At 36.9% G+C, this 56212-nt stretch carries 71 protein-coding genes and 1 pseudogene (1 of these 72 cut by a window edge); 62 read left to right on the forward strand and 10 right to left on the reverse strand.

Translation table 11 applies throughout. The annotated features are described in order from the left end of the window. Nucleotides 1–4 precede the first annotated feature (4 nt). The 8 genes from OZX59_RS00005 (at nucleotide 5) to OZX59_RS00040 (ending at nucleotide 3733) form a co-directional block, all read left to right on the forward strand. Nucleotides 5–808, forward strand: coding sequence for a DnaA/Hda family protein (locus OZX59_RS00005; RefSeq protein WP_277126100.1), 804 nt, complete (start codon nucleotides 5–7; stop codon nucleotides 806–808). After that, entirely contained in the window at nucleotides 809–1264 is a 456-nt protein-coding gene (ssb, locus tag OZX59_RS00010; RefSeq protein WP_277126101.1) for a single-stranded DNA-binding protein, read from the forward strand. Between the two features lie 13 nt (nucleotides 1265–1277). Continuing rightward, nucleotides 1278–1565 (forward strand): DUF6275 family protein, encoded by a 288-nt coding sequence (locus tag OZX59_RS00015; RefSeq protein ID WP_277126102.1) that lies wholly within the window; start codon nucleotides 1278–1280, stop codon nucleotides 1563–1565. Nucleotides 1566–1761: 196 nt separating this feature from the next. Continuing rightward, entirely contained in the window at nucleotides 1762–2232 is a 471-nt protein-coding gene (locus tag OZX59_RS00020) for a hypothetical protein (RefSeq protein ID WP_277126103.1), read from the forward strand. Next, nucleotides 2225–2605: a VRR-NUC domain-containing protein gene (locus tag OZX59_RS00025; protein ID WP_277127019.1), complete on the forward strand. Its 381-nt coding sequence runs from the start codon at nucleotides 2225–2227 to the stop codon at nucleotides 2603–2605. The genes OZX59_RS00020 and OZX59_RS00025 overlap by 8 nt, the downstream gene beginning before the upstream one ends. Continuing rightward, the gene (locus OZX59_RS00030; protein ID WP_277126104.1) at nucleotides 2595–2792 is read left to right on the forward strand and encodes a hypothetical protein; all 198 of its coding nucleotides are present in this window, start codon (nucleotides 2595–2597) and stop codon (nucleotides 2790–2792) included. Before OZX59_RS00025 ends, OZX59_RS00030 begins: the two co-directional genes overlap by 11 nt. Next, complete coding sequence (locus OZX59_RS00035; protein ID WP_277126105.1) at nucleotides 2773–3261, forward strand: hypothetical protein; 489 nt, start codon at nucleotides 2773–2775, stop codon at nucleotides 3259–3261. The genes OZX59_RS00030 and OZX59_RS00035 overlap by 20 nt, the downstream gene beginning before the upstream one ends. A 16-nt stretch (nucleotides 3262–3277) precedes the next feature. After that, complete coding sequence (locus tag OZX59_RS00040) at nucleotides 3278–3733, forward strand: ArpU family phage packaging/lysis transcriptional regulator (RefSeq protein ID WP_277126106.1); 456 nt, start codon at nucleotides 3278–3280, stop codon at nucleotides 3731–3733. Nucleotides 3734–3776: 43 nt separating this feature from the next. Here the strand turns inward: OZX59_RS00040 and OZX59_RS00045 are convergent, their stop codons facing one another. Further along, entirely contained in the window at nucleotides 3777–4052 is a 276-nt protein-coding gene (locus OZX59_RS00045; RefSeq protein WP_277126107.1) for a type II toxin-antitoxin system YafQ family toxin, read from the reverse strand. Continuing rightward, entirely contained in the window at nucleotides 4039–4317 is a 279-nt protein-coding gene (locus OZX59_RS00050; protein WP_277126108.1) for a type II toxin-antitoxin system RelB/DinJ family antitoxin, read from the reverse strand. The genes OZX59_RS00045 and OZX59_RS00050 overlap by 14 nt, the downstream gene beginning before the upstream one ends. Nucleotides 4318–4717: 400 nt before the next feature. Between OZX59_RS00050 and OZX59_RS00055 the strand changes: the two genes are divergently transcribed. From OZX59_RS00055 to wecB, 42 genes are all read left to right on the forward strand, one after another. Beyond that, nucleotides 4718–5626: a hypothetical protein gene (locus OZX59_RS00055; protein ID WP_277126109.1), complete on the forward strand. Its 909-nt coding sequence runs from the start codon at nucleotides 4718–4720 to the stop codon at nucleotides 5624–5626. Between the two features lie 45 nt (nucleotides 5627–5671). Beyond that, nucleotides 5672–5980 carry a hypothetical protein gene (locus tag OZX59_RS00060; RefSeq protein ID WP_277126110.1) on the forward strand — a complete coding sequence of 103 codons (309 nt, stop codon included), beginning with the start codon at nucleotides 5672–5674 and terminating at the stop codon, nucleotides 5978–5980. A gap of 53 nt (nucleotides 5981–6033) precedes the next feature. Then, a complete protein-coding gene (locus OZX59_RS00065) occupies nucleotides 6034–6468 on the forward strand; it encodes a terminase small subunit (RefSeq protein ID WP_277126111.1) in 435 nt (144 codons plus the stop codon). After that, nucleotides 6461–7708 (forward strand): PBSX family phage terminase large subunit, encoded by a 1248-nt coding sequence (locus OZX59_RS00070; RefSeq protein ID WP_277126112.1) that lies wholly within the window; start codon nucleotides 6461–6463, stop codon nucleotides 7706–7708. The genes OZX59_RS00065 and OZX59_RS00070 overlap by 8 nt, the downstream gene beginning before the upstream one ends. Then, the gene (locus OZX59_RS00075; RefSeq protein WP_277126113.1) at nucleotides 7699–9123 is read left to right on the forward strand and encodes a phage portal protein; all 1425 of its coding nucleotides are present in this window, start codon (nucleotides 7699–7701) and stop codon (nucleotides 9121–9123) included. The genes OZX59_RS00070 and OZX59_RS00075 overlap by 10 nt, the downstream gene beginning before the upstream one ends. Continuing rightward, nucleotides 9101–10510 (forward strand): minor capsid protein, encoded by a 1410-nt coding sequence (locus OZX59_RS00080; protein ID WP_277126114.1) that lies wholly within the window; start codon nucleotides 9101–9103, stop codon nucleotides 10508–10510. The genes OZX59_RS00075 and OZX59_RS00080 overlap by 23 nt, the downstream gene beginning before the upstream one ends. An 11-nt stretch (nucleotides 10511–10521) precedes the next feature. After that, on the forward strand, nucleotides 10522–10731 hold the full coding sequence (locus OZX59_RS00085) for a hypothetical protein (RefSeq protein ID WP_277126115.1): 210 nt from the start codon (nucleotides 10522–10524) through the stop codon (nucleotides 10729–10731). Beyond that, nucleotides 10731–11060: a YjcQ family protein gene (locus OZX59_RS00090; protein ID WP_277126116.1), complete on the forward strand. Its 330-nt coding sequence runs from the start codon at nucleotides 10731–10733 to the stop codon at nucleotides 11058–11060. The genes OZX59_RS00085 and OZX59_RS00090 overlap by 1 nt, the downstream gene beginning before the upstream one ends. Nucleotides 11061–11170: 110 nt before the next feature. Beyond that, entirely contained in the window at nucleotides 11171–11734 is a 564-nt protein-coding gene (locus OZX59_RS00095; RefSeq protein ID WP_277126117.1) for a phage scaffolding protein, read from the forward strand. Next, on the forward strand, nucleotides 11721–12716 hold the full coding sequence (locus tag OZX59_RS00100; RefSeq protein ID WP_277126118.1) for a capsid protein: 996 nt from the start codon (nucleotides 11721–11723) through the stop codon (nucleotides 12714–12716). Before OZX59_RS00095 ends, OZX59_RS00100 begins: the two co-directional genes overlap by 14 nt. Before the next feature lie 8 nt (nucleotides 12717–12724). Continuing rightward, nucleotides 12725–13111 (forward strand): hypothetical protein, encoded by a 387-nt coding sequence (locus OZX59_RS00105; protein WP_277126119.1) that lies wholly within the window; start codon nucleotides 12725–12727, stop codon nucleotides 13109–13111. Next, on the forward strand, nucleotides 13108–13470 hold the full coding sequence (locus OZX59_RS00110) for a hypothetical protein (protein ID WP_277126120.1): 363 nt from the start codon (nucleotides 13108–13110) through the stop codon (nucleotides 13468–13470). Before OZX59_RS00105 ends, OZX59_RS00110 begins: the two co-directional genes overlap by 4 nt. Beyond that, on the forward strand, nucleotides 13467–13871 hold the full coding sequence (locus OZX59_RS00115) for an HK97 gp10 family phage protein (RefSeq protein ID WP_277126121.1): 405 nt from the start codon (nucleotides 13467–13469) through the stop codon (nucleotides 13869–13871). The genes OZX59_RS00110 and OZX59_RS00115 overlap by 4 nt, the downstream gene beginning before the upstream one ends. After that, nucleotides 13868–14278 (forward strand): DUF6838 family protein, encoded by a 411-nt coding sequence (locus tag OZX59_RS00120; RefSeq protein ID WP_277126122.1) that lies wholly within the window; start codon nucleotides 13868–13870, stop codon nucleotides 14276–14278. Before OZX59_RS00115 ends, OZX59_RS00120 begins: the two co-directional genes overlap by 4 nt. Beyond that, nucleotides 14259–14444 carry a hypothetical protein gene (locus OZX59_RS00125; RefSeq protein WP_277126123.1) on the forward strand — a complete coding sequence of 62 codons (186 nt, stop codon included), beginning with the start codon at nucleotides 14259–14261 and terminating at the stop codon, nucleotides 14442–14444. The genes OZX59_RS00120 and OZX59_RS00125 overlap by 20 nt, the downstream gene beginning before the upstream one ends. After that, nucleotides 14445–15809, forward strand: a complete 1365-nt coding sequence (locus OZX59_RS00130; RefSeq protein ID WP_277126124.1) for a phage tail sheath family protein — start codon at nucleotides 14445–14447, stop codon at nucleotides 15807–15809. A 13-nt stretch (nucleotides 15810–15822) separates the two neighbouring features. After that, nucleotides 15823–16299 carry a phage tail tube protein gene (locus OZX59_RS00135; protein ID WP_277126125.1) on the forward strand — a complete coding sequence of 159 codons (477 nt, stop codon included), beginning with the start codon at nucleotides 15823–15825 and terminating at the stop codon, nucleotides 16297–16299. 11 nt (nucleotides 16300–16310) lie between these two features. Beyond that, entirely contained in the window at nucleotides 16311–16730 is a 420-nt protein-coding gene (locus OZX59_RS00140) for a hypothetical protein (RefSeq protein ID WP_277126126.1), read from the forward strand. A gap of 219 nt (nucleotides 16731–16949) precedes the next feature. Further along, nucleotides 16950–20168 carry a tape measure protein gene (locus OZX59_RS00145; RefSeq protein WP_277126127.1) on the forward strand — a complete coding sequence of 1073 codons (3219 nt, stop codon included), beginning with the start codon at nucleotides 16950–16952 and terminating at the stop codon, nucleotides 20166–20168. Nucleotides 20169–20181: 13 nt separating this feature from the next. Beyond that, a complete protein-coding gene (locus tag OZX59_RS00150) occupies nucleotides 20182–20925 on the forward strand; it encodes a hypothetical protein (RefSeq protein WP_277126128.1) in 744 nt (247 codons plus the stop codon). Beyond that, nucleotides 20922–21947 carry a late control protein D gene (locus OZX59_RS00155; protein WP_277126129.1) on the forward strand — a complete coding sequence of 342 codons (1026 nt, stop codon included), beginning with the start codon at nucleotides 20922–20924 and terminating at the stop codon, nucleotides 21945–21947. The genes OZX59_RS00150 and OZX59_RS00155 overlap by 4 nt, the downstream gene beginning before the upstream one ends. Further along, entirely contained in the window at nucleotides 21920–22300 is a 381-nt protein-coding gene (locus tag OZX59_RS00160; protein ID WP_277126130.1) for a DUF2577 domain-containing protein, read from the forward strand. Before OZX59_RS00155 ends, OZX59_RS00160 begins: the two co-directional genes overlap by 28 nt. Nucleotides 22301–22656: 356 nt before the next feature. Beyond that, nucleotides 22657–23139: a DUF2634 domain-containing protein gene (locus OZX59_RS00165; RefSeq protein ID WP_348636459.1), complete on the forward strand. Its 483-nt coding sequence runs from the start codon at nucleotides 22657–22659 to the stop codon at nucleotides 23137–23139. Then, a complete protein-coding gene (locus tag OZX59_RS00170; protein WP_277126131.1) occupies nucleotides 23126–24274 on the forward strand; it encodes a baseplate J/gp47 family protein in 1149 nt (382 codons plus the stop codon). The genes OZX59_RS00165 and OZX59_RS00170 overlap by 14 nt, the downstream gene beginning before the upstream one ends. After that, nucleotides 24267–24821 (forward strand): putative phage tail protein, encoded by a 555-nt coding sequence (locus OZX59_RS00175; RefSeq protein ID WP_277126132.1) that lies wholly within the window; start codon nucleotides 24267–24269, stop codon nucleotides 24819–24821. The genes OZX59_RS00170 and OZX59_RS00175 overlap by 8 nt, the downstream gene beginning before the upstream one ends. Nucleotides 24822–24833: 12 nt before the next feature. Then, nucleotides 24834–26825: a hypothetical protein gene (locus OZX59_RS00180; RefSeq protein WP_277126133.1), complete on the forward strand. Its 1992-nt coding sequence runs from the start codon at nucleotides 24834–24836 to the stop codon at nucleotides 26823–26825. A 60-nt stretch (nucleotides 26826–26885) separates the two neighbouring features. Then, nucleotides 26886–27008, forward strand: a complete 123-nt coding sequence (locus OZX59_RS00185) for a hypothetical protein (RefSeq protein WP_277126134.1) — start codon at nucleotides 26886–26888, stop codon at nucleotides 27006–27008. Nucleotides 27009–27126: 118 nt separating this feature from the next. Beyond that, nucleotides 27127–27390 (forward strand): type II toxin-antitoxin system prevent-host-death family antitoxin, encoded by a 264-nt coding sequence (locus OZX59_RS00190; RefSeq protein ID WP_277126135.1) that lies wholly within the window; start codon nucleotides 27127–27129, stop codon nucleotides 27388–27390. Beyond that, the gene (locus OZX59_RS00195) at nucleotides 27383–27649 is read left to right on the forward strand and encodes a Txe/YoeB family addiction module toxin (RefSeq protein ID WP_277126136.1); all 267 of its coding nucleotides are present in this window, start codon (nucleotides 27383–27385) and stop codon (nucleotides 27647–27649) included. Before OZX59_RS00190 ends, OZX59_RS00195 begins: the two co-directional genes overlap by 8 nt. A gap of 61 nt (nucleotides 27650–27710) precedes the next feature. After that, nucleotides 27711–28043: a hypothetical protein gene (locus tag OZX59_RS00200; RefSeq protein WP_277126137.1), complete on the forward strand. Its 333-nt coding sequence runs from the start codon at nucleotides 27711–27713 to the stop codon at nucleotides 28041–28043. A gap of 12 nt (nucleotides 28044–28055) precedes the next feature. Continuing rightward, nucleotides 28056–28466, forward strand: coding sequence for a hypothetical protein (locus tag OZX59_RS00205; protein WP_277126138.1), 411 nt, complete (start codon nucleotides 28056–28058; stop codon nucleotides 28464–28466). Next, the gene (locus OZX59_RS00210) at nucleotides 28459–29529 is read left to right on the forward strand and encodes a GH25 family lysozyme (protein ID WP_277126139.1); all 1071 of its coding nucleotides are present in this window, start codon (nucleotides 28459–28461) and stop codon (nucleotides 29527–29529) included. The genes OZX59_RS00205 and OZX59_RS00210 overlap by 8 nt, the downstream gene beginning before the upstream one ends. A gap of 125 nt (nucleotides 29530–29654) precedes the next feature. Continuing rightward, the gene (locus OZX59_RS00215; protein WP_277126140.1) at nucleotides 29655–30461 is read left to right on the forward strand and encodes a HipA family kinase; all 807 of its coding nucleotides are present in this window, start codon (nucleotides 29655–29657) and stop codon (nucleotides 30459–30461) included. Nucleotides 30462–30463: 2 nt separating this feature from the next. After that, nucleotides 30464–31279: a DUF3037 domain-containing protein gene (locus tag OZX59_RS00220; RefSeq protein ID WP_277126141.1), complete on the forward strand. Its 816-nt coding sequence runs from the start codon at nucleotides 30464–30466 to the stop codon at nucleotides 31277–31279. 409 nt (nucleotides 31280–31688) lie between these two features. After that, the gene (locus tag OZX59_RS00225; RefSeq protein ID WP_277126142.1) at nucleotides 31689–32159 is read left to right on the forward strand and encodes a hypothetical protein; all 471 of its coding nucleotides are present in this window, start codon (nucleotides 31689–31691) and stop codon (nucleotides 32157–32159) included. 2 nt (nucleotides 32160–32161) lie between these two features. Next, on the forward strand, nucleotides 32162–32872 hold the full coding sequence (locus OZX59_RS00230; protein ID WP_277126143.1) for a GntR family transcriptional regulator: 711 nt from the start codon (nucleotides 32162–32164) through the stop codon (nucleotides 32870–32872). A 133-nt stretch (nucleotides 32873–33005) separates the two neighbouring features. Further along, a complete protein-coding gene (locus tag OZX59_RS00235) occupies nucleotides 33006–33437 on the forward strand; it encodes a PTS sugar transporter subunit IIA (protein ID WP_277126144.1) in 432 nt (143 codons plus the stop codon). 9 nt (nucleotides 33438–33446) lie between these two features. Beyond that, nucleotides 33447–33929: a PTS sugar transporter subunit IIB gene (locus OZX59_RS00240; RefSeq protein WP_277126145.1), complete on the forward strand. Its 483-nt coding sequence runs from the start codon at nucleotides 33447–33449 to the stop codon at nucleotides 33927–33929. Between the two features lie 2 nt (nucleotides 33930–33931). Continuing rightward, a complete protein-coding gene (locus OZX59_RS00245) occupies nucleotides 33932–34723 on the forward strand; it encodes a PTS sugar transporter subunit IIC (RefSeq protein ID WP_277126146.1) in 792 nt (263 codons plus the stop codon). Beyond that, nucleotides 34713–35543 (forward strand): PTS system mannose/fructose/sorbose family transporter subunit IID, encoded by an 831-nt coding sequence (locus OZX59_RS00250; protein WP_277126147.1) that lies wholly within the window; start codon nucleotides 34713–34715, stop codon nucleotides 35541–35543. Before OZX59_RS00245 ends, OZX59_RS00250 begins: the two co-directional genes overlap by 11 nt. A gap of 13 nt (nucleotides 35544–35556) precedes the next feature. Beyond that, nucleotides 35557–36561, forward strand: coding sequence for an SIS domain-containing protein (locus tag OZX59_RS00255; RefSeq protein ID WP_277126148.1), 1005 nt, complete (start codon nucleotides 35557–35559; stop codon nucleotides 36559–36561). Between the two features lie 335 nt (nucleotides 36562–36896). Then, complete coding sequence (wecB, locus tag OZX59_RS00260; RefSeq protein WP_277126149.1) at nucleotides 36897–38039, forward strand: UDP-N-acetylglucosamine 2-epimerase (non-hydrolyzing); 1143 nt, start codon at nucleotides 36897–36899, stop codon at nucleotides 38037–38039. Nucleotides 38040–38096: 57 nt separating this feature from the next. Here the strand turns inward: wecB and OZX59_RS00265 are convergent, their stop codons facing one another. Beyond that, nucleotides 38097–38612 (reverse strand): GtrA family protein, encoded by a 516-nt coding sequence (locus OZX59_RS00265; protein WP_277126150.1) that lies wholly within the window; start codon nucleotides 38610–38612, stop codon nucleotides 38097–38099. Further along, nucleotides 38605–39051 (reverse strand): flavodoxin domain-containing protein, encoded by a 447-nt coding sequence (locus OZX59_RS00270; protein ID WP_277127021.1) that lies wholly within the window; start codon nucleotides 39049–39051, stop codon nucleotides 38605–38607. Before OZX59_RS00270 ends, OZX59_RS00265 begins: the two co-directional genes overlap by 8 nt. Before the next feature lie 142 nt (nucleotides 39052–39193). On the opposite strand from OZX59_RS00270, the gene map reads away from it, so the two are divergent. From map to galU, 3 genes are read left to right on the forward strand one after another with little or no spacing between them, the layout of a single operon-like run. Next, the gene (gene map, locus OZX59_RS00275; RefSeq protein ID WP_277126151.1) at nucleotides 39194–40021 is read left to right on the forward strand and encodes a type I methionyl aminopeptidase; all 828 of its coding nucleotides are present in this window, start codon (nucleotides 39194–39196) and stop codon (nucleotides 40019–40021) included. Nucleotides 40022–40027: 6 nt separating this feature from the next. After that, nucleotides 40028–40960: a YihY/virulence factor BrkB family protein gene (locus OZX59_RS00280; protein ID WP_277126152.1), complete on the forward strand. Its 933-nt coding sequence runs from the start codon at nucleotides 40028–40030 to the stop codon at nucleotides 40958–40960. A gap of 48 nt (nucleotides 40961–41008) precedes the next feature. Further along, complete coding sequence (galU, locus tag OZX59_RS00285; protein WP_277126153.1) at nucleotides 41009–41911, forward strand: UTP--glucose-1-phosphate uridylyltransferase GalU; 903 nt, start codon at nucleotides 41009–41011, stop codon at nucleotides 41909–41911. Nucleotides 41912–42203: 292 nt separating this feature from the next. On the opposite strand, the gene OZX59_RS00290 is transcribed toward galU, so the two are convergent. Beyond that, on the reverse strand, nucleotides 42204–43553 hold the full coding sequence (locus OZX59_RS00290) for a transposase (protein ID WP_277126154.1): 1350 nt from the start codon (nucleotides 43551–43553) through the stop codon (nucleotides 42204–42206). 150 nt (nucleotides 43554–43703) lie between these two features. Here OZX59_RS00290 and OZX59_RS00295 point away from each other — a divergent pair. The 4 genes and pseudogenes from OZX59_RS00295 to OZX59_RS00310 form a co-directional block, all read left to right on the forward strand. Next, nucleotides 43704–44030 (forward strand): annotated as a pseudogene (locus OZX59_RS00295) (GNAT family N-acetyltransferase); the annotation flags it as partial. Nucleotides 44031–44188: 158 nt separating this feature from the next. Then, nucleotides 44189–45337: a thiolase family protein gene (locus OZX59_RS00300; RefSeq protein ID WP_277126155.1), complete on the forward strand. Its 1149-nt coding sequence runs from the start codon at nucleotides 44189–44191 to the stop codon at nucleotides 45335–45337. Further along, nucleotides 45338–46549, forward strand: coding sequence for a hydroxymethylglutaryl-CoA reductase (locus tag OZX59_RS00305; RefSeq protein ID WP_277126156.1), 1212 nt, complete (start codon nucleotides 45338–45340; stop codon nucleotides 46547–46549). Then, nucleotides 46549–47712: a hydroxymethylglutaryl-CoA synthase gene (locus OZX59_RS00310; RefSeq protein WP_277126157.1), complete on the forward strand. Its 1164-nt coding sequence runs from the start codon at nucleotides 46549–46551 to the stop codon at nucleotides 47710–47712. Before OZX59_RS00305 ends, OZX59_RS00310 begins: the two co-directional genes overlap by 1 nt. Before the next feature lie 47 nt (nucleotides 47713–47759). On the opposite strand, the gene OZX59_RS00315 is transcribed toward OZX59_RS00310, so the two are convergent. Beyond that, nucleotides 47760–48044 (reverse strand): hypothetical protein, encoded by a 285-nt coding sequence (locus OZX59_RS00315; protein ID WP_277126158.1) that lies wholly within the window; start codon nucleotides 48042–48044, stop codon nucleotides 47760–47762. Nucleotides 48045–48118: 74 nt separating this feature from the next. Here OZX59_RS00315 and OZX59_RS00320 point away from each other — a divergent pair, with 74 nt between their 5' ends. After that, nucleotides 48119–49075: an alpha/beta hydrolase gene (locus OZX59_RS00320; protein ID WP_277126159.1), complete on the forward strand. Its 957-nt coding sequence runs from the start codon at nucleotides 48119–48121 to the stop codon at nucleotides 49073–49075. 431 nt (nucleotides 49076–49506) lie between these two features. Here the strand turns inward: OZX59_RS00320 and rlmD are convergent, their stop codons facing one another. Next, nucleotides 49507–50886 carry a 23S rRNA (uracil(1939)-C(5))-methyltransferase RlmD gene (gene rlmD / locus OZX59_RS00325; protein ID WP_277126160.1) on the reverse strand — a complete coding sequence of 460 codons (1380 nt, stop codon included), beginning with the start codon at nucleotides 50884–50886 and terminating at the stop codon, nucleotides 49507–49509. 123 nt (nucleotides 50887–51009) lie between these two features. Between rlmD and recX the strand changes: the two genes are divergently transcribed. Then, entirely contained in the window at nucleotides 51010–51825 is an 816-nt protein-coding gene (gene recX, locus OZX59_RS00330; protein WP_277126161.1) for a recombination regulator RecX, read from the forward strand. A 10-nt stretch (nucleotides 51826–51835) separates the two neighbouring features. Further along, nucleotides 51836–52309 (forward strand): hypothetical protein, encoded by a 474-nt coding sequence (locus OZX59_RS00335; RefSeq protein WP_277126162.1) that lies wholly within the window; start codon nucleotides 51836–51838, stop codon nucleotides 52307–52309. On the opposite strand, the gene OZX59_RS00340 is transcribed toward OZX59_RS00335, so the two are convergent. Beyond that, entirely contained in the window at nucleotides 52310–52771 is a 462-nt protein-coding gene (locus OZX59_RS00340) for a hypothetical protein (RefSeq protein WP_277126163.1), read from the reverse strand. 102 nt (nucleotides 52772–52873) lie between these two features. Between OZX59_RS00340 and OZX59_RS00345 the strand changes: the two genes are divergently transcribed. After that, on the forward strand, nucleotides 52874–53749 hold the full coding sequence (locus tag OZX59_RS00345; RefSeq protein WP_277126164.1) for a hemolysin family protein: 876 nt from the start codon (nucleotides 52874–52876) through the stop codon (nucleotides 53747–53749). Next, complete coding sequence (locus OZX59_RS00350) at nucleotides 53749–55317, forward strand: peptide chain release factor 3 (protein ID WP_277126165.1); 1569 nt, start codon at nucleotides 53749–53751, stop codon at nucleotides 55315–55317. The genes OZX59_RS00345 and OZX59_RS00350 overlap by 1 nt, the downstream gene beginning before the upstream one ends. Before the next feature lie 29 nt (nucleotides 55318–55346). Here OZX59_RS00350 and OZX59_RS00355 read toward each other — a convergent pair whose 3' ends face one another. Further along, complete coding sequence (locus OZX59_RS00355; protein ID WP_277126166.1) at nucleotides 55347–55628, reverse strand: DUF1827 family protein; 282 nt, start codon at nucleotides 55626–55628, stop codon at nucleotides 55347–55349. Nucleotides 55629–55751: 123 nt separating this feature from the next. Then, nucleotides 55752–56212, reverse strand: the end of a protein-coding gene (locus OZX59_RS00360) for an ATP-dependent Clp protease ATP-binding subunit (protein ID WP_277126167.1). 1741 nt of this gene lie beyond the right edge of the window; the window shows 461 of its 2202 coding nt (coding positions 1742–2202); its start codon lies off the right edge, out of view; its stop codon occupies nucleotides 55752–55754.

Genomic DNA, 56212 nt, shown 5'->3' on the forward strand with positions numbered 1-56212 from the left:
TATTATGTCAAGTTCAATTGGAAGTATGGTTGGGGCATTGACGCGTGCGGTTAGGCAAACAAGTGAACAATGTCCAATTCATGGAACCAACTTAGTTTATGTTGCTGGTGTTAAAAAGGTAAAACCTTTCTGTCTTGAATGTACTAAGGCTAAACGTGATGAGCAAGATAGACAAATGCACGAGGACCATAAAATCAGGCGAATGCGGGGCTATCTCCGTGGACAATCGCTAGTTGATCGTGATGCGACTTTTGGCTACACCTTTGCGACTTTTAAAAGTAATACCAATTCTAGCGAACACTTTGCTAAAGAAGCAGCTAGACAGATTGCAGGAGCTTATCTCAAACAGCCTGATAAGAAATTCAATACTTTGTTTTATGGCAATGCCGGAGCAGGGAAAACGCACTTAGCAATGGCAATTTTAAATGCGGTGAATGATAATGCTGAACCAATGCAGAAATGCTTGTTTCTTAGTGTTAATAAGCTTATTCGCGAGATGAAGAACTGGTTTAGTGATAAGACACAGCCATGGTCACCTAAACGGGTGGCAGAAGTGGTCCAAAGAGCAGATTTGGTAGTTTTAGATGATTTAGGCTCAGAGAGTGCTAATAGTGAAGCAACTAGTTTTGTGCAAGATACTATTTTTGATATTTACGAGAGCAATCAACGCATCATCACAACAACGAATTTGGATATGCAGCAACTCCATACTACTTACCATTCAAGATTAGTAAGTCGCATGCAAGAAGGCGGAGCAGGACACGTAATTGATTTTACTAAGATTAGAGATAAAAGAAGAGGTTTATAGATGATTAATAGAACGGTATTAGTAGGACGGCTCACACGTGACCCAGAGCTAAGGACAACGCAAAGCGGTTTGTCGGTGCTGTCGTTTACTTTAGCAGTTGAGCGAACATTTAAAAATAAAGATGGCTCACGTGACGCTGACTTTATTCAGTGTGTTGCTTGGAAGAAAACGGCGGAGATAATTAATCAATATTGCCACAAAGGTTCAATGATTGGTGTAGATGGTCGCATTCAAACTAGAAATTATGAAGATAAGAATGGTCAGCGAGTTTACGTTACTGAAATTGTAGCAGATCAGATTGCACTACTTGATCCAAAGGATAGCAATCAAGGCCAGCAAGGTAGCTATCAACAAAACAACAGCAGATATAACAGTAATCAAAATCAAATTGAAACAGATCCATTTACTGGTAGTAGCGACACAATCGATATTTCAGATGACGACTTACCGTTTTAGGAGGAACAAATCAATGGATAATAAAAGATTTATAAGTATTTGTAAGCAAAGCGTCGCAGAATATGCTAAAGCAGACGAGGATAGCATTTTTGTAACTTGGCTAGTTAAAGCAGCAGATAATAACAAAGCAATGTTAGGTATCGAAGGAGAAAGCTCTGACTATTACGAATGCACATATAAAGGTTCAGAGCACAAACTTTACATGGATGTTTATACTAGAGCACAGCATTTGGGTATTACTGATGAAGCACTAAAAAGCTTTGAATTTAAGCAAAACGTAATGGATGAACTTGAGGCATAGCGATGACTGAAAAAGGGTGTAAGTATTGCAGATACGATAAACATGGAGATACTCAGACTTTGATCATGGATAAAAAGGAAACGATCGCGATTGACTCTGATACTAGCGAGCTGTTTTTGCTAAAGAGTGATGGCTCCGAGCTTAACAGAAAAATCTGCTATTGTCCGATGTGCGGTAGAAAGCTAGAGGCATAGCGATGACTGAAGAAAAAAGAATTATTGAACATAACGATAGATGCTTGTTTGTAACAAATGATTGGTGTGGCACTAAAGTCTTGGGCGGAGGATTAGATACCAAAGGAGTATATGCAAGAGCTAGACGAGTTCCTATGACTAAAAAAGAGTTTATGGAATTAGCAATTAATGAAAAATTTGAAGACTATGCAAGTACTATTTTGTATTGGTATGGCGCTCCTGATAAAGAATCAATGGAAAATTTTTGGGATTTGTTTTCTAAGCCAGTTCCAGAGAGAAGGTGGTATGTGAAAGTGCCACATACTAACAACGGTTATTATCACAAGTGGAGCAATGATAACCAAATAAATGCAGGCGAAATCGAAAACGGCAACATTATTGGAAGAGTTGGTAAACAGTATTATCAGTTCACTAAACCTGAAATCAAAAAATATCATCTTGAAGATTGCGAGAAGGTGCCAGTTGATGATTGATGTTGTTAAGCAGGCTTATGAACAAGGCATTATCACTAAAGCAACAACAGAGCATGACATACAGAATAATATTCGTAAATTGTTTTCATTCTGTGGGTATTTAACATTTCGGGCTAATGTTGGCAAAGTTTTGATGCAGAATGGTCGTTGGTTTGATACTGGATTACCAAAAGGATTTCCTGATTTATTCGGTTATGATGATTTAAATAAACCATTCTTTATTGAAGTTAAAACGAAGACTGGTAGACCACGTAAAGAACAAGTTATTTTTCATGAAATGCTGACAGAGCGTGGTATCTGTCATGGCATTGCGCGTAGTCCTGAAGAGGCAATTGAAATTGTGAAAGGGGATTATATAGGGTATGGATATTAAATCAGTAATTCGTATGAATGATGGCAGAACATCTTATCAGGTCAAAGAATCAATGGATGAAATTATAGATAACCTATTCGATGCACAATTTGTTATTGTGACGGATTTTGCGATTGGCGAAGTATGGATCAATACTTCTAACATCGTTTCGATTTCGAGGTATAACAATGAATACAATTCCTTATAACTTAATCCATGAAATTGAAAATAAATATGGTTGTTTAGCTGATGCGCCTGACGATGAACCGATTTTAGCTAAGATACATCAAAAGTTTGGTATTAAAGAGCGACCTCCAAAAGATCGCGCAGGACGAATATCTGCTTTGATAAAGCGCGGATATTCTTGTTCACAGATTATGCAAAGTGTTGGTTGTGATAACTCTTATGTTTATAAAATTGCTAAAAAATATCATTTAAAATTTTTACCGAATTTTAAATATAAGCTTACTGATAAATCTGGAAAAGTAGCGTTTCTATCATCTTTAAGTAACTTAAAAGCACTTGGAATTGATAGAGCACTCAGTATTGAACAGGCAACAGCTTTACTAAATCAGCGCGGTTATACTTTGTCGGTGAAGAAATACTATCGCTGGAATCAGGTACCTGAGGGTACAAAGTACATGAAACGTAATGATAAAAAGATTTATGTAAAGTAAAGAAAGGATTGAGTTTGTGGAAGAAGTTGACCTAGGTTTAGACATTGATCAAACTAAAACCGCTAAAAAAGTACGTGATTTTTTTAAATATACTTTTCCAAATTATTTAGTCAAAGCTGGATTTCATCGTACAGATTTAAGCAGTCCACAACTCGATCCAACGGGAATAGCAGTTCATGGCGGTAATTCGGCGGAATCTAAAATGGCTCATATTTTTGAAATGCAGGATAGATGTAAAGCAGTCTATCAAGCAATCAATTATTGCTCAGATAGCCAAAAGCAGCCTTTTAGGACGATTTTAAAAGCTTTATATATAGATGAACTAGAAGACTGGAAAGTGGCAGCAAAAGTCCAATACAGCGATTCTCGATATGGAGATTTGAAACGCTATGCTTTATGTCAATTTGCTGATTCACTTGAAACACAGAAGACAAGATATGGTGTAGATATTCCGGAACTAAAAGTTTTCTAGATATAAAAAAGCTTGAGTAACTTTTTATGGTTACTTAAGCTTTTTACTTACCAAATAATTGGCTATGCGAGCCTGTGTCAACTAAATAAAGTATCAGCTCATTGCCTTTGATTTTATAAGTCAATAGCCAATCCGGTTCGATATGTAATTCGCGAGTTCCTTGCCACTTTCCTTTAAGTTCATGGTCATGGTAATTAGGACTTATAGTATTTGTAACTATGGCTTTCACAGCAGCGACTAGCTTGTTGATATCTTTTCCTTGCTTAATTGCTTGTTTGGCAGATTTCTTAAATTTACGTGATTGCTTAACTTTGTACATATTTACGTAAATCTTCTTCCCAGTCTTCAACAGAATCAAATGATTCAACATTACCTGAGTTGATTTCATCCAAAGCTTGATCCATTTCGGTAGTCACACGTGGTTGAAAAGGTAACTCACGATCATCAACAGAACGTTTTAGAAACATTGTGATTGCAGCGCTTAATGTTAGTCCCATATCTTTGAAAACTAAATCTGCTTCATTTTTTAAATTGGTATCAATTTTAACATTTAGGTTAGTTTTTTTACTTACATCAGTTGACATTAATGTTTCCTTCTTTCTTTTATTCTACAAGTATTATATCTCTCTTTAATCCTAGAGTAAAGCACTATAAATAAAATTGGATAATATGCTGCAATATTTTTTAAAATCGGTGCAGAATCGTTACAAAATCGGTGCTCAATCGGGGTTAAGGGATGCTATATTGTTATTGTCGAAAAGATTGGATAGCGGAAAATACCTAAGTTTTCGACACCAATTTTAATTGGGTTTTCCTCCTACAATGGTTAGCAGCGATGGTCTCTTACATAGGTTCGATTCCTATGGCTGCTATCGTCCGTGATGGCGGTAAACTAAATTTATTCATCTCAAAAAGTCTAAACTTATGTTCATCTGATGATTATTGTAGTATCATTATGATGAATTAGATTGGAGATGATTATAGATGGCAAAATATAAATTTGAAGTTCACTATGTTGGAGAAGCAGTTGAAAACAGCAGCATACCGATTAATGACCTTGCACCATCTTTGTTGTCTTTGTCAGAAGCATTTCAGACCATTCAAAAAATAAATAATCCAGATGGAGAGCGACTGTCTTTAAATATTAGTGCGACAAAAAAAGGTTCATTTATAGCTGAATTATTTTTGGTTAATGGCCCAGATTTAATAAAAAAAGCTATGAATTTGCTTAATGGTAATGATTCGCAAGCTTTTTTAAACTTAACTCAATATGCTGGAATTTTTATTACAGCAGTTGATACTATTAAAAGAATTGCAGATAAAAAGATAGCTTCTAAAAAAGAAGAAGAAGGTCAAGTTAAATTAAAACTTGATGATGAAACTAGCTTAACAATTCCAGAAGCTGTTTTTAAAACCTACGGAAACGTCGAATTTAGAAAGCAGATTCATGATGTAATGAAGCCACTTGATAAAAGCGGGATCAGCGGTATTGATTTTTCACATGATGAAAAGATAAAAGTTTCAGTGGGAGAAAAAGAATATCATAATTTTGAGGTACCGCCAACTAAAGAAAAAGAGTTAACTGATGAGGTTTCAGAAGTCTATCTACAAATAATTAATGTTGCATTTGAACATGGAAAATGGAAATTTAGTAATGGGGCAAGTCAATTTTTTGCTGATATTGAAGATCAGGATTTTTTAGATGCTGTAACAAAAAATGAACAGCGTTTTGGTTCAACTGACACTCTCAAAGTAAAAATGAAGACTTCGCAATATTTAGATACGGATGGTAAGTTAAAAAGCAATTACACGATACTTAAGGTATTAGATCATATAAAAGGTTCTGAAGAAATTGAATTGGATTTGTTTGATTCAAATAAAAAAGATAATTAACTCATAGACGACTTAACAGCCGTCTTTTTGTTTGGAGGAAAACGTATGAACATTGTTAGAACAGATAAAGGTGAAAGCAAAAATAATATCAATATTATTATGTTAAAACCAGGTGACATTATTTGCTCAAGTTATGCCAATGGCTTAAATAATAGTTTCTTTATTATTTCGGTTAGCTATCCAATTGGGAAAAGTTGCGAAGATGGTGAAGAATATTATAGTGCTGTCAATTTGAGTACAGGCGAGGCAGTTATAAAGGAAAAAGGTCTTATTAATTTTTGTAATAAAATTAGTGAAACACTAATGAATTTAAAAAGGGTAACATCTGAAGTTCAGATTGTAAGTGATAAATAATCCTAGGCGACCCCGCGGCCGTCTTTTTTGATGCAGAAAGAAGGTGGTAATGCTTGAGCTTAACAGTAAAACAACGAAAATTTTGTGATGAGTACATAAAAACTGGTAATGCTACAGAAGCAGCAATAAAAGCTGGCTATTCTAAACGAACAGCTTACTCAATTGGACAAGAAAACCTGAAGAAAGTTGAAATCGCAAATTACTTGGAGAAGCGTATGAAAGAAATATCTGATAGCAAAGTTGCTGACCAGCAAGAAATACTTGAGTATTTATCATCTGTGATGCGAGGCGAACAAAAAGAAGATGTAGCAACTGCAAAAGGTGTCTTTAAGGGCGTTGCTGTTGGCGCAAAAGATAGGATTAAGGCTGCTGAACTGCTAGGTAAACGGTCAGCGATGTGGACTGAAAAGCATGACGTGAATGCTAAGCTTATTAGTCCAGTGAAAATTATTGATGATATTCCAAAGGATAGTGAAGAAGATGGTTAGATTATCTAACTTGATTGCACCATCCTTTTTTAGTGTTTATCAAGACGTTAAACATCATAAATATGCCAACTACTGGCTAAAAGGAGGGCGTGGTTCAACCAAGTCTTCTTTTGTTTCCATTGTAATTATTCTGGGCATGATGCAAGATCCTGAAGCTAATGCAATGGTTATTCGTAAGGTTGCCGCAACATTGCGTGACTCGGTATTCGATCAATATTTGTGGGCAATAGATAAGCTGGGTGTATCTGATTACTGGGCTTCCAGTACAAGTCCAATGCAGCTGACTTACTTACCAACGGGACAGCAAATTCGTTTCAAGGGTGCTGACAAACCGCAAAAGATTAAGTCACAGAAATTTAGGCACGGTTATACGAAGTTCAAACATTTTGAAGAGATTTCAGACTTCAAAGGCATGGAAGAAATCCGTAATATCAATCAATCTTTAAATCGTGGTGGTTCAGGGATTGTTACCTTTAGTAGTTATAATCCGCCAGCTAGTCAACGTAATTGGGTTAATGAAGCGACTGAACAGCAGGGCTTACGTTCTGATACATTGGTGCATTCGTCAGATTATCGCTCAGTGCCGCAAGAGTGGCTTGGTAAGGAGTTTATTGCTGATGCTGAACAGTTGAAGCATGACAATTTAAAAGCCTATCAGCATGAGTATTTGGGTGAAGTAACAGGTACGGGTGCAGAGGTCTTTGACAATTTAACAATTCGACAAATTACTCAACAAGAGCGCAGCAATTTTGAAAGTATTTATCATGGTATGGACTTTGGCTTTACCAACGATCCAACTGCTTACGTTGATATTGCCTACGAACCCAATAAGCGACGAATACTTATTTTTAATGAAATATACCAACGCCGTTTAATGAACAATGAAGCAGCTGAAAAGATTAAGAATGCTGGTGTAGAACACGAACTAATATCAGCGGATGCGGCAGAACCCAACACTATTGCTGAACTGCGAAGACTAGGGCTTAATGTTGTCGGTGCTCCAAAAGGTAAAGGCAGCCGTGAGTTTACTTATAAATGGCTGCAAGGACTGGCAGAGATTGTAATTGATCCTGTATCGTGTCCGAATGCCGCTAGAGAATTTAAAGGCTATGAATACGAAAGAGATGGCATGGGTAACTTCATCGAGAATTATCCTGATGGTGATGACCATACAATTGATGCAGTTAGATACGGTATGAGAAGAGCAATGGTGAAAGGAGGCTTCGTTCCTTGGAAATAACAGCAATACAAGAATTAATAAAGAGTACTTCAAAAAGTCGTGAGTCATTTAAAAATGAATATGAAAAATCATTGCGCTATTATAAGACGCAAAACGATATTACCAACAAGAATAATGGCAAGTCTAAAACAAACAAAGATGGCAAAGATGAGCCACTAAGGCATGCTGATAATCGTGTGAGTTCAAACTTCCATCAGTTATTAGTAAATCAAGAAGCTGGTTATGTGGCCACAGTTGCTCCGCAAATTGATGTGGGCAGCCAGGCGGATAGTAATAAAGTAGCTGATGTGTTGGGTGATAACTTTAATCTCACACTCAACCAGCTGGTTATTGATGCTGCTAATGCGGGCATTGCATGGCTACACTATTGGCTTGATGAAGACGGTAATTTTAGATATGGCGTAATTGAACCAAGTCAGATAACTCCGATATGGTCAACTGAACTCAACCGCAAGCTACTTGCAGTACTGCGTAGCTATCGTCAATTTGATGAAGACAAAGGCGAATACTTCAATGTTCATGAATATTGGACTGATAAAGTTTGCCAAGTTTATCGAGAAAAGGATAATGCTAATAAGTATGAGCTTGAGCCATATAATTGCTTCACTAGCTTTGATATGACGGCAGGCTATGAGACTGGGCAAAGTAATGTATATGAACATGATATGGGTCGAGTACCGTTTATTGCGTTTCCTAAAAACAAGTATCAGCAGCCTGATTTGATGAAATACAAGGGCTTGATAGATGCCTATGATGATATTTACAACGGTTTTATCAATGACCTAGATGATGTACAAGAAGTTATTCTGGTGCTGACCAATTATGGCGGTGAAGATGTAGATAGGTTTGAAAATGACCTGAAGCAGCATAAAGCCATCAAATTAGATAATATTGGGACTGGCGACAAATCCGGTGTTGATAAGCTAACAATCGATATCCCAACGGAAGCACGTGACGATGCGCTGAAAATCACACGTGAAGATATCTTTCTTTATGGCCAAGGTGTTGACCCAGCCAAGTTTGAATCAACTAATGCAAGTGGTGTAGCCATCAAGATGCTGTATTCTCACCTTGAGATGAAAGCAGCCAATACTGAAACACACTTTAGAGATGCCATTACAGAATTAGTGCGAGCAATTATGAATCACCTCGGCTTATCTAATCCAGATGGACGTAAGATTACGCAGACATGGACACGTACGCAGGTTGAAGATGATCTAACGCAGGCACAAACAGTTGCCCAGCTAGCTAACTATACAAGTAAGGAAGCCATTGCTAGAAATAATCCACTGGTTGAAGATTGGCAGCAAGAGCTGGAAGACCAGAAGCAGGATGTTGCCAATGATGATCAATATGCTGGTGATGACTATAAGCAAGTAGACGGTGCCGATAATGACGAAGAAACAGACGCTTAGGTATTGGCAACAACGTCAACTAGATGAAAAGCAACGTCAGTTAGACAACGCCACCGATTATGAAATAGCATTGCGTAGTCGCATGAAAAGCTTGTTTGTCGAAATTCAGCAAGAAACAGATAAATTTATGAAGCGTTATGCGGCAAATAATGATATATCTGTTGGTGCTGCAAGAAAGTTGCTTGCACATATCAACACCACTAATTGGCAGATGACCCTTAAGGAATTCGAAACAAAGGCTAAAGCAGGTGGCTTTGATAAGGAATTAGATAACGAGTATTTTAAAAGTAGAATTGCTCGTTTGCAGAATATCAATGAGCAACTACAGGAATTATGTGGTAAGTTTGCTGATAAAGAGTCTGGCAACATGGGGAATGCGTTAGCTAATCAGTTTCAAGATACTTACCTTCACCAGAATTACAATTGGCAGGACTCACATAACGGCTTTAGTATTGATTTTACACATTTTAATGAAACACAACTAAAGCAGATAGCTAATCAACCTTGGCAAGGCAGCAATTTTTCTAAGAGGATTTGGAAGAACTATCATGATGTTTTGCCCGATCAATTAACTGATGTCTTACTACGTGGTACATTGCTTGGCTATTCGTCTCAGCGTGTTACTAGGATGCTACAAGATAGATTTGTGGATATCCAAAGAAAGCAAATTCATCGGTTGGTTATTACGGAAATGGGACACGTTGCCGAAGAAGCAACTGCATCTTTTTACGAAGATTCCAAAATTGAACGGTACGAATATATGGCCACGCTTGAGTCGCATACTTGCGAAGAGTGTGGCTATTTAGATGGCAAGATTTTTAATGTTAAAGATAGAATTGACAGTGAGAATTACCCGCTAATCCACCCGTATTGTCGCTGTACAACAGTGCCTTATGATGAAAATTTACCTGATATTGAAACTCGTTGGATGCGTGATCCTGAAACAGGCAAAGGTAGGTTGGTCGACAGCATGAGCTTTCAAGATTGGAAGAAGCAATATGTTGATCATACTGATATCAAGATTGAAAATCGTGCTGTTCGTATGGAACCAAAGAAAAATGGTAAATATGAGTGGAATGAACTTAATGCCGAGGCGTATAATAAGCATGTAAAGGGAACACCAGAATTCGATAACTATGCTAAAGGACGAAAAAAGCCAATTAGCGAACTAATATTGTCGGCTGAAGAAGTTCAAAAGCTAATTAATAAATATGGTTATAAAGAATACGATCAGAATAAAAATAAGGTTTTGTTTACTGACGATTCTTATATTGGTCAATGGGCTAGTATTGATGGCAAACTATATCCTACTAAAAATGGTCGTATTGGTTATAGTAAAAAGAAAGGCTGTCATGTGACACCGCAAAAACCAGATTATCTAGAATAAGGAGGTTTATTATGAATCCTAGAAAGATGTCAATTCAAGAAATAGATCAACACTTTTATGGAAGAAATGTAGAATTTACTTTAAATAATGGCAAAAAGAAAACTATTTTTGTTCAAGATATTCTAAATGAAGAAGATGATGAGCCAGAACTTACTTTTATTGGTGATAGCATTGAAAATGAAATTGGTATATCGGATATAGTTAGTGCAGAGGCAGTTTAATGGCTAAAGATGACTATTTTGTAATTATGTACATGCTGCTTAAACAGCTGTATGATTACCTAAAGCAAGGTAAAATTATCTCTAATGAAGAATTAGATGAAATAGGTAGTCAATATAATCAACAATATTGGACCTATATTTTGCTTAATATGTCTGAACAAGATTATATTACTGGCATTACACCAGTAAAGGCTTTGGGAGGAACAAGTATTAAGTATAACAATGTGCAAATTACTCCAACAGGGATTGAATACTTATTTAGCAATTCAATGATGGAACGAGTTAAACGAACACTAAAAGATATTAAAGGAATTATTCCTGGAATGTAGCATTCAGAATTATCTGAGTGCTATTTGTTTGCCCTGAGCATGGCGTAAAAAGGCTTATTTTTTATACCTTGCGAGAAGTCAACTCGTAAAAAGATGTTAAAGGAGCAGAAATGAAAAGAGAAAATTTAAAAGAGTTAGGTTTGAGCGAAGACGTTATTGACAAAGTCATGACTATGAATGGTGAAGACATTAATGCTGCTAAGACAAAGGCGACTGAACTTGAAGAAACCAACAAGTCATTAACTGAACAGATTACTAATCGTGATAAAGATTTGAAAAAGCTGCAGAAGCAAGTCAAAGATAACGATGGCTTAAGTGATCAGTTAAAGGATTTACAGGCTCAATACAAGCAAGATACTACGAAACTTAATGAACAGCTGAGTCAGACCAAGCTATCTAATGCAATTAATCAGTCACTTACGCAAAATAAAGTACGTAACACTAAGGCTGCCAAAGCTTTACTCAATATGGACGATATCAAGCTTGATGAGCAAGGCAATTTGATTGGCTTAGATGAACAGGTTAAAAGTCTCAAAAAGTCCGATGCCTATCTATTTGATGAAGGCAGTAAGCAAACTTATGAGCCTAAGAATGGTGATCCAACTGGCGATAACGAAGCTCAAACTATGACAAATATTTTTACGAAAGGATTGGTAAATAATGACAACAATTAATTTTGCTGAACAGTATCAGCAAGCAATTCAAGATTCATTCTATAATTTAGATGGAGTTTTATATTCAAGAGCTTTATGGAATTCTCCAGCAAACTCAATGATTAAATTTGATGGGGCAAAGCATATTAAACTACCGAAGCTTACAATTTTAAGTGGACGAAAGGATAGACAACGGCGAACGATTACTGGCTTTAGTACCAATTATTCTAACGACTGGGAAAGCTATGAACTAACTAATGAGCGTTATTGGCAAACACTAGTTGATCCACTTGATGTTGATGAAACAAATTATGTGGTATCAATTGCTAACATCACTAAGCAATTCAATTTGACTCAAAAGATGCCAGAGCAAGACAGATTCATGTTTAGTCGGTTATTTAGTCAGAAGCAAGAATTAGATGGTGGTCAAGGCATTCATAATGAGACGCTAGACGAAAATAACATTCTTGAAGCCTTTGATACTATGATGTTGGACTTTGATGAAGCTCGGGTACCAGCACAAAATCGAGTGCTTTATATCACACCAAAGATTAATGCCATTTTAAAACGAGCAGTGGCCAAGAATCGGAGTATGTCGATTGATGCTAATAATCCACAAAGAACAGTTTACAGTATTGATTCTGTCAAGCTTGTGATTGTTCCGGCTGATTTAATGCAAACAGCATTTGACTTTAGCGATGGCTCAAAGGTAATCGATTCGTCTAAGCAAATTGACATGTTCTTAATTTATAACGGCATTCAACTGGCACCTGAGAAGTATTCATTTTCTGGATTTGATCAACCGAGTGCTGCTAATTCAGGCAACTACCTGTATTACGAAGAGTCATACAATGATGTACTTTTATTGCAAACAAAGACCGCGGGGATTGAATTTGTGGTATCAGATAAACCGACTGTTGCACCTGCACCAGAGGTACAAGATGTTGAGCCGGAACAAAATACTCCAGCAGGTAAAGCGTCAAAGAAGAAGTCAAGTAAGTAGGTACGGACATGCATTATCCTGCTTATGAAGACACACTTGCTAAAGTAAAGCTGCTAATATCAAATGATGAGAATAATCCAAGCTATGAAGCAATTGTTAAGTTTACGCTTGAGAAAGCAATCAATGATGTAGCTAATTACTGTAATACGCCAATTGATAAATTGCCGGAAGAATTGAGCAGTACAATTGTTAGTTTAACTGTGCAGCTACTTGAAACTCACGGCTGGCTAAATGGTCAGCAAAGCGACAGAAATGTATCGAGTATTTCTGAAGGCGATGTGTCAGTGACGTTTAAGCAGCCAAGCGAAGTCTATAAGGATTTGCAGACTGTTAACGCAGTTAGTGATGACTATCGTGCAATTCTTAATCACTACAGGAGGTTACCAGAGCAATGACAATGTTTGATAATTTAACACGTGCTGCACCATTGCTTTGGCATGATAAGGCAACTATTACTGGTAAGCGGGCGATTAAACATGGTGCTATCACTGATAGCGAGACCGTGACGATTGTTTCCAATGAGCCATGCAAAGTTGTCTTAAAAACTCAAAAAGCTAGTGCACAGTCGTTCTTTGGCACTGATGAATACGATGCAGAACTGTTAATCAGAACTGGTATTGATATTCCAGCAGGTGCCAGAATTGCCGTTACTGATATGAATGGCAAAGTAGTTAAGTATAAGTATGCCAGCAAAGGCTATACCGGTTATGCTAGTCATCAAGAACTGGCAATGGTAAGGGATGAAAAAGCATGAGTCTAGGAACAGTTGACGATGCTGAATTTAAAGCTTTCACTGAAAAGATTAAAGGTGCTGTAGATATGGGGCAACTAAAGAAAGCTGTTGAACATAGCGGTACTCACATTGCTTTTGAAGCTTTGAAGAGGCTAAAAGCTACTACGCCTGTCAAAACTGGACACTTAAGGCGATCCTGGTTTTACACCGGAATGCACTATGATGGTAGTGGCTTCGTAGTTAATTTAAAAAATGATGCTGAATATGCTTCATTTGTTGAAAATGGGCATAGAACTCAAGGAGGCGGTAGCTGGGTGCCTGGATTATTTTTCATGAAGAAGGCAACGGAAAGCATCAATCATCAACTTCCACAATTAGTTAGTCCTGCACTAAAAGAGTTTGAAAGAATATTAAGACCATGACCATAACAGAGAGAATTGCAAATGAAATAGCTAGTATTTTTCCAGATGCAGTAATTTATACAGAGAATCAAGACAGTAGCTTTGAGCAACCGTCTTTTTTTATTCAAAAAATATTGACTGCGACAGCTCCGCTATTATTTGAGAATCAAGATCGGAAATACCACTATCAAGTGGTGTATTTTCCAGAGAAAGAGCACTCAAATGCTGATATGGAGCGTGTGGAAGATAAGTTATTGGATAATTTTACACAACTATCAGGTTTTGCCAGTATTCATAACCGTGAATTTGAAATTGATACGGCAAATACCGTTTTAGAGGTTAAATTTGAGGTTTGGACTTGGACAATTGGACAGGATGACACAATTAAACAAAGAAAGGTAGAAGTAAATGGCGGAATTAAAAACTAAAAAGCCAATTAGAAAAGAAAATAAATTTACTAAAAAAGCAATTCTTAATAGCAATCTTTTTGGGACAGTTGATAAGGATATCCTAGCAACAGTTTTGGACCATAACAGAACATATACAGTTGATGAATTGCAAGCAGCCATTAAGAAATTTAAAGGAGGTATTTAAATGGCAGGTGGAACATGGAAAACGCAAAAAAAACGGCGTCCAGGTGCTTACGTTAATGTAAAAAGCACGGCAAAGGCAACTTCAGAATCAAGCCTTGGTAGAACGTTGTTACTTAGCAATGCTCAACTAGGTTGGGGTGCTAAAGGCGTGATTGAATTGCACAATGACAGCAATTTTAAGGAGCTACTGGGCACAACAATTGACGATCCAAAATTAATAGCATTAAAGCAAGTACTAAAGGGGGCTGAAACAGTCCTCTTTTTAAATACTAATGATGGAGTAAGAGCTAGTCTTAACGATCCAGCCCTACCATGGAAGTTTGTGGCACGTTATCCTGGAACTAAGGGCAATGATATTTCTATTAGCTTAGAAAAGGATCCAAATAATACGACAATTGTTAATATTACAACATTGTTTGGCACAGAAATTGTTGATGAACAAACAGTCACTACAACAACGGCTGGTAATTTGTTAAGCAATGACTACGTCAGCGTAACTCTAACCGCTGAAGACGGTGGACAAGCTAAGCTAGATGCAATCAATGCAGCTGCTAGTTATCAACTAACTGGCGGGACGACTTCATCGGCTGCTACTGAAGATTTGATGTCTGACGTAATGGAAACTGAAAATTATTCGGTAGTAACTACAGCTGGTTATCCAGAAGATAGCAACATTCATAGTTTGTTAGTTAGTGCAGTTAAGCGACTACGTGACAGTGAGGGCATGAAGATTCGCGGTGTGATTCCGGCGAGTTCAAGTATTAATAACGTTAACTATGAAGGTATTTCGATGGTTGCCAACGGGTTGACGCTAAACGACGGTACAACTTTGTCAGTAACTGATGCGTCAGCGTACTTTGCTGGTCTGTCCAGTTCAGCTGATGCGGCTACTTCACTGACTTACTACGAAGTTGAAGATGCAATCAGTGCTAATCCGAAATTAAACAATGACAAGACAATTAAAGCTTTAGATGCAGGACAAATTGTCTTTACGACACGTCCTGGTCAACGGGTAGTGATTGAACAGGATATCAATTCACTCACTAAGTTTACTCAAGATAAGCCTAAGAGTTTTAGTAAGAATAGAGTAATGCGAACGCTTGATGAAATTGCAACTGATACCGAAGAGACTTTTGAGAAGTCATACTTGGGTAAAGTGGGCAACAATGCAGCAGGTCGAGATCTCTTTAAGGCTAATAGAGTAAGTTACTTACAGGGATTGAACAATAGCAATATCATTCAAGACTTCAGTGCAACTGATGTAGCTGTTGAAGCCGGAATTGATAGTGATTCTGTGGTAGTTGACCTAGCCGTTAAGCCAGTTGACTCAATGGAAAAGCTATATGTCACGATTAACGTAGGATAAAGGAGGTATTTAAATGGCTTTAGAAGCAAGTGATTTTTTAAATGGTAGAAATGCCATTTCGACTAAAGAAGCGACAGTAACTTTAACTATCAACGGTCAAGTTTATAAGATGATTGAGTGTAAGGAGTTTACTGCCAAGCTTGAAAAGAAAAAGGAAGACATCCAAACGCTTGGTACACACTGGAAGCGCAAAAAGACTACTTCAATCGAAGGAACAGGTAGCTTAAGTGGCTATCTGATTAACTCAAATTGGATTAAACAAGCGATGCCCTACATCGAGAATGGCCGCGACTTATATTTCGACATCACTTTAGCGATCGAGGATAAGACGACCGATTGGGGTAAGCAAGTAATCCAATTAACTAATGTAAACTTGGACGAAATTCCGATCGCCGATTTCAAGGCAGACGACGGTGTCATGGAAGTTAAATCCGACTTTTCGTTTGAAGGTTTTAATTTGATTGATGAATTTAATGGCAGTTTAGCTTAAGGAGAATAGAAATGACTGAAACAGTAAAAGATTTCTTAATGGAAAATGTTGAAAACCCAATTAAAAAAGAAGACGTGAATTTTAAACGGTTTAAATCGCCGTTTAAAATCAAGTCGCTATTAGCAGATGATGTCACTAAGCTGCGTAATCAAGCAACTAGACAGGTTTTAAATTCTAAAACACATCAGTACGAGGCACAAACTGATCAAAATAAATTTACTGATTTGATTGTTGAAGCAAGTGTTATGTCACCTGACTTACACAACGCAGATCTGATGAAGAGTTATGGTGTGGTTGATGGGGATGCAGCTAAATTGCTGCAAAGAATGCTAACCATTGGCGAATACAACGAATTGTCAGAGCGCGTCATCAAAATTTCTGGTATTGGTAATGAGGATGCTGAGGAAGTTAAGAAAACAGCAAAAAACTAATTGAAAACTCGGTTGGTGATTTTGCGGTATTCCATTATGTGCTTAATGAGTATCACTGGACACCTAAGCAATGGGAGTCATTGAGTAATCGAGAAAAAATTCTCATTCAAGCATCAATCGAGATTAGACAAGAACATGAAAAGCAAGCGCAAAGGGAGGCAAGACAAAAGTAATAGTCTTGTCTTTTTTGCTATTTAAAACAAAGAAAGGAGGGAAGAAATGAGTACAATTGAAGCAACGATAAAGATAGTTGACGCTTTTAGTGGTCCTCTGAATCGATTGTCTGGTGGATTGCAGAAAAGTATGGGTGGCTTTGAAAAGCTGAAGAGCTCACTAGGCGGTAATACTTTTGGCAATGCAACTAAGCAATCAAATGGCTTTTTTAAGTCGATGGTTGGTGGTCAAGTAGTTGGCAACATGATCAGTCAAGGCATGAATATGGCAGGTAATGGTATTCGATCAATGGTTGGCGAATTGAACGAAGCTAGCGTATCTTGGCAGACTTTTGAAGGTAATATGACCCAACTAGGCAAATCACCTGCACAGATTGCTAGTGCTAAGGCTTCGATGCAACAATTTGCCCAAGAAACGATTTACTCGGCTTCAGATATGTCATCGACGTATAGTCAATTAGCGGCTGTTGGTACTAAAAATACTGGTCAATTAGTCAAAGGCCTTGGTGGTCTAGCAGCGTCAGCTGAAGAACCCAAGCAAGCAATGAAGACAATTAGCCAGCAAGCCACGCAAATGGCGTCAAAACCAATGGTGCAGTGGCAAGACTTTAAGCTTATGCTTGAACAAGCACCAGCTGGTATGTCAGCAGTTGCTAAGACTATGGGTATGAGTTCAAAAGAAATGGTTGCCCAAGTCCAAGCGGGGACAATTAAAACTAAAGAGTTCTTAAATGCAGTTGCTAAAACTGGTACTAATGCCAACTTCACTAAAATGGCTACCCAGTACAAGACTGTTGGTCAAGCAATGGACGGACTAAAAGAAACCTTAGCTAATAAATTGCAGCCACAGTTTCAGAAGTTTAGTCAAATTGGAATTGATGCAATTTCCAAGATTACAGATAAATTAGGTAATGTTAATTTTGATTCATTTGCAGACAAGGCACTAGACGCTTTTAACACAGTAAAGAAAGCTGCAAGCGACATTTTCAGTGGCTTCAAGTCAACTGGAGCTTTATCGGCTGTTAATGATATGTTGCATGAACTTGGTAATTCAATCGGTAATGTTATGAATAAAGCTTCAGCAGGCGGTGGTAATAATTTCTTTACCCAGCTTGGCAGTTTTGCCGGTGGAGCAGTCAGAGGTGCAGCTAATGCGATTAGTGCAATTGCACAAGCAATCGGTCAAATGGATCCAAGTACGTTAAAAGCATTAGGAGCTGCATTTATTGTCTTAAAAGGTGGCGTCAAAGGCTTAGTACTTACTGGCGTAGTTGCTGGACTAAGTAAAATAGGTCAAATGGATTCGGGTCAAATAAGTAATGTTGCTAGTGCGATAAAGGTACTTACTGCGGCTTTAATTGGATTTAAAGCACTTGGAGGAATCGCTAATACAATTATGTCAATAAGCAGCGCTCTTGATGGTTTAAAAGCAATGCTAGAAGGTATGCAGACTATGGGAACAGCGCTAACAGCAGCAATAACTCCGATAGCTGGTACAATCGCAATAGCACTTGCTGCCGTTACTGTTGTGATAATCTCAGCAGTTTATGCTTGGCAAAATAATTTATTGGGCCTTAGAGATTTTATTTCTGGTATTTTTAATAATATTGGAAATATTTTTGCACCGTTTATGCAAGCATTAGGCAATCTGGGTAATGCATTGTCGCCAATCGGTAACATGCTATCCGGACTTGGCAAAATAATCGCAGGTGGTGTAGCTGGAGCTATTATGAAGGCTGTTCAGCTTTTTGGATTATTGGTTGATGCTATTACAATTGCTATAGATGCTATAGCTGGAATAATTTCGATGCTAAGAATGTTTGCTGATGGCTGTAATGTTGCATTACAAGCAATTAGAGACTTAGTTACTCGTAATTGGAGCTTTAGTAATGCTAAGAATGCCATGAAAGATGTGCAATCTGACGTTGACAACATGAAGAAATCCTTTGCTGGTATCGGAGACGTATTTAATAACGGTGCAACTGCTAACATTAATAGTGTTTTTGACCAAATAAGTAGTAAGGCTAAAAATGCTAAAGCTAATATTGATAATATAAAAGCACCAAATATTGCTCAAAGCAATGCTAATGTTATGAGCATGAACAATATTGCTGGTAATAAGCAGGCTCTAGGTAAAGCAAAAGTTAAAGTTGGTTATGAATTCGACGCTAATCCACTTGCTAAAATGAAAGCTCCAGCAAATATGAAAGTGAAAGCAGACACATCATCAGTTGATCAGACGCAACAAAGAATGGCAGCTAAATTTGGTGCTAAACCAGTGAAGACTAAGTTTAAAGCTGATACGTCATCACTAACAGAAACTCAGCAAAAAGCTCAGGATAAGTTTGGTACTAAGCCAATGAAAGTGAAAATTGCAACGCCTAAAGTACCAACACCAAAGGCGCCTAAAATTAAGGCACTGCATGTAAAGGTAGCACGCCCAAAAATACCTCAGCCTAAACGACCTAAAATCAAGCCGTTACATGTCAAAGTGGCTAGACCAACAATACCACAACCAAAGCGACCAAAACTTACGACATTACATGTCAAAGTAGCTCGTCCAACAATTCCTACACCTAAAATGCCTAAATTGGCCAAGATAGCCGCACCTAAAGTTGGTAAGCCATCGATGGCAGGCGTAGTGTCTGCAATTAGATCGGGAATGAATCAGGCTGTTGCAGCAGTAAGAGCTGGTGGTACTAAAATGGGCGCTGCTGTTCAGCAAGCCGTAAGTCGTGCCGCAGCAATTGCTCGAACTGGCGTAGGTCCAATGCGCAGTGCAGGTTCTATGATTGGAGCGGGATTAGCAGCAGGTATGCGATCGCAAATTGGTGCTGTTGCAGCTGCAGCTGATGCATTGGTTGCTCAAGCTAACCGAGCTGCTCGAGCCAAAGCTAAAATTAACTCGCCATCTAAGCTTTTTGCTGAAGTCGGTGGTTTCATCGGTCAGGGTATGGCAATGGGTATGATGGACACGGTAGGTCTAGTATCCACTGCTGGTGGTAACTTAATTAACGCTGCTAATAGTGGTGCAAGTGGTTCAGTTGGGCTCGACTATAAAGGCCCAGGTGCCATTACAGCTGATAGCCTTGCTCGTAGTCAGAATATTTCAAACCAGAATAGTAGCAGTGACAACGGCCGTGTGCTTACGATTGAAAAAGGTGCAATTCAAATTACGGGCTCACATAACTCTGAACAAACAGCCGAAGATGTACTTACTGCAATTGAAAATAAAATGATGGAAATCGATAATCGGAAACTATAGGGAGGTGTGATAAATGGCTAGCATTAGTAGTAAAGTCAAAAAGAAAGCGCAGAATGAATTAGAAGAAGACCAATTTACGATTTATTTAACGAATTATAAAGACAATAAAACCATTGAATTACCGGTTAATCCGGCTGATTTAATGGTCAAGTATGAATCTGATGATAAATCACAAACTGTGGTTAATTTGGGCGAGATTAATCAGCAAGGTTTTTTAAAGCTTAGCACTTTACAAATTGAAAGCACCTTTCCTAAAGAGGAGGAGCACTATGTTACAACTGACGACTTTCACAAGCCAGACTATTACATAAAATGGCTCAAGAAGATTGAAAAAGATCGGGGCCATCTGCAGCTAGTTGTGTCATCAACTAAACTTAGTAAGACAATGACTATTAGCAGTTTTGAAGTAGGCTTTAAAGATGGGTATGACGGCGAATATGCTTACACACTTGAACTGAAAGAATATCGTAAAGCCAGCTATACCAAAGTCAAAAAGAAAAAGAAGAAAAAAAGCAAAAAGTCTTCACATAAGAAAAAGCGTACTAGTCCTGCTAAAAAGATTGGTAGAGGTTCAACAGTAATTGTCAATGGGCGATTGCATGCTGATTCTGACGGTCATGGTAAAGGCTTATACGAGAAAAATGCTAAGCGTAAGGTAACCAATATTGCCAACGGGCATAAATACCCAATCCATGTGTCACTGACTTCTGGTGGTGCTCGAGGCTGGGTTAAGAAAAGTGAAGTGAAGAAAGCATGATTACATTTTTCCAGATTTGGTCCAGAGATAAGAAAAAAGGCTACGATGTTAAAAATATCGTAGCTAATTTAAAATGGATTACTGACTTAAATTTTAGTGCAGGACAGTTAGACTTTGACTTAGTGTATCAAGACAAGACTTATTTACCAGCCCTTGGCAGTATCGTAAAGTTCTATTGGGATCACAAAAAGGTATTTTACGGCTATGTTTTTAAAGCAAAACTTACGCATGAAAAAGTTGTCAGTATTACTGCTTTTGATAAAAGCCGTTATCTAAAGAATCAGGATTCGATTGTATGGAAGTCTGGCACAATAGCGGATCGTTTCAATGATGTTTGTAAACGAGCTGGCATCAGTCATAAGGTGGTTGATAAGCCTAAGCATAAAGTGGCCGCTGAAGTATGCGATGGCAAAAGCTATTTTGATATGCTCAAGTCAGCAATTAAGAAAACACTTAAGTCCACAGATCACATGTATTTTATCTATGCTAACTATTCTAAATTGGAATTACACCGTGCGCCAAGGAAAAAACTCAAAATTATTATTGGTGATAAATCAGGTATGACTGGTTTTACTTATTCCAAAGATATTGATAATACAGCAAACGTAGTTAAGATAATCCAAAAGAATGAGAAAAAATCGAAATCAAAGTCGGCTACTGCTAAAAGCGACGATCCTAAGAAGACTAGCTTTAAGTCAGTGACTAAAAAGGGTAGTACGGTTAGTCGCTGGGGTAAGCTGCAAATTACCGAAAATAAGAAGAATAAGGCTAATCATGCTCAAATGGTCAAGCAGGCTAAAAATACACTGAAGCAAAAAAATAAAGCTAATAAATCGCTAACAATTGATTGCATTGGCAACTTGGATTTAGTAGCTGGTAATAGCGCTGAAGTGAAGATTAAGGGATATAAAACAATAAAGAACTGTGCCATTTTAAAAGCAACGCATAATTTCGGCGCAGACTATACTTGTCAATTAGAAATGAAGGTGGCATCATGGCTGGCGAGCAACTCTGGAGAATGATGCATGAGCGTGGCGGCAGCGACAGCGAATATAGCGATATTGTCTATGGTACTGTTAGCTCAGTTGATCCATTAGAAGTACAACTGGCTAATGACATGATTTTAACTGACGATTTTATCGTGTTAGGTAAAAATATCGGCAAAATCGTACTAAATGGTAAGACTAAGGTATATGCTCATGATGACCAAATCGGTAAAGAATCAGGCACTAGACCGACTATTACTGAAAAAGTAAAGTACGAGCTAGACAATAGTCTTAAAAAAGATGATAAGGTAACGATGATTCGGATGGATGGCGGTCAGCAGTTTTATCTGTTTGAAAGAGAACCGAAGAAGCCGTTAGAATTAAGCTAAAACATGTTATAATTATGACGTTGGTTGAAAAACTAACAAGCCTATAAGTGGGAAGTGAGTTAAATGACTCGCCAAGAGTACCGCAAGGCAAGCAAAAAAGCCAACCGCAAAGTAAATTTTAATAAATTTACTAATGTGGTTAGCTTCCTAGCAAGTCTTGCAACAATCTTGAGCTTGTTACTCCAATTGTTCCAACTTTTTAGGTAACAAGCAAAGGGGAAGCGGAAACGTTTCCCTTTTGCTGTAATTATAGCAAAAATTGGGGATTATTCAAATGAAAAAACATGAAACTCTTTTTAAAGTAATAAAATTAATTTTGGATTTAATCATTATAGTTTTGGCAGGAATTCTTATTTATGAAAGAATCAGGAGGTGGTAAGCCAATGGATGATGATGACTTAATCATTGATGAAGATGACGGCTTTGATCCAGATCTAGATACAGTTGATAATGACGACGATGAAGAACTTGAAGAAGATGAACCAACACTAACTTTTCAAGTTAAAAATGGAAGAATTCGTAGCAAGTTTGATGAACTACCAGCTATGGTGCAGGCAGTCGATAAGATATTGCGCACTGAGCGCTTTGTTTATCCAATTTATAGTGACCAATACGGCAACGACTTACCAGACCTTTTTGGCAAGTCGTTTTCTTATGCTTGCGTTGAAATACAACGCATGTTAGAAGAAGCACTACTTGACGATGACCGAATCACTGATTTAGTTATTGATTCTATTCAGCAGCAAGATAGTACGACACTATTTGTAAAAGGGACTTGCACAACGATATATGGCCAAGTACCAATAGAAAGTGAGGTGAAGCTAGGTGACACCAGATGATTTAGCACAAGAATTTGAAGAACATGATGTAGACTACTATCTTGATGAAATGCTAGATGCAGTGCCAGATGATATTGACAAACGTGAGGGGTCAGTAATCTATGACGCGATTGCCCCAGCAGCCTTAGTTATGGCGCAAGAAAATTTGCGTATGGCCACGATTATTAGGGAAACTTATGTCAAAACAGCAGATGGTGAATTCTTAGACTATCGAGCACAAGAGCGTGGGACTGAAAGATACGCAGCAACACAAACGGAAGTTAAGGCTAAGATAACCGATAGTGATGGCAATGCAATTAATAATGTACAGATAGGCGACCAATTCGCAAGTATTGGTGAAACGCCTATTTTTTATACCGTGACGCAAGTTAATGAGGACTTAACTGTTGCTATGACTGCTGATGATCCAGGTACAACACCGAATGGGTATCTGGGGCAGATTTTACCAGTGACGCCAAATGATGAATTATCTTGGGCAGAGATTACGGAAATTATTGCGCCGGCTAGGGATGAAGAGACTGACGATCATTTACGCAGCCGGTTACTTGGTTCAGATGATTGGATTGCATACGGTGGCAATGTTAGTGACTATCTAGCAATGACTAGCAAAATCAATGAAGTTGGGGCAACGCAAGTTTATCCAGTTTGGAATGGACCCGGAACGGTCAAGCTAGTGATTCTGAATAACGACTTGATGCCAGCTAATCAGAGCTTAGTTAATAAAGTTAAAAACTTGATTGATCCATCTGGTAGTGAGGCTCAAGGATATGGTATGGCACCAATTGATCACAAAGTCATGGTGACAGCACCAACAGAGTTAACAATAGACATTATAACCAATATACAGATTGATGGTCAGCACGGTGTGGATACGGTTAAGCAGCAGATTAACGATAAGTTATCGGAGTACTTTAAAAATTTAAGAGCAGATTGGCATGTGATTGATCCAAAAACTGGACGAGGGTATGCAATGACAATTTATCGTTCAAAAATTTTAGCCCAGATCATGCAAGTTGACGGAGTAGTTAACGCCACAATTCCGACACTAAATGGAGCCGTCCAAGATGTGCAACTGATTTTTAACAATGATGAATCGCAGTTACCAATTTTAGGGAAGGTGACTTTGAATGAGTAACAACCTGATGGAATATTTACCCGAATATTATCAAGATGTCTACGAAATGCAAGCAATTATGCACGCACATGGACAGGTCTTAAACGATTTTGAAGATAGGCAAATTATCGCCTTGTTAAATCAATTTGTAACGCAAACAGATAGTAAGGGGATTGCTGTTTTTGAAGATCAGGTTGGCATTCAACCAACATTAGGCGAAAATTTAAAAACTAGGCAGAATAACGTCCTGATGAGGCTTTTGCCGCCAAGACCAATTACAATTAAGTATTTGCGGGAGCTATTTAATACATTAAAATTGCCCGTTAATATCACAATTGACCATGCTGAACGAAATGCAATTATAGAAGGTAATAGTACGGATATTGGCAATGAGCAAATTGACAATATTAGATATATTTTAAATGTTTATTTACCAGCTAATATGATCTATGAGATTAGAATCGCACTAAAGCAAGCGATCATTGGCAATGATTTATTTGTTGGATTGGGAACAACGGCAAAAGTAGAAACTGAGGTACAAGCAAATGTATCTCAGCTTTTTAATTAAGGAAGTGATTTGATGTCAAAATATAATAAGACTGTGTTAACTAATGCAGGAATCGAACTAGTAAGACGAGTCAATGCTGGTAAAGCTAAGTTCAGCATTACTAAGTGTGCAACTAGCAGTGAAAACTTATCCAATAAAAGTATTACTGAACTGCAGGAATTAACTGAATTGCCAAGTATTATGCAATACGGTGAAATAGCAGATATTACAGATTCAGCTCAAGACAAGGATACTGTAATTGGGGCTTTGCTGAAATTCAATAACAAGGGCTTAAAAAATGGCTACAATATCAATACTCTTGGATTATATGCTAAAGAAGAGGGCGCCGATCAAGAATTTCTATATGCTGTAGCTACTACTATTGATCCAGAACGTATGCCGGACTTTACCGACAAGGCAATGTTTCAGTTTAATGTGACGGTATACGTAGTAGTTGGCCAAACTAGTAATGTTACGGTCAATGTTACTGAAGATGGAGTTGCAACCAAAAAAGATTTAGTTGGATTAAAAGGTGAAGTAGACAAAAAGGCTGATAAAACTGATGTTACAACTCAGGTTAGCGATGCAGTAACAAAAGCAAAAAAATACACTGATGATCAGGCTAAAACAAAAGTTGATGTAGACACCTTTAATACAGCTTTAAAGGCTAAAGCGAATAAAGATGAAGTAAATAGTGATTTAGCGGGTAAGGTTGATAAGACTGAATTTACTACTTTTAAAGATACTAATGATAAAAAGTTAAATGCAAAAGTTGAAAATATAGAATTTACTAAGTTCAAAACTGATAATCAAAAGGTCTTAGATACAAAGCTAGATAAAGCTACTTATGAAAATGACATCAAACAAGTTGGTAAAGTAAAGTCTGCCTCAATTAATGGTAGTGAAAAAATTTCACCAGATGCAACTGGTAATTTAGACTTAAAAGTCGATATACCAGTAACCAGCGCCAATGGTCAAAAAGGTGATGTACAGATCCCTGTTTTTGCTCCTAACTTACTAACTGGGACTAGTGATGAATTACAAACCATAGGTGGTAATGGCTTGCTTTCCGATAAAAGTGTGTCAATAAAAACTGGTGAAAAGTATACCCTCAATGCTTGGATTGATAACACCAAAGGAAACTCTGGTGATGACAAGGTCTCAATTTGGTATTTGGATAACACTGGCAAAGCTATCACTATGAGTTCAGGTAATGCTATAAGTGATGGTCGAGCTGGGTATTCTAGTGTTACAGTAATTTTTACTAATTCAAATGTTGTAAAGATAACCGCTCATATCAGTGGTGGTGCAGTACCGGTCAAGGAAGCAAAACTAGCTAAGTGGCAAGATACTAACACGCCACCAGATATGACTTGGTTGCCTAATTCAGATGATGCAAATCAATATACAAATGATAATGTGGACAAGTTACCTAAAACAGTCAATAAGAAAGCACCTGATACTACTGGAAATATAGATATTACTGCTAGTGATACAGGGGCATATTCTAAAGTACAGACTGATACGGAATTGGCTAAAAAAGTTAGTACTACTGACTTTAATAGTTTTAAAACTACCAATAGCAATAATTTAGCAAGTAAAGCACCTAAGACAGATATAGATAATCTTAGTTCTCAGTTTGATAAGTTGCCTAATACTTATCAAACTAAGTCGGCTGCTTCTAGTCAATATAATAGTCTAAGCAATGATATTACTGCGGTCCAAAATCGTGCTGTTACAGCAGAAAATAACTCCAAAAGCTATACTGATAACCGAATATCTGGAATATCCATCCCCAATATGAACAATTATTATACTATTAGTCAAGCCGATAGCAAAGTCAATGCTGCGGTTAGAACCAAAGCAGAACAAAGTGATCTTAATTCGGTAAAAGTTACTGCTGATAAAGCTTATAAAGAAACGATTAATAATTATGATAAGATTGTAGTGAATTCAAATAGGATTGCTAAAGCATTGATGGATATTCAGAATATGCAAAAAACAATAGACAGTTTGAAATCCTAAATGTTTAAACTAAACCCATAAAGTAATTTAGCTTAATTAATTAAGAATTGAGGTGATTAAATGGTAAGTCAAGAACATTCTATAACTGCTAAACCAACGAGAGAATTACAGCGTTCAATTGATAGTCGTGATTATATCCATTTTGATGATCCAGAAGAAGGATTTAAGTGGTTGAATGATTAGTTTATATGCAGACTTATTTAAATAAAGCAATTTAGCAAAATAGCTAGATTGCTTTTAATTGACGTACATAAAGCCGCACGGTATAATTATATTAATTAAAATGAATTGAGGTATTTTCATGGCAGATATAGTTACACCAACTAAAGCACGGTCGAATTTATATGGTTTAATTAATGAAGCAAATAGAGATGCTAAACCAGTAATTATTGCAGGAGCAACTGATGAGAAGAGTGCGGTTTTAATCAGTAAACGTGAATATGATGAATTGCAGGAAACCTTGGCTTTGGTGGCTAATGGACAATTGCAGGATGCGATAAAACGTGATGATGAAGATGATGAAGCAGTAGATTTAGATGAAATGATAGCTGAAATTGATGGATAGTTGGCAGATTAAGATCACACCGTCTGCTAAAAAGGATTTAAAAAAGCTGCTTAAAAGTAACTTACGTGAACGATTTATCGAGATTGAGCGGACTTTAAAGACTAATCCGTATTCACCAATTCAATCTTTTGAAAAATTAGAACCGTCAGGTCGAGATTATTATTCAAGAAGATTGAATGGCAAGCATCGTGTAGTTTATAAAATTAATAAAGAGGATAAAACGGTTGAAATTTTATCCTGTTGGTCACATTACGAATAAAGCAATTTAGCAAAATAGCTAGATTGCTTTTTTGATTGGAAAGAAAGCAGGTGTTATATTTTTGCAAGAATTTTGGGATTTCATCATGCAGTCTGGCATCGTGCAGTTTATTATCGGGCTGTGGTCAGGTCATAAACGCAAAGTCAAAACTAATGAGCAATTGCTTGCACAGATTCCTGAGATAGTTGAAACCGTCAATCAATTAAAGGCTGGAGAAGTTGAAGACTTGCACGTTGAGTTGGACGGTCTTGCTCATACTATAATCAAGCAAGGTTATTCAACTGATGAGCAATTCATCAGATTGAACCAGATATATGGTGTCTATCACAGTCTTGGCGGCAATGGACTTGGTACGAAATTATATGAAGAAGCTAAGGAGCTTCCAACAAAATAAAGGAGAAATCTTATGAGTACAAAAGAAATTTTTGATATTATTTACGCACTACTTTTTGTAGTAGCGATTTTGGTAGGCGTTTATGCTACTAAACACACAAGCAACAACAAGCTGGTCAGCACTGTTGAGAGCTTGGCTGCCGCATTTGTTCGGCAGTACGAGACCACTGACGCTAGTGGTAGTGCCAAAATGAAAGCCGTCATTAACTCGGTATCTGAGACTTTAGAAAAGTCTGGTCACAAAGTAGATCCAACCGTGATCGCAATGATTGAAGCCTTTGCTGAAAAAGAAGTAGCTAAGATGAACGCGGACAAGCCAGTAACAGTTACACCTACGATAGATGAAGACACAGCTAAGTCAGTCGATGGCTTCAATGAAGACGAAGTAAAAGACCTCACTGAAGGGGTTGATGCTGATGCCTAAGACACTAAATGGAGTTGATGAGGCGAGTTACCAAGCAGGTATCGATAACGGCAAAGTAGCAAGTGATTTCGTTATCGTCAAGGCTACAGAGGGCACAGGCTACACCAATCCTGCTATGACTAGCCAATTGAATAGCGCTAAAAAAGCTGGTAAAAAAATTGGTTTATATCATTTTGCAGACGGAGCTAACTATCAGGCTGAAGCTGATTACTTTTTAAGGACGGCTAAGCCCTACCTAAAAAATGCAGTGCTGGTACTTGACTACGAGGGTGCTGTTGTTCCCATGTGTGGCGTATCTTGGGCTAAAAAGTGGCTGGACTATGTCTATAAAAAGACTGGTACTAAGCCACTAATCTATATGGGACTGGCTGACGAAAATGCTTATGACTGGTCATCGATTTCTAGCAAATACTATCTGTGGGTTGCCCAGTACAACACAATGTCGCCACAATACGGCTATAAGCCACGCAAGCTATATGGCACACTGCGTAACTGGTCGGAAAGTAAGCTAGCCATTTTTCAGTACACCAGTACAGGTCGCTTATCTGGCTGGAATGGCGACTTAGACCTCAACGTGTACTACGGAAAAGGCACTGATTGGAATAAACACAGTAAAAATGATACGAAAGGAGATAAAGAAATGACGTGGAAAGTTAAAGTGCCAATAACTGCTATGGGCGGCTTTTTAGTCACTAAGCAAAAGGGTGCAACCATCTGGAGTGGACCAAATAACGAGAAGAAAACCGACACCTTGAAGTACAACAAGGTACGAACGGTGACTGACTTTAAAAATGGTTGCTTTTATAAGGTCAAAGAAGGCTGGATAGACGGACGCTGCGGAATTTATAAGCCAAACCCCCTATACTCAAACTCGCATATCCACTGTATAATTGAGGTCACTGGTTCAGCTAAAGGCCATGCCGATGCAGGTGGTCCAGTAACTGGTCGCAAGTTTAAGAAAGGTGACAGATACAAAGCATATCAGCTTAAAGATGGCTATCTAAAAATTGGCGCTGGAAAAGACAAGTGGATCAATGGCGAAAAAGTAAAAATTATACTATAAAGTAAAACCCGCTCTGGAGATTAATTTCTCTGGGGCGGGCTTTTTGTGCTTAATAATAACATCGACAAAAGTAGAAATTATGTTTATAATAATTAACGGTTTTATTCAGAAAGGAGGTGGTGAAGTTGATAACTGTTGAAAAAATTATTGAACCGAACAAAAATGGTAGAACTCATCCTTTTACAGTTTTATGTAACGATGGGCTTGAATATGTAATAAAAATGAAGAATGATTTTACGAATACTCATAAAGTTGAATTCAATGAGTTAATTGCATATAGATTAGCTAAATTGATGAATTTATCAATTCCTACAGCTAAAATAGTTTGTCTATCTCAAAGTATAATAGACTCTGATGCTAATTTGTCTGGTATACAAGCAGTCTCAGGACCATGTTTTGCAAGTGAACTTCGTAGAGGTACTACTGCACTAACAAGAGATCTTTTTAATGCTGCAAAAAATTTGAATGAAATTCCCAGCATGTTTTTATTTGATGAAATAATATTAAATGATGATAGATGGTCAAATTGGGGAAATTTGTTTTATGATGTAAATAGCTCTAGGATACTTTTAATAGATCATTCTGATATTTTTATAAATGGACAAATCTGGACTAGTTATGAATTAAATAGTTATCAATGTTTACCACCTACTACAGTTTCTTTGGATGGTCGTAATTATGAAATAGCAAAAGACTATGTTAAAGGTCCTGCACCATTTGAATCAATTGGAAAGGTAATTAATAGTCTTAGCGACAACCAAATTAATAATTTGTTCAAAGATATACCCATAGAATGGCAAAAGAATGAAGAAGATGTTTCTACTGAAGATATTATTGAATGCAAAAAATTTGTGTTATTTCAATTAAGAAATTATCCTAGTATCTTAAATGAAATACATAAGTATTTTCCATCTTGGAAAGGAGGAAAGTAAAAATGGTTAATGATAAATTTAAAATGTACTATTCGGTATGCCAATATGTTCCAGATCCAATTAGACATGAAGCAATGAATGTGGGTATTGTATTTCATGTTCCACAAAAACAATATAGCAAGTTTTATCATATAAGAGGAACTAAGAGACTGACTGCTTTTGATGACGAATGTAATATTGATTTTGTTAAATTAATGTATAAATCACTAGAATCTGTATTTAATATGTGTGATATAGATATTAATAATGATTTTGAGGATATTTCAAAATCAACATTTTTGTCAAGTAGAATAAAATATTATGCCAATACTTTCCGCTTTTTAGATGTATCGAGTATTTATACTAGCTCTAATTCTTTGCGTGAAGATATAGAAGTTCTTAAAAAAACATATCTTTATTATGATTACAAACCTAATAAACGAATTACAGATGCTAAACTAACTTCTTATATAAGGCGGCAAGTTAAACTGAATAATCTTAATGATCAAATTACTGTTTCAAATTTGAAAACCAAAGAATTGGTACCAGAAAAAGTTTTTACTTTTCAATCAGAAACTGAGTTTATAAAAATCATGACTAAGGATTATTCTAAACCAAACTATTTGTCTGATAAATTTAAAATATTCATATATAATTTAGGTACTGTCAAAAATGAATTAGGCGATAAAACATTACGAATTATAACTGACGATGGCAATGACAATCAGTATGATAAAATGATTTATGAGTTTGCTGATGAAATTAAGAGCTTAGATTTTGTAAATGAAATTAAACTTGATAAAGCTCAAAGTTACATTAATCGGTTAGCTAATAAATAAAAAATATAAATACCGCTCTGGATGATAAAGTCTCTAGAGCGGCGTTTTTTAGTGTTATACTGTATTTGATCAAGTTCGGGGGCCCTAGGAGTTAGGTGTCGGACTACAAACGCCGTTCATTAAATTGAGCGGCGTTTTTGTTAGCCAAGATGTTAGCCAACTTTTTTATTTCTTATACTTTCTAAAGGCTTCTTTAAAGCAAAAAAGCCTTTATATAAGCACTTCTGCTTACTAAGGCTTTCTAGAATTTTAATCTTATAGATCACCGGGGTCATTAATATGATATGTAGATAAGTATAAAAATCATCTATACTAGGTAGGTATGGATGATTTTTTGATTGCTTCATGTTTTTAAATAGTGTATTTTATATAAATATATAACTAATTATTTAAATAGGAAATATAATATATGAGATTTATTAATTTAAAGGAATATCATACGCCACTGTCACAAAAAAATACTGATAATGTTGTACTTGAATTAGTCTCTGATGAAACTATAGCAAATTCTAATTTTTATTCGACTATTTTTCAGAAGAAAATTACTAATTTTAGATCACGGATTTATGTTTTAAAAGAGAATTTTGAACCTATTCAATTAGTAAAATCAATAATACCTAATGATATGATAGAACATTGTGATCAATTGGCTGTAGAAAAAGACATAGAAGCGGAAATAGACAAAGTCTTTTTAGCAGATAATATAAGTGAAAAAATAATGTTAACTTGGGCATCTGCTCAAGAAATGAAGTTATTATCTAAAACGTCTGATTTTTGTCAAATTCTAGTTCGTAGTTTAAAAATAAAAAACAGTCAAAAAGAAATAATTAGGTATGAAGAGGAATGTTTCATGCCTGAGCATTTTATTTTAAGGAAATAAGCATGAGTAAATTTCTTTATGAAGAAGCTAAAACTAAAATATTAGATTTAATAATTAAAAACGAAGTTGCACCAAATACTCGTATTTGGAATGAACGGATACTTTCACAAAGGTTAGGTTATAGCCGTTCAACAATTAAGCGGGCAATTAATTCGTTGGTTAGTGACAATGTATTAGAAAAGCGTCCTGGTTCGGGAACGTATTTAAAAGGAGCTAAATTAAATAATTCATTGGCTATTGGTGATAGTTCACCGAATTCATTTACACAAATTACTAGAATAAATCAAAAAACTGTCTCTAATCAAGTTGAATCTTTTAAGATGGTCTATCAGGATCCAACTAAAGAAAATTTATTTGCACCACAAACTGAATTTTATGAGTTAATTCGAACTAGAAAAGCCAATAATAAAATAGTTGCATTGCAAAAATCATATTTTCCCTTTAGACAATTTTCCGATGCGCATAGATATGATTTTGGTAAATTATCTTTATATGATTATATGGAATCTAAAAAACTTAAACCACATCATTTTAAAACGACTATTAAAGCTGAATTTGATAATGATATTGCAAGTAGAATGAACTTAGTTAAGGAGAAATATTTATTATTGTTTGAATACTTAGGCTACACAAGAGAAGATGAATTAGTAGAGTATACTTTATCTTGGTATGATCCTAATGTAGTTAATTTTGAAATGAAAATCAGGTATTAAAATTATAATTGGTTCGCTTATTGGTTCGCTTTTAAGAGCTATTTGAAAAAATGGCTCTTTTTTTGTTGCCTGTAAGCGATTGCTGTATTACTCTAATTGATAGTTAAAAGTTGTCGAAAGGAAAGGAAAATTAATGGAAATTGTGTTAGCTAGCCATTCTAATTTGGCTAAAGGAATGTATGATTCTGTTACTCTAATTATGGGGAAACAGCAGAACTTGCATTACATTACCGCCTATGTGGATGATAATGTGGATTTTAAGAACCAATTAGTTGAAGAAATAGAACCAATTAAGGATCAGAAAATAGTTTTTGTGACGGATATTATTGGTGGTTCAGTCAACAATAACGTTATAGATCTGACGTCTCAGAATGAAAGCTATTTCTTAATATCTGGTATGAATTTACCATTGATACTGGAATTGATTACTAAGGTTTCTAGTATTAAGGATTTAGATTCTGTAAATGAAATTGAAGAAAATCTTCAGCAAGTAGTTGAGCTTGGTTCGTCTGGTATTAAATTAATTAAAGTTGATAATAGCTTTACTGAAGAAGAAAGTTTTTAGGTGTGAATTATGATTGTAATGACAAGAATTGATTATCGTTTATTGCATGGTCAGGTAGCATTTGCTTGGACCAATAATCTGTCAGCTAATGCTATTTTAATGGCAAATGATGCGGTGGCAAAAGATACTTTTCGGAAGAAAACATTTATGATGGCTAAGCCAGATAATGCAAAATTAATCTTTAAATCAATCGCAGATTCTGCAGCTGCTATTAAAAGTGGTGTGACGGATAAATATCGTGTGTTTATTGTAGTGGAAAACGTTGCTGATGCTTATAAATTAACTAAATTAGTACCTGAAGTAAAATTAATCGATCTTGGATTATCGTCTAAAAAAGATGATTCAGTTAATATAGCTAAGTCAGTCTATGTTACACAAAGTGAAATCGATCAGTTATCTGAACTAGAGAATTCAGGAGTTCGTGTAGTGGTTCAACAAGCTCCAGCAGATAAAGACGTTGAATTTCATAACTTGATTGAGAAGAAGGAGTAATTATGGCCTTACAAATTATAGGGATATTTGTAATATCACTGTTTGCCAATATGCAAGACTTTTTGGGCTCTTCGTTTATTGGACGACCAATAGTTACAGGTTGTTTAATTGGTTTGGTTTTTGGTGATATTACTGAAGGACTAAAAATGGGTGCAACTCTGGAACTAGCCTTTTTGGGACTAATGGGCGTTGGTGCGACAGTGCCACCTGATGAAATAATTGGTGGTATTTTAGCGACTGCATTAGCATTAAAGAACGGATATGGTGTCAATGTTGCCTTAACATTAGTATTACCAATTGCTACTTTGGGATTACTAGTTAAGAATTTACTATATGTAGTTATCTTTCCAGCAATGGCTCACAAGGCTGATAAATATGCAAGTAATGGTGATGCTACTCGTGCAGGGAATATGCACTTGTGGGCATCAGGTATACGGGTTCTGTTAATGGCAATTGTCACAACCGTTTCTTTTGCAGTTGGTAGTCAATTTGTTGGTGCGTTTATTAAGCTTATTCCTAAGGCATTGATTGATGGAATCACTATTACTACAGAAATTTTACCAGCAGTTGGATTTGCTATGTTAATTAATATGTCATTTTCAAAAAAGGTTGCACCATTTTTCTTTCTTGGATTTGTTTGTGCAGCATATATGAAATTGGACATGGTTGCAGTGTCGATTATTGGCGCAATTATGGCCGGTATTATGTATTTAATTATGGAAGAAATTAAGAAGAATGCTGCTTCAGTGTCGAATAGTCCAAGTACTGGGGAGGTACAAGAAGATGACTTCTAGTAATAAGGAAAATCCAAAGAAATTAACTAAAAAAGATTTGCGTGGTATTTTTTGGCGCAGCATGCCCATGGAGGCTTCTTTTAACTATGAGCGAATGATGAGTATGGGATTTGCTTATACGATGACGGGCATTATTAATAAGCTATATAAGAGTAAAGAAGAACGTAAAGCAGCAATTTCTCGTCATTTGGAATTCTTTAACTGTACATCAGCTACTTCGCCATTTATTGCGGGTGTTTTAGCTTCGATGGAAGAAAAAAATGCTTCTGATCCAGAATTTGATCCGTCTGCGATTAATTCAATGAAGACAGGATTAATGGGTCCCTTATCTGGGATAGGTGATTCTGTTTTTTGGGGTAGTCTAAGGATTATTGCCAGTGGAATTGGTGTTTCACTCGCTCAAAAGGGTAACATCTTAGGACCTATTTTGTTCATATTACTCTATAATGTTCCTAATTTATTAGTACGTTACTATGGAACTATGTGGGGCTATAAATTAGGAACTACATTCCTTGACAAAATGTCTGACGGCTTAATGAATACAATTACATATGTTATCAATATTTTAGGAAATACTGTAATTGGGGCAATGGTAGCTTCAATGGTAGTCATTAAAATACCGCTTGCAATTGGTGGTGGGAAAAATCCAGAAACAATTCAAAGTATGTTAGATTCAATTATGCCAGATATGTTGCCATTAGCTCTGACCTTTTTTATTGCTTGGTTGCTAAAGAAAAAGCATGTAAAGATGATGTGGATTTTGTTAGCCATTCTTGTTGTTAGCGTCTTAGGTTCATTTATGGGCTTCTTAAAGCCCTAGTTAAGGAGAAAAAATGTATTTTAACAGAACGGAATTTATTAATAATTATGATCGAGCAGTTGATCAGTTAGATCATGTGGCTCAAGTTTCGACCGAAATTAAAAAGTTAGAAATTAAGAAGATCTTTTTTACAGGTTGTGGAGGTGCTTTTACTAAATTTGTTGATTTACGACCAACTATGTTCAAGCAATTAAATATTCCATTTACTATTGTTAGTCCTGAAGAATTAGTTGACGTATATTTGACAGACTTAGATGAGCATACATTAGTTGTTTCTGGAACAAAGACTGGTACAACAACTGAACTCCTTAAATCGCTGAATACTATTAAGGATAAATCTCCTAAAACAATTCAATTAGGTTTTATTGGTGATGCTAATAGTGAATTGGAAAAAATGGGAATTTTAGACTATCAATTTAATTCAGTTGATACTGATGCAAATTTAATTGAACTTGGATGGTTTTTAGAAGTATATAGTGGCGCAGCTCAAGTCCAAGATACTGTTGCAGCTCAAAAGCAATTAAGTGATTTGTCACAACATTTAGCTGATAAGATTGAAGCTCTAGTTCCTAAAAGTGTTAAAAAAGTTAACGAGACAGATTTATCAGAAATGCAAATGTGGGTTTCTTCTGGTTACGCATGGGGCGAAGCTTGTTGTTTTGCAAACTATATATCTGAGGAAATTGAACGCATCAAGTCACAATCAGTTCATGCAGGTGAATATTTCCATGGTCCTTTTGAAATCACTGATCAAAATCAATGTGTAAATGTTGTGGTTAATAGCGGTACAACGCGTGATATAGATTTACGTGTAGTTGATTTTGCCAAGAAATTTGCTAAGGATTGCTTCGTAATTGACCTAAAAGATTTTGAATTAACAGATTTACCTGATAATTTAAAGTCATTCGTAGAACCATATGTGTTAAATCATTATTTTGATGTATTATTAAATATCTATGCAACTAGGACTGGGCGAACTTCAGCTACTAGGCGTTACTATCGATTAATGAACTATTAATATAAATCTTTAAATACGTGATTCTATTAGAACCGCGTATTTTTTGTTTACATCCCCAGAGGGTCATGCATTATCTTGATTACTAATAAACCACAAATACCAAAGCTAATGAGTGCGCACAAAAACAAAATGCGTCTACTCTTTTTAGTAAGTTGGTTGTCAAAGCTGTAAACTAGGCAAAAACTAGCGATAATGATTAATAATCCGGTAATTAATAATAAGTTGAAATTCTGTCTCATCTTGGTGCACTTTCTTTGTATTTACTATAATTAAAGCATATCAGCTTGTTTTTGAGTTAATAAATCGAGTAAAATTAAAGGGACATGGAGGTTTTTATGACTAAAATTAAGGTAATGACGGTTTTTGGGACACGACCTGAAGCGATTAAAATGGCACCCTTGGTACTTAAATTAAAAGACAATCCTAATTTTGATGAAGTAACGGTAGTTAGTGCGCAGCATCGCGAAATGCTTGATCAAGTATTGCAAATTTTTAAAATTATTCCTGATTATGATTTTGATATTATGAAGCAAAATCAGACACTCGAAGAAATTACTGCCAAAGTAATGATTGATTTAGCTAAAGTAATTAAGCAGGAAAATCCCGATCTAGTACTAGTACATGGTGATACGACAACCAGTTTTGCGGCTAGTCTGGCTAGTTTTTATGAACAGACAACAATTGGTCATGTTGAGGCAGGCTTGCGGACGTGGCAAAAGTATTCACCATTTCCAGAAGAAATGAATCGGCAAATGACAGATGATTTGGCGGACTTATACTTTGCGCCGACGAAGTTGAGTAAGGCCAATTTACTGCAGGAAAATCATCCAGCCAAAAATATTTTTATTACTGGCAATACTGCAATCGATGCACTTGAACAGACGATTCAACAGGATTATCATCACGAAGTGCTAGATACGGTAAATCCAGATCACAAAATTATTTTAGTGACTATGCACCGTCGTGAAAATCAAGGCGAACCAATGAAACGGGTTTTCAGAGTGATGAAACAGGTAGTTGATAGCCATCCTGATGTCGAAATTATTTATCCCGTTCATTTGTCACCGCGAGTACAAGAAGCGGCTCATGAAATTCTCGATAATGATCCCAGGATACATTTGATTGCGCCATTAGATGTTGTTGATTTTCATAACTTAGCCAAAAGAAGTTATTTTATCATGACGGATTCTGGTGGCGTTCAAGAAGAAGCCCCATCGCTAAATAAACCTGTTCTTGTTTTACGTGATACTACTGAACGACCTGAGGGTGTCAAAGCTGGAACTTTGAAGTTAGTTGGTACCGAGGTTAGCAAGGTGAAGTCTGCAATGCTTGATTTGTTAGAAAATCAGGCGTCTTATGAAGAAATGGCTAATGCACAAAATCCATATGGGGATGGTCATGCTGCAGAACGTATTTTAGCAGACATTCTGTATTACTTTTCAAAGCAAAAAGGTCAACGACCAATAGATTTTGGTTAAATAAATTATTTTGACCAAACTAAAAAAGCTAAGATTCATAATTGAATTTTAGCTTTTTTATTTGAGATGTCTTTTTTTACTGGCTTCAATTCGTCTAATTCGCCGTTTAGTCCGCTCAATCATCGTCATTTCTTGTACCTGAAAGACTGACCGAGTGGTCAAATAATTGAAAATACCAACAAGTACTTGGTCAATTACCTTAATCAATAAGGCGTTAAGGTGTAACCAAGAAATTCCCAGTGACATAATAATTTGGTCAGGAATTAAACTGATAATTCTGTAAGTAAAGAAAATAATCAGTTTATGCCAAGTCGAGTGATCTCGGTCAACGTTATTAATGAATACAGCCTTTTGATTGAAGAAATAAGAAGCCAAATTTGAGATAATAAAAGCAATAATATTAGAATAAAATACTGATCCACGCCACCATTTATGTAACATCATAAAAACACTGGTATTAATTAAAGCAGCTATGAAGCCGAAGACCATGTAAACGAATAAATTTCGATGACGCTTGATTAAGTTAATCACCTGGGATACGATATTCGTTTTATTTGGGGAATTTCTACGCATTTAACTTTTCAGCCATTTCTTTTGCGGCGGCATCAATTGCTGCAATTGATGTTTCATCTGGTTCATTTTCAATAGTTACAGGTTTAGTAACTTGTGTTGCGCCAACCTGCTTAAACATTTTTTCAAAATCAAAAACGTTTTCGCAAAAATGGTCAGCGTATGTTTGGTCGCCGCTGCCCATGACGGCAAAGTGTTTATCATGTAAATCCAATTCAGCCAATTGCTCATAAAAATCAGCAATATCGTCAGTCATTTTACCTTCGCCATAAGTGTATGTGACAAAGACGCATAGATCACAAGTCAAATAGTCGCTGGCATCGGTAAATTCTGCCTCACTAGTTTCAACTTCAAAATCATAGTCTAATAAATCTTCTTCTAAAATTTCCGCCATGTCGGCGTCATTGCCGGTCATGCTAGCGTAGACAATTCTAGCTTTCATGCTTGTCATACCTTTCATTTCTTGATTTTATCATTCATTATAGTATTATACCTAATTTAGGGGATTTAATGAATTTCTTTAGTAAACTTTTAAAAAAAGCTATAATGTAACTAAGTAAACTTTTACAAAGGGGAAATTAATTTTGATTACAATAAAAACCGTTCGTGAACTTAAAGGAATGCAGGCATCTGGTCATTTACTGGCATCAATGTTTGAAGGACTGCGTGAAGTGATTAAGCCAGGCATTACTACTTGGGACATTGAAGAATTTTGTCAGAAGTTTGTTAAGAGCCGTGGTGGCCGTCTTTCAGAGCAGGGATTCGAGGGCTATAAATATGGAACCTGCATTTCAGTCAATGATCAAATTGCTCATGCTACACCGCGCAAAGACACTGTGCTGCGTGAGGGTGATTTAGTAAAGGTGGATGTGACTTGTAATTTAAACGGGTTTGAAAGCGACTCTTGTACAACTTATCCTGTTGGTGAAATTTCTAAAGCAGATCGCGATTTAATGGAAACTACGCGTAAAGCCATGTATTTAGGAATTGATCAGGCAGTTCTAGGCAATCGAATTGGTGATATTGGCGCGGCTATTCAGCATTATGTTGAAGATGAGCATCATTATGGTGATGTTAAGGAACTTGTCGGCCATGGGATTCAACCAAGTATTCATGAAGATCCGGAGGTGCCGCATTGGGGTAAAGCTGGACATGGCTTACGTTTGCGCGAAGGGATGACGATTACTTGTGAACCAATGGTAGAAGCTGGTGGTGATTGGCGGATCGAACAAAAGAGCGTCAGTGATCCTAATGATGATTGGGTTTATTATGCCACGCCAGATGGTTCTAAGTCTGCTCAATTTGAACATACTTTTGCTATTACTAAGGATGGTCCTAAGATTTTAACCTTGCAGAAACCGTATGATGGTTATGAAAAGTATCTGCCGCACTTCGATGAACTGGATGAGTAAATTCGTATGTCTAGTAAAAGCCAGACTGCTGGCCAACAATTTGTTCAATTTTATAAAAATTTGTCACTCAGATTTTCACGTGGAGAAGTACTAACTAGTGCAATTGTAATTGCTTACTATATTTTGTTTTCAATCTTTCCAGCTATTATCATTATTGGAAATGTTTTGCCATTGTTTAATATCGATACGGCACCTATTGCAGGCTATTTGAAGTTGATTTTTCCTAGTCAGATTACCGAATATATTATGCCAATTGTTAATTCCTTACTCAAGAGCAATTCAACTGGTTACATCTCATTTGGTATTTTGGTGGCAATTTGGTCGGTTTCGTCATTAGTTAATGCGATTAGAATTGGCATGAACCGGATTTACGGAGTTCGTTCTACTGAACTTAAACAAAGTTGGCGAATAACAGTTTTTACTAGAACATTCACAATTCTTTTGACTAATATCATGATTATTATTGTAACTTTACTCAGTTTGATGTTGATCTTTGGTCAAGAAGCGCTGGAATTTTTACAACCGTTTCTTGCTTTTCCGGTAGAAACAATCGAAAAGATTTTTAATTATCGCTATCCCGTCTTAGTGATTATTTTACTTAGTATTTTGTATTATTTGAATTATGTTTTGCCTAATATTAAGCTCAAAAAACGCGTTATTTGGCCTGGTGTTTTTACTACTCTGATTAGCTGGTGGCTTTTGTCATCTTTATTTGGTTTTTATTTGCACCATTTCCATATAAGTTGGGAAAATTACGGTATAGTCGGTACTTTTATTATTTTTATGTTGTGGCTCAATTTAGCGTCAATCTTTCTATTACTCGGAACCTGCGTTAATGCAGCCTTGGTGGCCAAGAATACTGCCAATGTTCAATACTCTGCTGGAAGATTAGCGGAGTACTTACAAAGAAAGCGCAATTATAAACGCTCGCATAATTAGATAAAATTTGTTATATTATTTAGAAACACTAAAAGAAAAGAGTACACTATGAAAGTAAGAAAAGCTATTATTCCGGCTGCAGGGTTAGGGACAAGGTTTATGCCTGTCACTAAAGCAATGCCTAAGGAAATGTTACCGATCGTTGATAAGCCAACAATTCAGTTTATCGTAGAAGAAGCTAAAAATTCAGGTATCGAAGATATTTTAATTGTCACGGGTAAAAATAAACGTCCGATTGAAGATCATTTTGATTCTAATCCAGAATTGGAGCAGAATTTACAAGAAAATGGCAAGACCGGTTTACTAAAGATGTCGCAAGAAATTACTCAGCTAGGGATTAATATTTATTACACCAGACAACCCTATCCAGCTGGATTAGGCGACGCTATTGCTCGCGGCCGCAGTTTTGTTGGGGATGAGCCATTTGTCGTTATGCTAGGTGACGATTTAATGATGGATAAAACGCCGCTTACTAAGCAGTTGCTTGACCGTTATGCTAAGACACATGCCTCGACAATTGCGGTGATGCCAGTTCCACACGAAGAAGTTTCTAAATATGGGGTGATTGAACCTGAAAATGAGATTATGCCAGGTTTGATTAACGTTAAATCTTTTGTCGAAAAACCTGATATTGATAAAGCTCCAAGTGATTATGCGATTATTGGGCGTTATCTGTTGACACCGGAGATTTTTGATGTTTTAGCTAATCAAAAACCTGGTCGTGGTGGTGAGATTCAATTAACGGATGCAATTGATACCATGAATAAGACGCAGCGTGTCTTTGCTCATGTTTTTAAAGGTGAGCGCCATGACGTTGGTAATAAAGAAAGTTATCTGGAAACTTCAATTGAATATGGGCTTAATCATCCCGAAACTAAGGATGCATTGCGCCAATATGTTATTGATTTAGGTAAGAAATTGCAGAGTCAAGATTCAAAACATAAAGCATAATGATTTAAGACTGCCTCAAAATTGAGTGCAGTCTTTTTGCTTGTCAAAATCTTATTATGTGACGAATTGATTAGCTGTAAATGGCACCGAAAAGGCTAAATAAGTTGTAAAGGATTTAAATAAATGATTCGTAATGCAGTTGCTGGAGATGGTCCAGCTATTCAAGAAATAAATAAAAGTCAGTTGGGCTATGATTATCCGGTTGATAAAACCATTAATAACTGAAACTTGAAAGCAGTAAAACTAGCCAGATTCCTTATTGAGTCTGGCTTTTTTGGTTCTTAATTATATTTTAGACGCTTCTCTGCAGCTGCTTTTGAATAAATCTTGGCAGTAATTTAATAAAATTATTTATCATCCGCTCGACTTCTGTGGTTATTTCTTCTTTAACTGCTTTTAGGGTACTTAGCAGGTAGACCAATGCTTCTTCAAACGCCAAATCCGGCAACGCATCATTCATCAAATAGAATAAATCCCCAATTGTTCGCTCATCAACTGCTTGTCTCTCTTGCCAAGCCAGCAAGTCATAAGTTAAGGCGGTAATTGCAAAATATCCGCACTGACCATCGTAACTTTGAATTTGTGATTTATCTAAAGCTAGGTATTGCTTGGCTGCTTTAAAGTAGGTTTCTATCTGCCATCTACGACCATAAAGCTGAATGATTTCTTTAGGTTGCAACTGATATCTGGTGGTAGCCAAAACCAAGTACTTTCCCTTGTTACCACGTTTAGTAACATATACTAGTCTGATAGGAAAACTATGTCCTTGATGCTCTGCCTCGACTACACAACTATAAAGATAGTCATCTTTGGCTTTCAGCTTTGAGCCAGCTAAGCGTTCATACAAACTTTTTACATCATAAAGGCGACCACGATAGCGGTAATATACCTTCTTGCTCAACTTAAGCATCGAGACACTGTCTAATCCTAACTGCTTTAACTGCCAGAACATTTTTGGCGAGGCAAACCAGCTGTCAAACAGTACATAGTCTGCTGGTACACCTTCATTGATAGCTTGCTTAAGCAATTCAACCGTGACATCATTCATTTGCCTTTGGGCTTGGTTTCTTCTTCTGCCTGCAATAGAACGATTATCGGTTGTAGTGGCTTTACTGCCAAGCAGATTTTGTTTTTTCTTGGTGGACATCAAAGCAAAATTAACTGGCAAAAAAGTATTGCCGTCACTCCAACCAACGGTCAAGCCACGATAACCATTAATATATTTATGCTCATTATGATCGTAAACTTTGGCAAGTAATTCCGCTTTCTTAGAATAGGAACGTGCTAGCAAAGTATCATCTACAATCAAAGCTAGTCTTCTACGCTTGTCAATTACCGGTTTAAGTACCTTAATTAGTTTGGCAGCAGCTAAGCAAAGCAGTTTTTGCCAATTGATGCGGCCATCATTAAGGATATTTCTGCCAGTCTTAGAGGTAAATTCAGCTGGTTGGTCAAAACGATACAGTGATTTACGGGCAAAACGTGATTGGATTAGCCATTTAACTACCATCAGCAGGCTAACTAAAGAATGACGTCTAAAATTAACCTGTTTACTTAAGTCAGCTAGACCAATTAATTTTGTAAAAGATGAAATTAAGGAAGAAGTGTCCTTTTCTTGATTGAATTGCGGTATACTGTTCATAACGTAAGAACTCCTGTAACTTTAGTTTTGGTTATTTAAAGTATAACGCAGAGAGGGCTTGCGTTTTTATTTTTTAGGCAAAAAAAGCTAGAAATCACGCTCTTTTGAGGTGATTTCTAGCTTTCAAGTTTCAGTTATAATTTAAAACGGCTAATTAGTGATGAGCAGCACCATTTGCTGTTAGTTTTTGAGGATGAAAACGAAACCGTTCTAGGTTATGTGCATGCCGAAATTTTTAGTGAAAGTTATTTTGATCCAATGCTTAATGTCTTAGCATTGGCAGTATCTGGTTCTGCCCAAGGCCAAGGAATTGGTCACGCGTTAATGTTAGAACTTGAAACTAGAGCCAAGCAACTTGGATTAACTGAAATTAGATTAAATTCAGGTGAAGAGCGAACAGCAGCTCATCAGTTTTATGAGAAGTTAGGGTACCATTGCTTGAAATTGCAAAAAAGGTTTGTAAAAAAAGTAATTTAAGAACATTTTTAAAAGTAAGGCTAATTAAGTTGATTGTGATATAAACATAATCAGCTTTTTTGTGTAAAATTTTCTTAATCTCGGCCGAATCACTAGGTTTTGTAGCAAAAATTGGGTAAGATTTTGCATGAAATATTTTTGCTAGGAGACATAATTTGATGAAAGAAATTTTTGTAGTTGCTGCTAAACGGACTCCTTTTGGTCGTTATCAGGGCTGGTTGAGTGATTATGATGCAGTTGATTTAGGAGAGATTGCTTTAAAGGGCAGCCTGAAGAGCATTGGATTAGCTGCTGAGCAATTAGATGCGCTATTTATGGGCAACGTGTTAGCTGCTGGCTTGGGACAAAATATGGCGCGGCAGATCGCTTTGAATTCTGGCATGACAACTAGCAGTAGTAGTGTGACAATTAACGAAGTTTGCGGGTCAAGCTTAAAGGCCTTGCGATTAGCTCAGGGACAAATGGAATTGGGTGATTTTGGGTTAGTAGCAGTTGGTGGCAGTGAAAGTATGACTAATGCGGCTATGTTTGCTGTTGATAAGACTGCACCAGTGCAAAGTACGATGCTAAACGACGGGTTAACGGATGCTTTTTCTGGAGAACATATGGGGCTGACTGCAGAAAATGTGGCTGAAAAATATCAAGTTTCTCGCGATAAATTGGATGCATATAGTTTAGAATCTCATCAAAAGGCAGCACATGCCCAAGCAGCTGGATATTTTAAAGACGAGATTATTGAAATGACGATAAATGATAAGACGATTTTGCAAGATGAGAACATTCGTCCAGATACCAGCTTAGCGGCATTAGGCGAGTTAAAACCAGTTTTTAAGGCTAATGGTCAAGTAACAGCTGGTAATTCTTCACCCCTAAGTGATGGAGCCAGTATGGTTATTTTGGCAACGGCTGACAAAGTTAAAGAGCTGGGATTGCAGCCCTTGGCACGCTTAGGTGCGTTTTCTGAATCAGGAACTGATCCAGCTTATATGGGCTTTGCACCTTATTATGCAATTAAGCAACTACTAAAAACTACTCACTACCAGTTAAATGAATATGACGTTATTGAAATTAATGAGGCTTTTGCCGCTCCTAGCGTTGCCTTATTGGAAGCCTTAGCCATTGCACCTGAAAAGTTAAATATTGCTGGTGGGGCGATTGCCATCGGTCATCCGTTAGCGGCGACTGGAACGCGCTTAATTACTACTGCAATTAATGCCTTGAAGTACAGAAATGGTCAGCGTGCGTTGATTAGCCTGTGTATCGGCGGCGGTCAGGCAATTGCTTGTGAATTACAAAGAGTTGACTAAATGAAGTTTTATGAATTACCTCCCGAAAAAAGACGTGCATTGCTGGCTAGTCAAGGGTTGGAATTAGCCGATCTTGATTCTGCAACTTTAGCTAAAATGGATCAATTGAGTGAAAACGTGGTTGGTAGATTAAGCCTGCCAGTTGGTCTAGTTACGAATTTAGTAGTTAACGGCCAATCTTATTTAGTGCCGATGGCCACAGAGGAACCTTCAGTAGTGGCTGCTGCTAATCATGGCGCTAGCATTTTCACTCAAAATGGTGGCACCAAGGTAACTAGTGAACGTCAAGGGATTTATGGACAAATTGTTTTACAAGCTGCGGATGATTTTGAGTTAGCTGACTTCGAACAAAGTTTTCCTAAGCTAATTGAAATTACTAACCGTGAATTTTCCAGTTTGGTACATCACGGTGGTGGCGTCAGACAAATTACTGCCCGTTGTGAACATGAATTAGTTTATTTGCAAGTCTTAGTAGATCCAGCCCAAGCCATGGGGGCTAATAAGGTAAATTCTATTTTAGAATTTATGGCTGAAAAATTAGCGATATTTCCTGAAATAAAGGCTAAATTATTCGCAATTTTGTCTAATTATCCTAGCCAAATAAGTCGGGTAAAGGTGCAGTTATCGGTTCAAAGTGTTGGTGGAAAAGCAGTTGCTCAACAGATCGCCTTGCTTAGCCAAATTGGAGAAACCGATCCAATGCGTGGCGTTACAAATAATAAAGGTATCATGAATGGCGTCGATGCTGTATTACAAGCAACTGGTAACGATACACGTAGTGTCGAAGCGGCGTGTGGCCTTTGGGCTAGTCGGCATGGTCAATATCGCAGTTTAAGCAGTTGGCGGCTTGAAGATGATATGCTTCACGGTGAGCTTAGTCTACCGTTAGCGCTGGGAACAGTTGGCGGTTCAATTTACGCTCGTCTTGATGTCCAGGAGAATTATCGGATGTTAGGTTCAAGTATAACTAGCCAGCAGTTAGCAGAAGTGGTTGTCAGTATCGGTTTAGCTAATAACTTAGCTGCGTTATTGGCAATTGCAACCACTGGCATTCAAGCAGGTCATATGAAATTGCAAGCCCGCAACATAGTGGCTACTTTGTCAGCGAATGACACAGAGAAACAGCAAGTTTTGTCATTGATGAAGCAAGATCAGAATTACACACAAGCTGCGGCTCAAAAGTACTTAATTGAAATACGAAAGGCAAAATAATGCAAGTTGGAATAGATGAGATCGGTTTTTATACTCCGAATAAGTATGTCGATATGGTCGATTTAGCTAATGCCCGCAATGAAGATCCTAACAAGTATCTTGAGGGAATTGGTCAGAGCCAAATGAGCGTAGCAGACCAAACGCAGGATGCAGTTTCCATGGGAATTAATGCTACTTTAGGTTATTTAGACCATGTTGATTTAAATCAAGTAGGGCTGTTAATTTTGGGAACTGAAAGTGGAGTTGATCAGTCTAAATCTGGTTCGTTGTTTATTAAAAGCGCACTAAAATTACCAGCAGCAGTACGAACTTTTGAAATTAAAGAGGCTTGTTTTGGGGTGACCGCTGGTCTGATGTTAGCTCGCGACTATGTGCGTTTGCATCCACATCATAGTGCGATTGTAATTGGCAGTGATATTGCCCGCTATGGTCTAAATAGTGGTGGTGAGGTAACTCAAGGAGCAGGGAGTATCAGTTTATTGATTAAGGCCGAGCCACGGATTTTAGCAATTAATAACGGTCACAGCGCATATAGTGCTGATATCAATGATTTTTGGCGACCGAATAATTCGGCAACCGCATTAGTTGATGGTAAATATTCTAAAGCTGTTTATCTAGATTTTTTTGAGCGAACTTTTGCTGACTATCAAAGAATCAAGAAATGGTCGCCAGCTCAGTTTGAGGCAATTGTTTATCATTTGCCATTCACTAAAATGGGCTTTAAGGCCAATAATCTGGCAATGGCTGGTCAACCAGCAGAAGTTGAGCACCACTTAGCTAATAATTTTACAGCGAGTGCGTGGTTTAATCGGCAGGTGGGTAATATTTACACGGCCTCACTTTATCTTAGCTTATTAAGTTTACTCGAAAAAGCCGATTTAGCTCCTGGTGCGACAATTGGACTGTTCTCTTATGGCTCAGGTGCAATGGGTGAATTTTATTCAGGACAACTAGTTTCTGGCTATCAGCAGAAGCTGCGTCCGATAGCTGATGAACAAATGTTGATGCGCCGGCAAAAGCTTAGCATTCCGCAGTATGAAACGATCTTTAACGAAGCATTAAAGCAGCCAATTGATAACGTTGAGTTAGCAAGTGATGAAGCTGCTGGCTACTGGTATTTTGCTGGTACTAAAAATGAAGTGCGACAATATCACCAAAAATAATTATTTAAAAACTGTCCTCATCTAAAATGGTGAGGGCAGCTTTTTTCTTATGTCAATCTAACTGAATTTTGACCATCAATAATTTGGATACCATAAACTGGAACTTTTTCCGTTTTATTTTGAATCCACAAAGGGATATTGCGACCATGAAGATGCTTGACTAGGCTGGTAATTTTGGCTTTTGTCAGCGGCTTTTTTCCTGGGTAAAGTAGGCAAGCTTGATTAGTGATTTTTAATTTTGCTAAGGGAACAGGTTGTTTATCAAGAGTTAGAAAAAAGGCGGTTTGCTGATTCAAATCATTCGTTAATTGTAATAAATCGGTTAATCTCATAAATAATATCCTATACAAATTTAAAATGCTATACTAATAATTGTTAGATTTGGCAAGAAAGAGGGATTTCTAATTTGAAACAATTAAAGCACAAAAAGCTGTGGCTTTCACTAGTCATTATCGTTTTATTGGTTGGGGCCATATTTACTGCTGCTGGTTTTTATTTTTTTAAGGTAGCTTGCGTTCCGGGAGAAAAAAGTTTTCTAAGTTCTGATAGCAAGGTCATTAAAAAGACTGACTCATTGTATCGAGAAAAGACTTGGTATCAAAAGGTTGCTAAAAAAAGATGGACTATTAAATCGGCAGATCAACAATATCAGCTTGTAGCTAATTATATTCCTAAAGCTAACGCGAATAAAACCGCCATTATTTTGCCAGGATATATGGATACTAAGGATGATATGGGCGAATACGATGCTTTATTTCATCAATTAGGCTATAACACGTTGACTCCAGATCCACGCGCTCAAGGAGATAGTCAGGGTAAGTATATTGGTTATGGCTGGGTTGAAAAACAGGATATCAAAAAGTGGCTGCAGCTATTATTAGCAAAAAATGGGTCTAAGCAGCAAATTGTGATTTTTGGTGTCAGCATGGGAGCCGCAACCACTATGATGGTTAGTGGTGAAAAGTTGCCACGCCAAGTTAAGGCTTTAGTTGAAGATTGTGGCTACAGTAATGTGAAGTCAGAAATCGAACATGAAGCAAAAGCATTGTATGGTATGCCAGCTTTTCCACGTTTTCCGCTAGTAGAAATTTTAAGTGGGATTAATAAAGCTAAGGTTGGCTACTTTTTGGCAGATGGCTCAAGCACTAAGCAATTACAAAAGAATCACCGCCCGATGCTCTTTATTCATGGTGGCAAAGACACTTTTGTGCCAACTAATATGGTCTATGATAATTATCGTGCGACTAAGGGTCCTAAAAAGTTGTGGATTGCACCTAAGGCTAAACATGCTGATTCCTATCAGGATTATCCGCAAACTTATAAGAAGCAAGTTAGCCATTTTTTGGCTAAGTATGTCGATTAAGTAGATAAAAGTTTTGACTAAACGTCCTATATTAGTTTGAAAAGTTGGGTAGCTATTATTGTTGTATGACCGGATTAGAGGCATGTGTCGGCAGTCTAAGTTGCTAAGCTATGGACTTGCTTAGTGGCAAGACAAAACAAAAATATTGCAAGCGTTTACAGATTATGATATTATAAAAGTGTGGTAAGAGGTGAACTTATAACTAAGGTTTTATCTCCATAATTTGTATATTATCAAAATTATCTTTAATTTAATATAGTGATATGATGTAGTCTTTCTTAATAACTGGTAATCGATTTCTTTTTCTTTAGAAGACTAATATCGACCCTTTCAGGCCTTTATTAGATTTAAAATTAGTATTGTTAAAATTAGTAAAGTATAAATAGCCTCACCCACAATAAAAATAGTTGTCGCAAAAACGGCAACTATTTTTATTTACGTAAAGTTAATTTAGTGATGCATTCACAACGAGGTGTTTGTGGCAGCATGTCAATGTTTTCAATTAGTCGAACATCGTATGCTTCAGTTAGTAGAACCAAATCTTGAGCTAAAGTTGATGGATTACAAGAAATATAAACGAAAGTTTGTGGTTTAGCCTTAAGTAGTGTCTTGATTAAGCTTTTAGCTAGGCCTGTTCTTGGCGGATCAACAATTAGGCTGTCGATTGGCACACCATCTTTTTGCAGAGAAGGCAAAACTTTTTCGACACTTCCTTGCAAGTATTCAGCGTTTTTAATATGGTTGAGTTCAACGTTGTGCTGGGCATCGGAAACAGCTTCTGGAATGGTTTCAATTCCAATTACTTGACTGACTTGGTCAGCAGCTAAAATTCCGAGTGTACCGACACCACTGTATGCATCGATTAGGGTTTGGTCTGGCTTTAAATCTAAGAATTTTAAAGCTTCAGAATAAAGATTAGTAGTTTGGACTGAATTTAATTGAAAAAAGGCACGAGGAGATAACGCAAACTTTTTACCTAAAATTTCCTCGGTAATCTGTTTTTTGCCAGCTAATTTTTCGGTTTTGTTCCCCCAAACTTGTGGGTTACGCCAATCAGTCTCGTTTTGATAGACGCTGACGACATTAGACAAATTCATGATTTCTTGACTTAACTTCAAGAGATTTTTGAGTTCATGACCAACGGTAATAAGTGTAACTTGGATTTCTTGGGTTGCTTGAGCTTGGCGAACTACAATTGTTTTTAGACCTGCTGAATTGCGGTATGGATTTGCAATTGGGACGTGTAATTGATTAACTAACTTTTTAATTGCACGTTCAGTTCTTTGTGTGGCTTTATTTTGAGTCGGCATTTCAGGTAAGTCATATAATTGATGTGAGTTAGGAGCAAAAAGTCCTAAGCTCGTTTCATGATGATCTTGCTCGATTTGGTATTGGGCTTTGTTGCGATATTGCCATTGATCAGGAGCAGGCAATGTATTCTTGACTTTATATTTACTATAGCCACGTGGATGATATTTTTTAAGGGCTTCAAGCACATTGTCGCGCTTAAATTCCAGTTGTTTAGGATAAGCTAAATGGGCTAATTCAAGGCCACCAACTTCTAGGCTAACACCTTTAGGAAAATCAACCCGATCTGGGCTTTTTTCTTTAATCCGAATAAGCTCGGCCTGTAAATAGTGAGGAAATTCCTGAGTAATTTTAGCAACTACTACTTCGCCAGGCAAGGCACCAGGAATAAAAATAATTTTTTTACGGTAATAGCCGATACCTTCACCGTTAATTCCTAGTCGTTTAATAGTAATAATAACGTCTTTTTCTTTTGGCTCTTTGCGCCGAAAATCTTTATGCATAATTTTTCTTTCTACAATAATCTATTAAGTTTTAATCTTTATTGTAGCGATGAAAAAAGTTTTTAGCAAGATTGTGCATTATTTGCTAGCATGGAGTAAAGAAGTTTAGAAAGGTGGATTAATATGCCAATAATTACTAAAGTTAGTAGCCAAAAACGTCCTGGGCGGTATAATATTTTTGTGGATAATGAATATGCCTTTTCGGCTAGCGAGCAGACCGTAGCTGAATTTATGCTACTTAAGGGGCAGGAATTAACAGACGAAAAAATAACTGAGATTAAGCAATTTGATGCTAATGCCAAAGCTACCAATTTAGCTTCAGCATATTTAAGTTATGAACCAAGAACTGTTTTTGAAATTTTACAATACCTAAAAAAGCATGATATAGCTGATGAAGCCGCGCAAATGGCAGTTACACAACTAACAGAAATGGGTTTTTTAGATGATCAAAAATATATTGAAATTGTTTTACGCCAAGATTTACGGATTGGCACGGATGGCCCATTATCTTTAACGCAAAAGCTAGTGCAAAAAGGTGTTGATCCTGAACTAGTGCAAAATAAATTAGCAGAAGTTGCCGATGATGACTGGCTTGATGCAGGTCAGCGAGTGATTAAGTCGATGAAAAATAAGATTGGTAAAGTTTCTCAGCGTGAGCTAGAACGCAAAATGCGAACGAAATTGATGAGTCATGGTTTTAGCAGTAGTCTATGCGGTCTAATAATTGAGCAAACAGGCTTAGAGACAGACGCGGATGAGCAAACAGAAGCCCTAAAAAAACAGGGTGTGAAAGCCTACAAGCGTTTTCGCCGGTTAAATGAAAGCCAGCGCAATAGCAAAATGCGTAATTATCTTTATAGTCATGGCTTTTCAAGTAGTGAAATCGAATCATTTTTAGCAGGCGAGATTATTCCATTAGACGAGTTAGCAGAATATTAGGGGAATTATCATGAAAAAATCACAAACAGAATTAATTTTTATTGGACGTCCATTTGCTGATCACTTGATGAATGAGCAAAAATCTTTTACGGAATGTAATCAAGAATTAGAAAATGACGCTGAATTTCAGCAGTTTTTGACAGCTAATCATTTAGAAAAACAGCGCGGCAGCTTAGTAGTTTTTGGTCCAGAAAATTTCATGTATTGGTATGGTGTAATTGCACCTAGTGATGTTGAGACTCCAGCAGGATTAATGAAATTTGTCTTACCTGAAGGCCAAGTTGCTCAAGAAGAACTGGCTAATCAAAGTTTAGCTTTTTTTGCTCAACCTTTGAACGTTGTTATTCCAGAATTTTTGCAAAAAATCAGCGCTGCCGGGATTACGACTTACGAAAACTTAGGTGACAGTATGACACCATATGTTTTGCAGACTTTAGATACGACAACGCAGACTTTAACACAAAGGTTATATTTAGAAGGATAATTAGGATTGGTCGGGGTCAATTGATAAATTATCGTATTCAACGTAGGCTCCCAGACAAGTTGACAATAGCATGACTAACAGGACAATACCGGCTGATTTGCCGACTATTTGGTCTAAGGTCAAAAACTCCCTGACAATAAAGGTAGCTGCAAAACAAAGGACAAAATCAAGGACAATATTGGCAATTAATAGAAAGTAACGGCGTCTAATACTAAAAAAGCGCAATAATTGCTTGAGCAAGCCGTCATCAACTTCCATTGCTAATAAATCTACGGGGCGCTGAATAGTTGCTTTAATAGCGAACATGATCAAGGCTCCAACAAGTGCACCAATAGATGTCCGCACCAAGTCTGCAGAGTGCAAAACTAGGGCATCATAGCCAATCCCAATAATTAGTAAGCTGCACAGATAGGGGATAAACAATAAAAATGTAAACACTAGTAGAACATGACTTTTTTTCATGATTGAGACCTCTTTCTTACGAGCTATTTTACCACATCGCTTTAGTACATGATATAATAGTAATATTTAATTTGGGTTTTGAGAAAGAGAGTAAAAAAATATATGACAAGCGACCCTGAGAAGGGGAATTTATTTAAACGATTAAAAAATAAAATTTCCCCTGAAAATAATGAAGAGACTAAAGAGCATTTAATTAGTGAAATTAAGTTGTTACATGATCATCAACAGATTAGTGATAATGAATTTTTACTATTAAATCGTGTTTTAGATTTTCAAGGACGAATGGTACGTGAGGTAATGGTACCGCGTACGGACGCCTTTATGGTCGATTATAATGACGGTCTACAAGACAACCTAGATGAAATAATTCGTGAACCATATTCTCGGATTCCAGTTTATGAGCAAGATAAGGATAAGATTGTGGGTGTTATCCATATCAGGACAGTTTTGCGAAAAGCTAAAGAAAAAGGTTTTTCAAACTTAGCTTATGAGGACGTAATGAATCCGCCATTGTTTGCCCCCGAAACAATTGAATTAAGTGAATTGCTAACTCAAATGCAAGAGACACAACAGCAATTAGCTATTTTAACTGATGAATATGGTGGCGTGGTCGGTTTAGCAACCCTAGAAGATTTAATTGAAGAAATTGTGGGCGACATTGATGATGAAGTTGATCATGCGGAAGTTTTGTATAATCAATTAGCACCAGATAAGTTTGTGATCTATGGCAAAATGCCACTTGATGATTTTAATGAAAAGTTTGGAACTGAGCTGGAAATGGAAGACGTTGATACGATAGCTGGTTATATGATTACCAAACTAGGAGTTATTCCAGCTAAAGGAGAAAAATTAGCGGTTGAACTAGATAATGGTATGGTATTGACAACCAGAAGAATGATGCGTTCAAGACTATTAACGGTGTTATTAACGATTCCAACGCCAGTATCAGAAGAAACGAAAGAAGAGCAAAGCAATTAATGAGTGAATTGATAGACGAAGTTAATAAGAGAAGAACATTTGCAATTATTTCTCACCCAGATGCGGGTAAAACGACGATTACAGAACAAATGCTCCTTTTTGGTGGGGTGATTCGTAGTGCTGGTACTGTTAAGGCTAGAAAAACTGGTCATTATGCCACCAGTGATTGGATGGAAATTGAAAAGCAGCGTGGGATTTCGGTAACCAGTTCGGTAATGCAGTTTGAATATCAAGGCAAAAGAATTAACATTCTTGATACGCCGGGACATGAGGACTTTTCTGAAGATACTTATCGGACACTGATGGCAGTTGACGCGGCAGTGATGGTGATTGATTCTGCTAAAGGGATTGAGCCACAAACTAAAAAGCTGTTTAAAGTTGTTAAACAGCGTGGCATTCCAATTTTTACTTTTATGAATAAGCTAGATCGTGATGGTAGACCACCACTTGACTTAATTGCCGAACTTGAGGATTTGTTAGGCATAGAGGGCGTGGCTATGAACTGGCCGATTGGTTCAGGGCAAACCTTAGAAGGCTTATATGATCTGTCAAAGAATCGGGTTGAATTATATCGTAAAGATGGTGTAGACCGCTTTTTGAAATTAGATGAAGCTGGTAAATTACCTGATAGTGAGCCTTTTAGTCAAAATCCGCAATATCAAGATACCTTGGATGAAATTGATTTAATTAAAGAGGCCGGAAATACTTTTGACGAAGCTAAAATTTTGGAGGGTGAACAAACGCCAGTATTTTTTGGTTCAGCCTTAACTAATTTTGGGGTAGAAACGTTCCTGCAGAGTTTCGTTGATTTGGCACCGGCACCAACTAGTCATACTGTCAATGATGATGAGCAATTAAAACCAGATAATTCAGAATTTTCCGGTTTTGTGTTTAAAATTCAAGCTAATATGAACCCTAATCATCGTGATCGAATTGCTTTTGTCAGAGTTGGCAGTGGTGAATTTAAAAAAGGACTTGATGTAACTTTAGCACGTACCAATAAGCCGATTCGCTTGAATAATGCTACCGAATTTATGTCGAGTGAACGTGTGCAAGTAACAAATGCTGTTGCAGGTGACATTGTTGGGTTATATGATACAGGAAACCTGCAAATTGGTGACAGTATCTATGCTGGTAAACATAAAATAGTTTATCCAGCATTACCTGAATTTACCCCTGAATTATTTGTCAGGGTAACTGCTAAAAATGTGATGAAGCAGAAGTCATTTCATAAAGGGATGACACAGCTAGTGCAAGAAGGAGCTATTCAGCTTTATCGCAACTATCAAACAGACGAATATATTTTAGGTGCAGTTGGTCAATTGCAATTTGAAGTTTTTAAATTCAGAATGCAAAATGAGTATAATTCAGAAGTTGAGATGAACAGTATTGGACATCGTATTGCACGCTGGATATCCCCTGAGCAGCTTGATCCAGCAATGTCGAATAGTCGTAACTTATTGGTTAAAGACCGCTATGATCAGCCTTTATTCTTGTTTGAAAATCAATTTGCAGAACGCTTCTTCCAAGACAAGTATCCGGAGGTTAAGCTAACTGAAAAATTATAATAAAAAAAGTTGGCTTTATGCCAACTTTTTTATTTATCAACGTGAAGTTCGATTTGCTGTTGCTTATCATCAACAGTGACAGAATATGAAGGATCTTGTTCCTTAATCAGTCGTTTGACAATAAAATCAATCTCATCTTTACGAATGCGTCTATCATGATTTTCAATGGCAATACCAATTGCTTTATCACTTTCGGTATAGACAACGGAAGTATTACCCAAAGAGAAAACTTTGACAAAGTTAGCATCGGTTGAATTGAGTTGACTATGAACTAGGTCTGTATAACTGTTGGTTACATCTATTAAATGCATGGATTTCACCCGTTTCTTCTTTGTAACTAATCTTAAATTTATTATAACGCTAATCTTGATTTTTTTCTTTAATAAAAAACATGATTATCACCATTTGGGACAATCATGTTAAAAACAAGCAATTTAGTTTGAGTTATTATCATCACTGTCAACTTTAGCAGTTGCCTCTTGGTCGTTAATCACAATTTCATTGTTATCAACGCTAGCAACTAGGTTGGTAGCTGTTGGGTGATCAAGCTTAAAGTCAGCGACCTTGTCTTCGATTTCTTCTTGAATTGTTCTACGCAAAGGTCGTGCACCCATTGCTGGGTTAAAGCCAAGTTCAACTAATTTTTTCTTAGCATCTTCAGTAACTTCTATATGTAGACCTTGATTTTTAACCATATTGTTAGTTTGGTCAAGCATTAAGTTAACAATCTTAACCAGATCATCCTTAGATAGTTCATTGAACTCAATAACATCGTCTAACCGGTTTAGGAATTCAGGTTTGAAGAATTGACTCATCGATTTTCTAGCAGAATCAGGTTCGTCAGTATTGTTTTCAGCTGTAAAGCCGACACTAGCATTTTTAATACCTTGTCCTG

Source organism: Lactobacillus sp. ESL0681, assembly GCF_029392835.1.
Lineage (GTDB): Bacteria > Bacillota > Bacilli > Lactobacillales > Lactobacillaceae > Lactobacillus.

Coding starts and splice junctions, on each gene's coding strand:
- OZX59_RS00160 (WP_277126130.1), top strand. CDS start 21,920: ATGGCTGGCGAGCAACTCTGGAGAATGATGCATGAGCGTGGCGGCAGC.
- OZX59_RS00135 (WP_277126125.1), top strand. CDS start 15,823: ATGGCTTTAGAAGCAAGTGATTTTTTAAATGGTAGAAATGCCATTTCG.
- OZX59_RS00085 (WP_277126115.1), top strand. CDS start 10,522: ATGAATCCTAGAAAGATGTCAATTCAAGAAATAGATCAACACTTTTAT.
- OZX59_RS00175 (WP_277126132.1), top strand. CDS start 24,267: ATGAGTAACAACCTGATGGAATATTTACCCGAATATTATCAAGATGTC.
- OZX59_RS00110 (WP_277126120.1), top strand. CDS start 13,108: ATGACAATGTTTGATAATTTAACACGTGCTGCACCATTGCTTTGGCAT.
- OZX59_RS00185 (WP_277126134.1), top strand. CDS start 26,886: ATGGTAAGTCAAGAACATTCTATAACTGCTAAACCAACGAGAGAATTA.
- OZX59_RS00220 (WP_277126141.1), top strand. CDS start 30,464: ATGGTTAATGATAAATTTAAAATGTACTATTCGGTATGCCAATATGTT.
- OZX59_RS00240 (WP_277126145.1), top strand. CDS start 33,447: ATGATTGTAATGACAAGAATTGATTATCGTTTATTGCATGGTCAGGTA.
- OZX59_RS00230 (WP_277126143.1), top strand. CDS start 32,162: ATGAGTAAATTTCTTTATGAAGAAGCTAAAACTAAAATATTAGATTTA.
- OZX59_RS00195 (WP_277126136.1), top strand. CDS start 27,383: ATGGATAGTTGGCAGATTAAGATCACACCGTCTGCTAAAAAGGATTTA.
- OZX59_RS00280 (WP_277126152.1), top strand. CDS start 40,028: ATGTCTAGTAAAAGCCAGACTGCTGGCCAACAATTTGTTCAATTTTAT.
- OZX59_RS00335 (WP_277126162.1), top strand. CDS start 51,836: ATGAAAAAATCACAAACAGAATTAATTTTTATTGGACGTCCATTTGCT.
- OZX59_RS00090 (WP_277126116.1), top strand. CDS start 10,731: ATGGCTAAAGATGACTATTTTGTAATTATGTACATGCTGCTTAAACAG.
- OZX59_RS00155 (WP_277126129.1), top strand. CDS start 20,922: ATGATTACATTTTTCCAGATTTGGTCCAGAGATAAGAAAAAAGGCTAC.
- OZX59_RS00190 (WP_277126135.1), top strand. CDS start 27,127: ATGGCAGATATAGTTACACCAACTAAAGCACGGTCGAATTTATATGGT.
- OZX59_RS00045 (WP_277126107.1), bottom strand. CDS start 4,052: ATGTACAAAGTTAAGCAATCACGTAAATTTAAGAAATCTGCCAAACAA.
- OZX59_RS00315 (WP_277126158.1), bottom strand. CDS start 48,044: ATGAGATTAACCGATTTATTACAATTAACGAATGATTTGAATCAGCAA.
- OZX59_RS00255 (WP_277126148.1), top strand. CDS start 35,557: ATGTATTTTAACAGAACGGAATTTATTAATAATTATGATCGAGCAGTT.
- OZX59_RS00015 (WP_277126102.1), top strand. CDS start 1,278: ATGGATAATAAAAGATTTATAAGTATTTGTAAGCAAAGCGTCGCAGAA.
- OZX59_RS00350 (WP_277126165.1), top strand. CDS start 53,749: ATGAGTGAATTGATAGACGAAGTTAATAAGAGAAGAACATTTGCAATT.
- OZX59_RS00120 (WP_277126122.1), top strand. CDS start 13,868: ATGACCATAACAGAGAGAATTGCAAATGAAATAGCTAGTATTTTTCCA.
- OZX59_RS00140 (WP_277126126.1), top strand. CDS start 16,311: ATGACTGAAACAGTAAAAGATTTCTTAATGGAAAATGTTGAAAACCCA.
- OZX59_RS00100 (WP_277126118.1), top strand. CDS start 11,721: ATGACAACAATTAATTTTGCTGAACAGTATCAGCAAGCAATTCAAGAT.
- OZX59_RS00340 (WP_277126163.1), bottom strand. CDS start 52,771: ATGAAAAAAAGTCATGTTCTACTAGTGTTTACATTTTTATTGTTTATC.
- OZX59_RS00300 (WP_277126155.1), top strand. CDS start 44,189: ATGAAAGAAATTTTTGTAGTTGCTGCTAAACGGACTCCTTTTGGTCGT.
- ssb (WP_277126101.1), top strand. CDS start 809: ATGATTAATAGAACGGTATTAGTAGGACGGCTCACACGTGACCCAGAG.
- OZX59_RS00250 (WP_277126147.1), top strand. CDS start 34,713: ATGACTTCTAGTAATAAGGAAAATCCAAAGAAATTAACTAAAAAAGAT.
- OZX59_RS00060 (WP_277126110.1), top strand. CDS start 5,672: ATGAACATTGTTAGAACAGATAAAGGTGAAAGCAAAAATAATATCAAT.
- wecB (WP_277126149.1), top strand. CDS start 36,897: ATGACTAAAATTAAGGTAATGACGGTTTTTGGGACACGACCTGAAGCG.
- OZX59_RS00355 (WP_277126166.1), bottom strand. CDS start 55,628: ATGCATTTAATAGATGTAACCAACAGTTATACAGACCTAGTTCATAGT.
- recX (WP_277126161.1), top strand. CDS start 51,010: ATGCCAATAATTACTAAAGTTAGTAGCCAAAAACGTCCTGGGCGGTAT.
- OZX59_RS00180 (WP_277126133.1), top strand. CDS start 24,834: ATGTCAAAATATAATAAGACTGTGTTAACTAATGCAGGAATCGAACTA.
- OZX59_RS00005 (WP_277126100.1), top strand. CDS start 5: ATGTCAAGTTCAATTGGAAGTATGGTTGGGGCATTGACGCGTGCGGTT.
- OZX59_RS00070 (WP_277126112.1), top strand. CDS start 6,461: ATGGTTAGATTATCTAACTTGATTGCACCATCCTTTTTTAGTGTTTAT.
- OZX59_RS00130 (WP_277126124.1), top strand. CDS start 14,445: ATGGCAGGTGGAACATGGAAAACGCAAAAAAAACGGCGTCCAGGTGCT.
- OZX59_RS00205 (WP_277126138.1), top strand. CDS start 28,056: ATGAGTACAAAAGAAATTTTTGATATTATTTACGCACTACTTTTTGTA.
- OZX59_RS00095 (WP_277126117.1), top strand. CDS start 11,171: ATGAAAAGAGAAAATTTAAAAGAGTTAGGTTTGAGCGAAGACGTTATT.
- OZX59_RS00080 (WP_277126114.1), top strand. CDS start 9,101: ATGACGAAGAAACAGACGCTTAGGTATTGGCAACAACGTCAACTAGAT.
- OZX59_RS00245 (WP_277126146.1), top strand. CDS start 33,932: ATGGCCTTACAAATTATAGGGATATTTGTAATATCACTGTTTGCCAAT.
- OZX59_RS00265 (WP_277126150.1), bottom strand. CDS start 38,612: ATGCGTAGAAATTCCCCAAATAAAACGAATATCGTATCCCAGGTGATT.
- OZX59_RS00345 (WP_277126164.1), top strand. CDS start 52,874: ATGACAAGCGACCCTGAGAAGGGGAATTTATTTAAACGATTAAAAAAT.
- OZX59_RS00115 (WP_277126121.1), top strand. CDS start 13,467: ATGAGTCTAGGAACAGTTGACGATGCTGAATTTAAAGCTTTCACTGAA.
- OZX59_RS00055 (WP_277126109.1), top strand. CDS start 4,718: ATGGCAAAATATAAATTTGAAGTTCACTATGTTGGAGAAGCAGTTGAA.
- OZX59_RS00235 (WP_277126144.1), top strand. CDS start 33,006: ATGGAAATTGTGTTAGCTAGCCATTCTAATTTGGCTAAAGGAATGTAT.
- OZX59_RS00225 (WP_277126142.1), top strand. CDS start 31,689: ATGAGATTTATTAATTTAAAGGAATATCATACGCCACTGTCACAAAAA.
- OZX59_RS00210 (WP_277126139.1), top strand. CDS start 28,459: ATGCCTAAGACACTAAATGGAGTTGATGAGGCGAGTTACCAAGCAGGT.
- OZX59_RS00025 (WP_277127019.1), top strand. CDS start 2,225: ATGATTGATGTTGTTAAGCAGGCTTATGAACAAGGCATTATCACTAAA.
- OZX59_RS00020 (WP_277126103.1), top strand. CDS start 1,762: ATGACTGAAGAAAAAAGAATTATTGAACATAACGATAGATGCTTGTTT.
- OZX59_RS00030 (WP_277126104.1), top strand. CDS start 2,595: ATGGATATTAAATCAGTAATTCGTATGAATGATGGCAGAACATCTTAT.
- OZX59_RS00035 (WP_277126105.1), top strand. CDS start 2,773: ATGAATACAATTCCTTATAACTTAATCCATGAAATTGAAAATAAATAT.
- OZX59_RS00050 (WP_277126108.1), bottom strand. CDS start 4,317: ATGTCAACTGATGTAAGTAAAAAAACTAACCTAAATGTTAAAATTGAT.
- OZX59_RS00105 (WP_277126119.1), top strand. CDS start 12,725: ATGCATTATCCTGCTTATGAAGACACACTTGCTAAAGTAAAGCTGCTA.
- OZX59_RS00125 (WP_277126123.1), top strand. CDS start 14,259: ATGGCGGAATTAAAAACTAAAAAGCCAATTAGAAAAGAAAATAAATTT.
- OZX59_RS00165 (WP_348636459.1), top strand. CDS start 22,657: ATGAAAGAATCAGGAGGTGGTAAGCCAATGGATGATGATGACTTAATC.
- OZX59_RS00270 (WP_277127021.1), bottom strand. CDS start 39,051: ATGAAAGCTAGAATTGTCTACGCTAGCATGACCGGCAATGACGCCGAC.
- galU (WP_277126153.1), top strand. CDS start 41,009: ATGAAAGTAAGAAAAGCTATTATTCCGGCTGCAGGGTTAGGGACAAGG.
- OZX59_RS00150 (WP_277126128.1), top strand. CDS start 20,182: ATGGCTAGCATTAGTAGTAAAGTCAAAAAGAAAGCGCAGAATGAATTA.
- rlmD (WP_277126160.1), bottom strand. CDS start 50,886: ATGCATAAAGATTTTCGGCGCAAAGAGCCAAAAGAAAAAGACGTTATT.
- OZX59_RS00145 (WP_277126127.1), top strand. CDS start 16,950: ATGAGTACAATTGAAGCAACGATAAAGATAGTTGACGCTTTTAGTGGT.
- OZX59_RS00310 (WP_277126157.1), top strand. CDS start 46,549: ATGCAAGTTGGAATAGATGAGATCGGTTTTTATACTCCGAATAAGTAT.
- OZX59_RS00305 (WP_277126156.1), top strand. CDS start 45,338: ATGAAGTTTTATGAATTACCTCCCGAAAAAAGACGTGCATTGCTGGCT.
- OZX59_RS00290 (WP_277126154.1), bottom strand. CDS start 43,553: ATGAACAGTATACCGCAATTCAATCAAGAAAAGGACACTTCTTCCTTA.